Source organism: Roseofilum reptotaenium CS-1145 (assembly GCF_028330985.1).
Classification (GTDB): Bacteria; Cyanobacteriota; Cyanobacteriia; order Cyanobacteriales; family Desertifilaceae; genus Roseofilum; species Roseofilum reptotaenium.
In genome coordinates this window covers 1-57,351 of the sequence record NZ_JAQMUE010000068.1, presented here as the reverse complement: position 1 = coordinate 57,351, position 57,351 = coordinate 1, and the positions used below count along the sequence as shown (strand labels likewise).

57 protein-coding genes and 2 pseudogenes (1 of these 59 only partly in view) are annotated in these 57,351 nt (G+C 44.3%); 41 read left to right on the top strand and 18 right to left on the bottom strand.

Annotated elements, in window-relative coordinates; all coding sequences use genetic code 11:
* The 4 genes in view from PN466_RS11225 to PN466_RS11210 are tightly spaced (at most 44 nt apart) and all read left to right on the top strand, a layout consistent with a single transcriptional unit that may run on beyond the window.
* A protein-coding gene (locus PN466_RS11225; protein ID WP_271939721.1) for an enoyl-CoA hydratase/isomerase family protein crosses the window boundary here: on the top strand, window positions 1–90 show its 3' portion. The gene continues 642 nt to the left of window position 1, outside the view; only the last 90 of its 732 coding nucleotides appear in the window; its start codon lies off the left edge, out of view; the stop codon is at window positions 88–90.
* 29 nt (window positions 91–119) lie between these two features.
* Window positions 120–1,190 carry a 3,5-dihydroxyphenylacetyl-CoA synthase DpgA gene (gene dpgA / locus PN466_RS11220; protein WP_271939720.1) on the top strand — a complete coding sequence of 357 codons (1,071 nt, stop codon included), beginning with the start codon at window positions 120–122 and terminating at the stop codon, window positions 1,188–1,190.
* Between the two features lie 3 nt (window positions 1,191–1,193).
* Window positions 1,194–1,895 carry an enoyl-CoA hydratase/isomerase family protein gene (locus PN466_RS11215; protein WP_271939719.1) on the top strand — a complete coding sequence of 234 codons (702 nt, stop codon included), beginning with the start codon at window positions 1,194–1,196 and terminating at the stop codon, window positions 1,893–1,895.
* 44 nt (window positions 1,896–1,939) lie between these two features.
* Window positions 1,940–2,962 carry a methyltransferase gene (locus PN466_RS11210; protein WP_271939718.1) on the top strand — a complete coding sequence of 341 codons (1,023 nt, stop codon included), beginning with the start codon at window positions 1,940–1,942 and terminating at the stop codon, window positions 2,960–2,962.
* Here PN466_RS11210 and PN466_RS11205 read toward each other — a convergent pair.
* A complete protein-coding gene (locus PN466_RS11205) occupies window positions 2,959–3,459 on the bottom strand; it encodes a TerB family tellurite resistance protein (protein WP_271939717.1) in 501 nt (166 codons plus the stop codon). The two genes, PN466_RS11210 and PN466_RS11205, sit on opposite strands and share 4 nt — an antisense overlap.
* 120 nt (window positions 3,460–3,579) lie before the next feature.
* On the opposite strand from PN466_RS11205, the gene glyQ reads away from it, so the two are divergent.
* Complete coding sequence (glyQ, locus tag PN466_RS11200) at window positions 3,580–4,452, top strand: glycine--tRNA ligase subunit alpha (protein WP_271939716.1); 873 nt, start codon at window positions 3,580–3,582, stop codon at window positions 4,450–4,452.
* 294 nt (window positions 4,453–4,746) lie between these two features.
* Here glyQ and PN466_RS11195 read toward each other — a convergent pair whose 3' ends face one another.
* Complete coding sequence (locus PN466_RS11195; RefSeq protein ID WP_271939715.1) at window positions 4,747–5,661, bottom strand: alpha/beta fold hydrolase; 915 nt, start codon at window positions 5,659–5,661, stop codon at window positions 4,747–4,749.
* Between the two features lie 137 nt (window positions 5,662–5,798).
* On the opposite strand from PN466_RS11195, the gene PN466_RS11190 reads away from it, so the two are divergent.
* Window positions 5,799–6,152 (top strand): hypothetical protein, encoded by a 354-nt coding sequence (locus PN466_RS11190; RefSeq protein WP_271939714.1) that lies wholly within the window; start codon window positions 5,799–5,801, stop codon window positions 6,150–6,152.
* Window positions 6,153–6,211: 59 nt separating this feature from the next.
* Complete coding sequence (locus PN466_RS11185; RefSeq protein ID WP_271939713.1) at window positions 6,212–6,583, top strand: hypothetical protein; 372 nt, start codon at window positions 6,212–6,214, stop codon at window positions 6,581–6,583.
* A gap of 56 nt (window positions 6,584–6,639) precedes the next feature.
* On the opposite strand, the gene clpB is transcribed toward PN466_RS11185, so the two are convergent.
* Complete coding sequence (gene clpB, locus PN466_RS11180) at window positions 6,640–9,258, bottom strand: ATP-dependent chaperone ClpB (protein WP_271939712.1); 2,619 nt, start codon at window positions 9,256–9,258, stop codon at window positions 6,640–6,642.
* Window positions 9,259–9,450: 192 nt separating this feature from the next.
* On the bottom strand, window positions 9,451–10,026 hold the full coding sequence (locus tag PN466_RS11175) for a Uma2 family endonuclease (RefSeq protein ID WP_271939711.1): 576 nt from the start codon (window positions 10,024–10,026) through the stop codon (window positions 9,451–9,453).
* Window positions 10,027–10,325: 299 nt separating this feature from the next.
* On the opposite strand from PN466_RS11175, the gene PN466_RS11170 reads away from it, so the two are divergent.
* The 8 genes from PN466_RS11170 (at window position 10,326) to PN466_RS11135 (ending at window position 17,384) form a co-directional block, all read left to right on the top strand.
* The gene (locus tag PN466_RS11170; RefSeq protein WP_278003063.1) at window positions 10,326–10,496 is read left to right on the top strand and encodes an anacyclamide/piricyclamide family prenylated cyclic peptide; all 171 of its coding nucleotides are present in this window, start codon (window positions 10,326–10,328) and stop codon (window positions 10,494–10,496) included.
* Between the two features lie 170 nt (window positions 10,497–10,666).
* Window positions 10,667–11,473: a LynF/TruF/PatF family peptide O-prenyltransferase gene (locus tag PN466_RS11165; RefSeq protein WP_271939709.1), complete on the top strand. Its 807-nt coding sequence runs from the start codon at window positions 10,667–10,669 to the stop codon at window positions 11,471–11,473.
* Between the two features lie 287 nt (window positions 11,474–11,760).
* On the top strand, window positions 11,761–13,728 hold the full coding sequence (locus PN466_RS11160; RefSeq protein ID WP_271939708.1) for a S8 family peptidase: 1,968 nt from the start codon (window positions 11,761–11,763) through the stop codon (window positions 13,726–13,728).
* 62 nt (window positions 13,729–13,790) lie between these two features.
* On the top strand, window positions 13,791–14,261 hold the full coding sequence (locus tag PN466_RS11155) for a DUF29 domain-containing protein (protein WP_271939706.1): 471 nt from the start codon (window positions 13,791–13,793) through the stop codon (window positions 14,259–14,261).
* Between the two features lie 210 nt (window positions 14,262–14,471).
* Window positions 14,472–14,636, top strand: coding sequence for an anacyclamide/piricyclamide family prenylated cyclic peptide (locus tag PN466_RS11150; protein WP_271939704.1), 165 nt, complete (start codon window positions 14,472–14,474; stop codon window positions 14,634–14,636).
* 174 nt (window positions 14,637–14,810) lie between these two features.
* Window positions 14,811–14,999, top strand: coding sequence for a cyanobactin biosynthesis system PatB/AcyB/McaB family protein (locus tag PN466_RS11145; protein WP_271939702.1), 189 nt, complete (start codon window positions 14,811–14,813; stop codon window positions 14,997–14,999).
* A gap of 59 nt (window positions 15,000–15,058) precedes the next feature.
* Window positions 15,059–15,274, top strand: coding sequence for a cyanobactin biosynthesis PatC/TenC/TruC family protein (locus PN466_RS11140; RefSeq protein ID WP_271939700.1), 216 nt, complete (start codon window positions 15,059–15,061; stop codon window positions 15,272–15,274).
* A gap of 52 nt (window positions 15,275–15,326) precedes the next feature.
* Complete coding sequence (locus PN466_RS11135; protein ID WP_271939698.1) at window positions 15,327–17,384, top strand: S8 family peptidase; 2,058 nt, start codon at window positions 15,327–15,329, stop codon at window positions 17,382–17,384.
* Window positions 17,385–17,408: 24 nt separating this feature from the next.
* Here the strand turns inward: PN466_RS11135 and PN466_RS11130 are convergent, their stop codons facing one another.
* Window positions 17,409–18,350 carry an agmatine deiminase family protein gene (locus PN466_RS11130; RefSeq protein WP_271939696.1) on the bottom strand — a complete coding sequence of 314 codons (942 nt, stop codon included), beginning with the start codon at window positions 18,348–18,350 and terminating at the stop codon, window positions 17,409–17,411.
* Between the two features lie 189 nt (window positions 18,351–18,539).
* Here PN466_RS11130 and PN466_RS11125 point away from each other — a divergent pair, with 189 nt between their 5' ends.
* The gene (locus PN466_RS11125) at window positions 18,540–19,118 is read left to right on the top strand and encodes a Uma2 family endonuclease (RefSeq protein WP_271939693.1); all 579 of its coding nucleotides are present in this window, start codon (window positions 18,540–18,542) and stop codon (window positions 19,116–19,118) included.
* A 20-nt stretch (window positions 19,119–19,138) separates the two neighbouring features.
* Here the strand turns inward: PN466_RS11125 and moaA are convergent, their stop codons facing one another.
* Entirely contained in the window at window positions 19,139–20,125 is a 987-nt protein-coding gene (gene moaA / locus PN466_RS11120) for a GTP 3',8-cyclase MoaA (protein WP_271939691.1), read from the bottom strand.
* Window positions 20,126–20,236: 111 nt separating this feature from the next.
* Here moaA and PN466_RS11115 point away from each other — a divergent pair, with 111 nt between their 5' ends.
* The 3 genes from PN466_RS11115 to PN466_RS11105 are packed head-to-tail and all read left to right on the top strand — an operon-like array spanning window position 20,237 to window position 21,559.
* On the top strand, window positions 20,237–20,653 hold the full coding sequence (locus PN466_RS11115; RefSeq protein WP_271939689.1) for a XisH family protein: 417 nt from the start codon (window positions 20,237–20,239) through the stop codon (window positions 20,651–20,653).
* Window positions 20,641–20,988 (top strand): XisI protein, encoded by a 348-nt coding sequence (locus tag PN466_RS11110; protein WP_271939687.1) that lies wholly within the window; start codon window positions 20,641–20,643, stop codon window positions 20,986–20,988. The genes PN466_RS11115 and PN466_RS11110 overlap by 13 nt, the downstream gene beginning before the upstream one ends.
* Complete coding sequence (locus PN466_RS11105) at window positions 20,975–21,559, top strand: Uma2 family endonuclease (protein WP_271939686.1); 585 nt, start codon at window positions 20,975–20,977, stop codon at window positions 21,557–21,559. Before PN466_RS11110 ends, PN466_RS11105 begins: the two co-directional genes overlap by 14 nt.
* Here PN466_RS11105 and PN466_RS11100 read toward each other — a convergent pair.
* Window positions 21,531–21,905, bottom strand: a complete 375-nt coding sequence (locus PN466_RS11100; RefSeq protein ID WP_271939685.1) for a hypothetical protein — start codon at window positions 21,903–21,905, stop codon at window positions 21,531–21,533. The genes PN466_RS11105 and PN466_RS11100 overlap by 29 nt on opposite strands.
* A 128-nt stretch (window positions 21,906–22,033) precedes the next feature.
* On the bottom strand, window positions 22,034–23,443 hold the full coding sequence (locus tag PN466_RS11095) for an NAD-dependent malic enzyme (RefSeq protein ID WP_271939683.1): 1,410 nt from the start codon (window positions 23,441–23,443) through the stop codon (window positions 22,034–22,036).
* 372 nt (window positions 23,444–23,815) lie between these two features.
* Here PN466_RS11095 and PN466_RS11090 point away from each other — a divergent pair, with 372 nt between their 5' ends.
* The 3 genes from PN466_RS11090 to PN466_RS11080 all read left to right on the top strand — a co-directional run bounded on the left by PN466_RS11090 (window position 23,816) and on the right by PN466_RS11080 (window position 26,590).
* Entirely contained in the window at window positions 23,816–24,466 is a 651-nt protein-coding gene (locus tag PN466_RS11090) for a Uma2 family endonuclease (RefSeq protein WP_271939732.1), read from the top strand.
* Between the two features lie 73 nt (window positions 24,467–24,539).
* Window positions 24,540–25,202, top strand: coding sequence for a Uma2 family endonuclease (locus PN466_RS11085; RefSeq protein WP_271939681.1), 663 nt, complete (start codon window positions 24,540–24,542; stop codon window positions 25,200–25,202).
* 143 nt (window positions 25,203–25,345) lie between these two features.
* Window positions 25,346–26,590: a hypothetical protein gene (locus tag PN466_RS11080; protein WP_271939679.1), complete on the top strand. Its 1,245-nt coding sequence runs from the start codon at window positions 25,346–25,348 to the stop codon at window positions 26,588–26,590.
* A gap of 189 nt (window positions 26,591–26,779) precedes the next feature.
* On the opposite strand, the pseudogene PN466_RS11075 reads toward PN466_RS11080, so the two are convergent.
* Window positions 26,780–27,028, bottom strand: a pseudogene (locus PN466_RS11075) (DUF433 domain-containing protein).
* A 244-nt stretch (window positions 27,029–27,272) separates the two neighbouring features.
* Here PN466_RS11075 and PN466_RS11070 point away from each other — a divergent pair.
* The 5 genes from PN466_RS11070 (at window position 27,273) to PN466_RS11050 (ending at window position 35,912) form a co-directional block, all read left to right on the top strand.
* Complete coding sequence (locus PN466_RS11070; protein ID WP_271939677.1) at window positions 27,273–30,623, top strand: DUF3883 domain-containing protein; 3,351 nt, start codon at window positions 27,273–27,275, stop codon at window positions 30,621–30,623.
* 187 nt (window positions 30,624–30,810) lie between these two features.
* The gene (locus PN466_RS11065) at window positions 30,811–31,017 is read left to right on the top strand and encodes a hypothetical protein (RefSeq protein WP_271939675.1); all 207 of its coding nucleotides are present in this window, start codon (window positions 30,811–30,813) and stop codon (window positions 31,015–31,017) included.
* Window positions 31,001–31,456 (top strand): type II toxin-antitoxin system VapC family toxin, encoded by a 456-nt coding sequence (locus PN466_RS11060; RefSeq protein WP_271939673.1) that lies wholly within the window; start codon window positions 31,001–31,003, stop codon window positions 31,454–31,456. The genes PN466_RS11065 and PN466_RS11060 overlap by 17 nt, the downstream gene beginning before the upstream one ends.
* A gap of 72 nt (window positions 31,457–31,528) precedes the next feature.
* A complete protein-coding gene (mnmG, locus tag PN466_RS11055) occupies window positions 31,529–33,433 on the top strand; it encodes a tRNA uridine-5-carboxymethylaminomethyl(34) synthesis enzyme MnmG (protein WP_271939671.1) in 1,905 nt (634 codons plus the stop codon).
* 400 nt (window positions 33,434–33,833) lie between these two features.
* On the top strand, window positions 33,834–35,912 hold the full coding sequence (locus tag PN466_RS11050; RefSeq protein WP_271939669.1) for a PAS domain S-box protein: 2,079 nt from the start codon (window positions 33,834–33,836) through the stop codon (window positions 35,910–35,912).
* A 177-nt stretch (window positions 35,913–36,089) separates the two neighbouring features.
* Here PN466_RS11050 and PN466_RS11045 read toward each other — a convergent pair whose 3' ends face one another.
* Window positions 36,090–36,683 carry a hypothetical protein gene (locus PN466_RS11045; protein ID WP_271939668.1) on the bottom strand — a complete coding sequence of 198 codons (594 nt, stop codon included), beginning with the start codon at window positions 36,681–36,683 and terminating at the stop codon, window positions 36,090–36,092.
* Window positions 36,684–36,868: 185 nt separating this feature from the next.
* Between PN466_RS11045 and PN466_RS11040 the strand changes: the two genes are divergently transcribed.
* Window positions 36,869–38,101, top strand: coding sequence for a hypothetical protein (locus PN466_RS11040; RefSeq protein ID WP_271939666.1), 1,233 nt, complete (start codon window positions 36,869–36,871; stop codon window positions 38,099–38,101).
* Between the two features lie 48 nt (window positions 38,102–38,149).
* Here PN466_RS11040 and PN466_RS11035 read toward each other — a convergent pair whose 3' ends face one another.
* Window positions 38,150–39,073, bottom strand: a complete 924-nt coding sequence (locus PN466_RS11035; RefSeq protein WP_271939664.1) for a DUF1848 domain-containing protein — start codon at window positions 39,071–39,073, stop codon at window positions 38,150–38,152.
* Window positions 39,074–39,181: 108 nt separating this feature from the next.
* Here PN466_RS11035 and PN466_RS11030 point away from each other — a divergent pair, with 108 nt between their 5' ends.
* The gene (locus PN466_RS11030; protein ID WP_271939663.1) at window positions 39,182–40,093 is read left to right on the top strand and encodes a hypothetical protein; all 912 of its coding nucleotides are present in this window, start codon (window positions 39,182–39,184) and stop codon (window positions 40,091–40,093) included.
* A gap of 144 nt (window positions 40,094–40,237) precedes the next feature.
* Here the strand turns inward: PN466_RS11030 and rpmA are convergent, their stop codons facing one another.
* Entirely contained in the window at window positions 40,238–40,504 is a 267-nt protein-coding gene (gene rpmA / locus PN466_RS11025) for a 50S ribosomal protein L27 (RefSeq protein ID WP_271939661.1), read from the bottom strand.
* A 55-nt stretch (window positions 40,505–40,559) separates the two neighbouring features.
* A complete protein-coding gene (rplU, locus tag PN466_RS11020; protein ID WP_271939660.1) occupies window positions 40,560–40,928 on the bottom strand; it encodes a 50S ribosomal protein L21 in 369 nt (122 codons plus the stop codon).
* Between the two features lie 288 nt (window positions 40,929–41,216).
* Here rplU and gyrA point away from each other — a divergent pair, with 288 nt between their 5' ends.
* The 3 genes from gyrA to PN466_RS11005 all read left to right on the top strand — a co-directional run bounded on the left by gyrA (window position 41,217) and on the right by PN466_RS11005 (window position 44,551).
* Window positions 41,217–43,835: a DNA gyrase subunit A gene (gene gyrA / locus PN466_RS11015; RefSeq protein WP_271939658.1), complete on the top strand. Its 2,619-nt coding sequence runs from the start codon at window positions 41,217–41,219 to the stop codon at window positions 43,833–43,835.
* 142 nt (window positions 43,836–43,977) lie between these two features.
* Entirely contained in the window at window positions 43,978–44,184 is a 207-nt protein-coding gene (locus PN466_RS11010; RefSeq protein ID WP_271939656.1) for a hypothetical protein, read from the top strand.
* Entirely contained in the window at window positions 44,174–44,551 is a 378-nt protein-coding gene (locus tag PN466_RS11005; protein WP_271939655.1) for a PIN domain-containing protein, read from the top strand. The genes PN466_RS11010 and PN466_RS11005 overlap by 11 nt, the downstream gene beginning before the upstream one ends.
* 32 nt (window positions 44,552–44,583) lie before the next feature.
* Here PN466_RS11005 and PN466_RS11000 read toward each other — a convergent pair whose 3' ends face one another.
* Together PN466_RS11000 and PN466_RS10995 are read right to left on the bottom strand one after the other, a co-directional pair.
* Complete coding sequence (locus PN466_RS11000) at window positions 44,584–44,982, bottom strand: DUF6173 family protein (protein WP_271939654.1); 399 nt, start codon at window positions 44,980–44,982, stop codon at window positions 44,584–44,586.
* A gap of 264 nt (window positions 44,983–45,246) precedes the next feature.
* Window positions 45,247–45,861: a Uma2 family endonuclease gene (locus PN466_RS10995; RefSeq protein WP_271939653.1), complete on the bottom strand. Its 615-nt coding sequence runs from the start codon at window positions 45,859–45,861 to the stop codon at window positions 45,247–45,249.
* A gap of 112 nt (window positions 45,862–45,973) precedes the next feature.
* Between PN466_RS10995 and lnt the strand changes: the two genes are divergently transcribed.
* Window positions 45,974–47,524, top strand: coding sequence for an apolipoprotein N-acyltransferase (gene lnt / locus PN466_RS10990; RefSeq protein ID WP_271939639.1), 1,551 nt, complete (start codon window positions 45,974–45,976; stop codon window positions 47,522–47,524).
* Window positions 47,525–47,698: 174 nt separating this feature from the next.
* On the opposite strand, the gene PN466_RS10985 is transcribed toward lnt, so the two are convergent.
* Complete coding sequence (locus PN466_RS10985) at window positions 47,699–48,331, bottom strand: DUF938 domain-containing protein (protein WP_271939636.1); 633 nt, start codon at window positions 48,329–48,331, stop codon at window positions 47,699–47,701.
* Window positions 48,332–48,417: 86 nt separating this feature from the next.
* Here PN466_RS10985 and phnD point away from each other — a divergent pair, with 86 nt between their 5' ends.
* From phnD to PN466_RS25945, 5 genes are all read left to right on the top strand, one after another.
* The gene (gene phnD, locus PN466_RS10980) at window positions 48,418–49,503 is read left to right on the top strand and encodes a phosphate/phosphite/phosphonate ABC transporter substrate-binding protein (RefSeq protein WP_313898581.1); all 1,086 of its coding nucleotides are present in this window, start codon (window positions 48,418–48,420) and stop codon (window positions 49,501–49,503) included.
* Between the two features lie 3 nt (window positions 49,504–49,506).
* A complete protein-coding gene (locus PN466_RS10975) occupies window positions 49,507–51,216 on the top strand; it encodes a c-type heme family protein (RefSeq protein ID WP_271939634.1) in 1,710 nt (569 codons plus the stop codon).
* A 74-nt stretch (window positions 51,217–51,290) separates the two neighbouring features.
* Entirely contained in the window at window positions 51,291–51,647 is a 357-nt protein-coding gene (locus PN466_RS10970; RefSeq protein WP_271939632.1) for a slr1659 superfamily regulator, read from the top strand.
* Between the two features lies 1 nt (window position 51,648).
* Window positions 51,649–51,789: a nucleotidyltransferase family protein gene (locus PN466_RS25950; RefSeq protein ID WP_271939631.1), complete on the top strand. Its 141-nt coding sequence runs from the start codon at window positions 51,649–51,651 to the stop codon at window positions 51,787–51,789.
* 48 nt (window positions 51,790–51,837) lie between these two features.
* Window positions 51,838–51,960 (top strand): hypothetical protein, encoded by a 123-nt coding sequence (locus PN466_RS25945; protein ID WP_271939629.1) that lies wholly within the window; start codon window positions 51,838–51,840, stop codon window positions 51,958–51,960.
* A 57-nt stretch (window positions 51,961–52,017) separates the two neighbouring features.
* Here PN466_RS25945 and PN466_RS10955 read toward each other — a convergent pair whose 3' ends face one another.
* The gene (locus tag PN466_RS10955; protein WP_271939627.1) at window positions 52,018–52,473 is read right to left on the bottom strand and encodes a hypothetical protein; all 456 of its coding nucleotides are present in this window, start codon (window positions 52,471–52,473) and stop codon (window positions 52,018–52,020) included.
* On the bottom strand, window positions 52,466–53,935 hold the full coding sequence (locus PN466_RS10950; RefSeq protein ID WP_271939625.1) for a site-2 protease family protein: 1,470 nt from the start codon (window positions 53,933–53,935) through the stop codon (window positions 52,466–52,468). The genes PN466_RS10955 and PN466_RS10950 overlap by 8 nt, the downstream gene beginning before the upstream one ends.
* On the opposite strand from PN466_RS10950, the gene PN466_RS10945 reads away from it, so the two are divergent.
* From PN466_RS10945 to PN466_RS10935, 3 genes and pseudogenes are all read left to right on the top strand, one after another.
* Window positions 53,934–54,599 (top strand): MBL fold metallo-hydrolase, encoded by a 666-nt coding sequence (locus tag PN466_RS10945; RefSeq protein WP_271939623.1) that lies wholly within the window; start codon window positions 53,934–53,936, stop codon window positions 54,597–54,599. The genes PN466_RS10950 and PN466_RS10945 overlap by 2 nt on opposite strands.
* A 139-nt stretch (window positions 54,600–54,738) precedes the next feature.
* Complete coding sequence (gene ftsH / locus PN466_RS10940; RefSeq protein WP_271939622.1) at window positions 54,739–56,640, top strand: ATP-dependent zinc metalloprotease FtsH; 1,902 nt, start codon at window positions 54,739–54,741, stop codon at window positions 56,638–56,640.
* 352 nt (window positions 56,641–56,992) lie between these two features.
* A pseudogene (locus PN466_RS10935) lies at window positions 56,993–57,184 on the top strand (IS4 family transposase); the annotation flags it as partial.
* Between the last annotated feature and the right edge of the window lie 167 nt (window positions 57,185–57,351).

Below are 57,351 nucleotides of genomic sequence, written 5' to 3'. Positions count from 1 at the left end.
ATACAATCCGTTCATGGTAGTTTGGGAGATAAAACTGTCGAAGCCGTTGCTCAAGCACTGCTCTACCAGCGAAAAAGAGAGGCACAATAGAGATATCATCATAAAGTTCACAACCCCTCATGCAATCTGCCGTAATTCCTTCCAGATCCCCCAGACTTATTGCGATCGGGACTGCAACTCCTCCACAAAAATACACCCAGACTGAGATCTTAAAAATTTTCAACATCACTAATCCAAAAACTCGCAAAATTTTCAGTAATTCTCATATTAAATCCCGTCACCTTTGTTTACCCAAACCCAACCCAGAGGGTCAGAGGCTGCAAGAAAGCCAAGGTGATTTATTAGAGAAACACAAACAGATTGCGCTCGAGATCGGACAGTCAGCTATCAAAAAAGCCTTAGAAAAAGCGGGACTCAATCCTGAAGATATTGACTATATTAGTGTCGTATCAACTACAGGTTTGCTCTGTCCAAGCCTGAGCGCACTTTACATTAAAGAGATGGGGATGCGTCGGAATGTTCAACGGATTGATATTGTTGGCATGGGTTGCAACGCAGGATTAAATGGTCTTCAACCAGTCGTCAATTTTTGTGCCCTCAATCCAGAGGCAATCGGTCTCCTCCTTTGTGTTGAAGTGTGTTCTGCTATGTATGCAATCGATGATACATTAAATGCAGCAGTGGTCAATTCGTTATTTGGAGATGGTGCAGGTGCGGCGATCGTTTCTGGCCGAGCTTTTCTGGAGTTATCCACTGGGCCCAAAATTCTCGGCTTCAGTTCTCACCTGATTACTGAGGCGATCGATGCAATACGGCTTGATTGGCAAGCAACTCACTATGCCTTATATTTGGATCGACAAATTCCTTATCTTTTGGGACGCAATGTTAAAATCCCCGTAGATCGCTTGCTCGATCGCTTCGATCGCAAACGTCGAGATATTCAGCATTGGGTGATTCATTCCGGGGGTCGCAAGGTGATCGATTCGATCAAATATGCTTTAAATATTACCGAGCATGATGTGCGCCATACCACCCATATCCTGGAAAATTATGGTAATTTATCGTCAGCTTCTTTTCTCTTCTCTCACGAACGACTATTGCAGGAAGGAGTTGCTCGAAAGGGAGAGTCTGTCATCATGATGACGATGGGACCGGGTTCGACCATTGAATGCTGCTTGGGGGAATTCTAAGGAATGACACAATACACCACATTAAAACTCACTAAACTGGAAACGATCGCCCATATAAACTTGCAATGGTCAGATCCAAGTCAATTGAATGCAGTCTGCTTGTCAGAATTGATCGTATTAATGAACGATCTCGAAGATGACGAGACTTGTCAACTCATCATATTTTGGGGATTGAATACTCAGCAATCTCAGATCGCAATACCACCTGCATTTGACGATTGTAGCAAATGGGAAAAAGTTCTCCGGCGACTAGAAGGATTTGCGGGGGCATCCATCGCGGCGATCGATGGCTATTGTACCCGGTTTTACTTTCAACTTGCTCTTGCTTGCGATTATCGAGTCTCGACGGCGCGATCGCTCTTTCAAATGCCAGAAGTTAAAGAAGGGTATTTACCGGGAATGGGAGTGTTCCGATTGGCAAAATATACTGGAATTGGCGTTGCTCGTCGCTTGTTGTTTACTGGCGCTCAATTTTCTGTTGAAGAGGCGATCGCACTGGGAATTGTCGATCTCGCCTGTGAAACGACTGCATTGGAACAGACCATTGAAGAGGTTCAGCAGGCGTTGATGCCCATTCACCCTCAAGTATTACAAAATACCCGTAGACTCCTCAATGAATCTTTTGCCACGTCTTATGAAGATGCGATCGGACATTATTTAGCTGTACAGGATCTATGCCTGTCTCAATTGTCAGACAGAACATAACCTATTCCCCATTCCCTATTCCCTAGCGCGCAGCGCTATAATTTATGATTCCTTATCAACAAATGTTTTGCCTTTTAGACTATCGCATTGTCTCCCACTTTACGGAGGCCTGTATTAGCCTTGGGGTATTCGATCATCTTGCCACCCATTCTTTATCTGTATCAGAGTTAGCGGAGCGAAGCGGCACTCATCAGCGATCGCTCCATCGTTGTTTGCGGGGACTCGCTCATTTTGACTTATTCGCGCTCGAACCGGATGCTAATCCTTCTCGGTCTATGGTTTCTCTGACCGACGTTTCACAACATTTAGTCCTGAACTCAGAATTTTCCCTTAGACCCTGGCATCACTTCTGTCAGTTAGCCCAGTCCAGAAAACATGAACAACGACGTACTCTGTGGAAAGAACTATTACAAACGGGCAAAAGTATTTATCAGCTTGGGCGCGATCGCCTCTTCTACGATTACCTACGAGAACATCAGGATTTAGCCGCCGCTTTCGATCGCGCGATGGAATCGATGTCGCGGGTCGAAATTCGGGATATTTTGCAAGGGTTTGACTTTTCTCAATCCCAACAGATTGCTGAAATTGCCGGGGGAAATGGGGCGCTCATTACCGGAATTTTAGAAAAGTACGAAGGTATTCAGGGGCAACTGTTTGATGTTCCCGACACGATCGCTCGTGTCTCTGTTCGACCGCGCTTGCAGGCGATCGGAGTTGATATGCAGGTTACATTGCCCGATATTCCGGGGGATGGCATCCTAAAACGCATTTTGCATTCCTATTCTGATGAACAGGCACTCACGATTCTCACCCATGTCAGGCAAGCCATGCACGCTGGCAACAAGCTATACATTTTTGAACTAATTGAAGATGACCAAGTCCGCAACCCCTATATTGGCATCAAAAACTTGCAGATGTTGTTGGTACATGGCGCACCAGGAGCAAGTGGGGGCCCCGGAGAACGGACTCAATTCGAGTTTGCCTCTTTACTCGAGAGCGCAGGCTTTGAACTGGTTAACATTCAACCCTTGTCATCGATCGACGCAATTGTAGCGGTGTATCCCTAGTCTTCTCCCGGAATCCCTTCAGGATGCCAGATCCGAATCCGCTTCTCTTTTAACGCCTTCTCTTCTTCAAACAAACTCTCAAGTTCTGCTACTTTGGCTTCACCAATTCCGAGCTTGCCCGCCATTTTACGAATCGTCGCTTTTTCTCCGTCACTGTAGTCCCCATCTGCAGCCGAAGCCTGAATTGCCTCATAAACGAGAACATAACGTCCCTTTTTGGCTAAGGGATCGCTGAATACGAGTTTTTCGATATCATCCGTTGTGCCAGTTCCGTTGAAATTTCTCAGTTCATCAATTTGGCTCTCACTCATCTCAGGGTGGTAGGTTGTGGCATGACCAATGACCCAATCCCGTTCGGGTTGTGAGAGTTCTCCATCTCCATTGGCACACAGTAGCAGTGCTTTGTACCAAATTACAGAAGTCTCAGGGGGAAGAGTTTTGGTAATTCCGTAGCGATCGGTTTTAATCCAAGGGGCTGGTCCGTAGGTTTCATACATGGGTAGTATGCTCCATTGACAACTTCATCCGGAGTATATCATTGTTCATTACTCGTTACGCCCCCTCACACTTTTAAGGGAAAATAGAAATTGTTGTATTCGATTGAGGACAATTTCCGGGTGAATTTTCAGTCAGTCATCGCTACCTTAAATCAGTTTTGGGCCGATCGCGGGTGTTTGGTTGTCCAGCCCTATGATACGGAGAAAGGGGCAGGTACGATGAGTCCCCATACGTTTCTGAGGGCGATCGGGCCAGAACCTTGGTCTGTCGCTTATGTCGAACCCTGTCGTCGTCCCACCGACGGACGCTATGGAGAAAATCCTAACCGTTACCAGCACTATTATCAGTATCAAGTGCTGATGAAACCTTCTCCCGATAACATTCAGGATCTTTATCTGGACTCCTTACGGGTTCTCGGTATTCAGCCTGAAGATCACGATATTCGCTTTGTCGAAGATAATTGGGAATCTCCCACCCTAGGCGCTTGGGGAGTCGGTTGGGAAGTTTGGCTCGATGGCATGGAAGTCACCCAATTTACCTATTTTCAGCAATGTGGAGGCATTGATTGTCATCCCGTTGCCATTGAAATCACCTATGGTTTAGAGCGTTTGGCTATGTATCTGCAAAATGTGGAAGCGCTCACCGAAATTCAATGGAGCGATCGCCTCACCTATGGCGATGTTCACCTGCAAGGGGAGATCGAGCAATGCACCTACAATTTTGAAGCCTCTAATCCAGAATTACTCTTTAAGTTATTTGAACTCTATGAACAAGAAGCCACTCAACTGATTGACAAAGGCTTAGTTACTCCCGGTTTAGACTATGTACTTAAATGCTCCCATAGCTTTAATTTACTCGATGCCAGGGGCGTAATCGCTGTAACGGAACGAACGCGCTATATTGGCAGAATCCGTAGTTTAGCCCGCAAGATAGCCCATCTGTATCTGGAGCAACGGGAGAAGTTAGGCTTTCCCTTATCAATTAAAAATTAAAAATGGGGAAAATTCCCTCTCCCACGGGAAAGACATATAGGGAGAGGGCAAGCTTATGGTTTGAAATAACATCGTAATTCCAGGAGTTAGTTAAAGCGATGAAAACTCTATAGCGCTTCGCGCTAGGGAATAGGGAATAGGGAATAGCTTGAAGCCTTAGAACCTAAGCCATACAAGCTATTGCAAAGCAAGCCTATTGCTAGAGTGCCTCAAACCATAACCTCACTGTCCTAATCAACTCTTTCACTGCTATAGCATGTCCAGTTAAACAGTATTCCCCGATTCTCTGTTACCTTATAATTCCCATTGACTCAACTGTTGGGCAACCAAAGAAACAAAAATCTCTGTAGATTCGTAGGGTAAAACATTGCGTCCTGGGATTTTTTTCCCTTCTCCATTGGGCAGATGGGCGAGATATTTAGTCAGCCATTGATCGGCTTTTTCTTGCTTTCCTTCTTTGCTAATGCTGGAGGCTTTTTCACCCACGGCTACGAGAGTGGGTTGGGAAATTTTCCTAATGGCTTCTTGATAATCTCTGCGCCAAAATCCAGCCAGAAAGGAAAACACAGCATGGCGACTAGCGGGGTTTTGAGCGCCAACTTGGAGGGTATCTAACCATTCATCATCCACGTGCTTAGGTTCGCCAAAGAGTTGACGTATGGAAAAGGATTCTAAAAACTGACGACGACGAGCATAACGATAAAACGCTCTACCCAGGGGGGAATCAAAGCCATTCCAGAGGAGACGATTTTGCCAATCAGGACTCGTTTGTGTTATGACTGGCCAAGCCGGTGGAGTAGATAAGACAAGTGCTTTAAGCCAGGAGTGACTATTTTGCTGTTGTGTTAAAGCAATTGCCACAGGAAATAAGGCCCCCTGAACCACCAAAATTACCGGTTGTTGAATCACCGTTTCGATAAAATAGTTAAGTTGCTCCGCCCAATCTTCGGGAGTATAGGCAACTCGCGGCATATCACCTTCACCGCATCCGAGCAAATCTGGATTATAAATCGGTTGGCTATAGCCTTGATCTCGCCACTGAGTAATAAAGCGATCCCAAAACCTACGGGATAATCCCACGCCAATCGGATGGATAAGGAGCAGAGGAGTAGTTTGGGGATCGAATTGCGGTGAAGAACTGACTTCATAGGCACAGCGATAGGTTTTCCAGGTATAATATTGAGTCTCTGAAAGGCTTGCGTGTTTCATGATTGGTTCCGATGATGATTTAAAGTCATGTGTATTCGACACATTCAATCGTTACTCAGATTAAATAAATGTAACAGATTGCCGTAGGGTCAAGGTTTAGGCTGATAAGAGAGGGAAGGATTTCGGGAGTCAATGGGATGATAAGAGTAAACTATCGATCGCGATCCCCTCGTGTGCGAACCTGGGGTTTAATTTTGCGCTATGGTGTAGTGGCGATCGCCATTACCTGTACTGGAACCATTTCCGGATTAGTCAGTGTTTTGGGATCGGGAATTGCCCTCTTGTTAATCACCAGAGGAGAGGAAGGAACCTCAGCCTCAGTATTCACGGGCATTGCCGCTTGGATAGGATGCAGTAGTTTAATCAGCCTCCTAGAAGGCAATAGCCTAGAATTTTTTACCTCCGGTATTACCTCCTTAGTGCTGTTTAGCCTCGGCATTCTCAAATTCTGGAATCTAATCGAACAAATTGAACGCTCAACTTCTCTGTAGATTGATACAATACAGGTATTGCTCCGATCTAACCTTGTCCTGTCAATCTTTAAGGGATAATGACTCAATCCCCCCTTTGTCAATACCTATCTCAATGGGCGAAACTCGAACCCCAACGTTGTCGCCAGCGCAATAGCCGCAGTTTTGAAGTGATCTATCAAGGAGATTGGTACTCTGTTGCTGATTATCCCGGTAGTCATGGCATGATTATTGCGGCAGTTTTGGATAGTTGTCAACAACGACAAATTTCCTGTTCCTTTGAATATGTACCCCAATCTTTAGATACACCGGATAAGCTCCAAATTTCCTGTCAATCCGATCGGGTTATTCAACATCAAGATCCTGAAATTCTGACTAAAATTCCAGAATTTTTACTCGAGCAATATTTGATAGCTCTAAAAGAAAATCAAACCGTTGCCCAATGTTCTTAGATACGCCAGAAACCCGTTTTTTGGGAAAAGCGGGTTTCTAGATCTCCAGACTAGATTTAAGTTTTGACTAAACTTGCACTCAAGCTTTGCAACGTTAAGCGCTCATTTTCTTCATTCACAAAGATCGTATCACCTTCGGTAAATTCACCTCGTAAAATCCCCTTAGCTATCTTGGTTTCTAACTCCCGTTGAATCGCTCGTTTTAAGGGTCTGGCTCCATAAACCGGATCGTAACCAACGGCTGCCAGGAAATCCAGGGCAGTATCTGATAATTTTAGGGCGATTTTCCGCTCTGCTAACCGAGATTCTAAGTGTACTGTTTGCAGTTGCACAATTTCTCGTAGTTGCTCTTTTTTCAACGAGTGGAAAATAATCGTTTCGTCAATGCGATTGAGAAATTCTGGGCGGAATGTGGAACGCAAAGCTTCCATCACTGTAGTTTGCATTTCCTCATAATTATCGTCATTTCCCGCCAGATCTAAGATGTATTGGGAGCCGATATTAGAGGTCATGATAATAATCGTATTTTTGAAATCTACGGTATGCCCTTGCGAGTCTGTAACCCTTCCATCATCAAGGATTTGGAGCATGATGTTGAAGACATCGGCATGGGCTTTTTCAATTTCATCAAAGAGAATGACGGAGTAAGGACGGCGGCGAATGGCTTCCGTTAATTGTCCACCTTCATCATAGCCAACATAACCGGGAGGTGCGCCAATTAATCGGGAAACGGCATGTTTTTCCATATATTCGGACATATCAATCCGAACGAGGGCTTCTTCGGTGTCGAATAGATAGGCCGCGAGGGCTTTTGCCAGTTCAGTTTTTCCGACTCCTGTGGGGCCGAGAAAAATAAAACTGGCAACCGGTCGATTGGGGTCAGATAGACCTGCACGAGACCGTTGAATAGCATCAGAAACGGCAGTTACGGCTTCATGTTGTCCTACGACACGTTGGTGTAGTTCATCCTCTAAATTGAGGAGTTTTTGCATTTCCGATTCTACGAGTTTACTAATGGGTATGCCGGTCCATTTGGAGATGACTTCAGCAATATCTGAGTCAGTTACTTCTTCACGGAGTAGGGATTTGCCCGTAGTTTGCGATTCAGCAAGATGGGTTTCGGCTTCAGTGAGTTGTTTTTGCAGGGTCGTTAGTTTGCCATATTTTAATTCTGCGGCGCGGTTGAGGTCGTAATTACGTTCAGCTTGCTGAATTTCAACGTTGACGCGATCGATTTCTTCTTTTATGTTCTGAAGATTGTCAATCCTGTCTTTTTCTAATTGCCATTGGGAATTGAGGGCATGTTGCTGTTCTTTCAGGTTAGCGAGATCTTTTTCTAAGCGCTCTAATCGTTCTAAGGAAATGAGATCATTTTCTTTTTGTAAGGAAAGACGCTCCATTTCTAGCTGCAAAATTTTGCGGTCAATTTCATCAAGTTCTTCGGGTTTGGAGGTGATTTCCATTTTTAACCGGGCGGCAGCTTCATCGACTAAATCGATCGCCTTATCGGGAAGGAAGCGATCGCTAATATACCGAGTCGATAAGGTAGCGGCTGCCACTAGGGAACTATCGGAAATCTTCACCCCATGATGCACTTCATAGCGTTCCTTGAGTCCGCGTAAAATGGATACCGTATCTTCAACACTGGGTTGATCGACATACACCTGTTGAAAGCGGCGCTCTAAGGCGGCATCTTTTTCAACATACTTGCGGTATTCATCAAGCGTAGTTGCACCAATACAGCGCAATTCTCCCCGTGCTAACATGGGTTTGAGCAGGTTACCGGCATCCATGGCTCCCTGGGTTGCCCCTGCACCGACGACGGTATGAATTTCATCAATAAAGAGAATAACATTACCTTGATAATCCGTAACTTCTTTGAGTACGGCTTTGAGTCGTTCTTCAAATTCGCCCCGATATTTGGCTCCAGCAATGAGTGCGCCTAAGTCTAGAGCAATTAAGGCACGGTCTTTGAGGGACTGGGGCACATCTCCAGCAACGATGCGCTGTGCCAATCCTTCGGCGATCGCCGTTTTTCCGACTCCAGGTTCCCCAATTAACACGGGGTTGTTTTTGGTGCGTCGCGAGAGGATTTGAATGGTGCGGCGAATCTCGTCATCCCGGCCAATCACGGGGTCTAGCTTACCTTGCCGCGCGGCATCGGTCAAGTCTCGGCCATATTTTTCTAGGGCTTCATATTTGCCTTCAGGATTTTGATCGGTCACTTTGTGGGTTCCTCGAATGTCGCGAATGGTTTGCTGGAGTTTGGCTTCATCCAGTTTAAAATCTTTGCACAAGCTTTTACCAAAGCGGTCATCCTGGAGAAAGGCTAGTAAGAGGTGTTCAATGGAAATATAACTATCCTCATACTGATTCTGATAGGTTTGGGCGCGATCGAGCAAGGTATCTAAGGAACGACCAAGATAAACCGATCCTCCCCCTCCCTGGACTTTGGCTTGTCGTTGGAGAAAGGCTTCCGTTTGCTCGCGAAAGGCGGGTAGATTCACCTGGGTTTTGGATAAGATATTGGTGGCTAACCCATTCTGTTCGAGGAGCGCTTTCATTAAGTGTTCGCTTTCGAGTTGCTGATGTTGATAGCTTTTGGCAATATCGGGAGTTTGGGCGATCGCCTGCCACGCTTTTTCTGTAAATTGATTGGGATTATTGGGTTGCATAGTCTCTTCAGATACTTCATTTTAATGCTTTGAGACCATTGTAGAAAAGACTGGATATGCCAGATATTCGGAATTTACGGTGTTTCAGATAGGTATTTCCCACCCCTATTCCATGAATCTAAAAGGTGTTATCAAGGATTGTTAATTGATAAATATAAACGCTGATAGGGTTTTCTTTGCTAGAGAGTTCCATTACCAAATCAATTGAAGATTTAAAACAAATCCGGGTAAAATATCTTCTCCGGATAAGGTGAGAGGATCGTCTAAAATTTGTTTTTCTTGTCCTTGACGATAAATTTCAACTTGACGGTTTTTAGGGTTAATGAGCCAACCTAACCGACAACCATTATCCATATATTCTTGCATTTTTCCTTGTAGAAGTTTTAAGGAATCGCTAGGCGATCGCAGTTCGATCGCAAAATCGGGAGATAAGGGTAAAAATTTAGTCTTTTGTTCTGCGGTTAACGCTTCCCATTTCGCTAAGGGTATCCAAGAAGCATCTGGGGAGTAATCTCCCCCATTAGGAAGGGTAAACCCACCCGATGAATCAAAGACGATTCCTAATTGAGTTTGTCGATTCCATAGGGCTAACTCTAGGTTAAGGTCAGAATTACGCTTACTGGTTTCCCCTCCTGTGGGTGGCATAATGATTAAGTCTCCTTTAGCGGTTCGTTCTAATCTTAAATTACGGTTAGCAGCGCAAAGCTGATAAAATTGTTCATCAGCAATCGGACAGGTTTCTGCGTTATTTAAGACTAATGCTGTCATGGTTTTATCTCCCTAAACCTATCAAAATTTTAACAGATAATTTTGAGCGATCGCCCCGTTGAGGCAAGGGTGCAAGGAGGGAGGGAGCAGAGGGGAAGGATCGCCAGGTGCGATCGCACCCCTCCCTCATTTCCCCAGTGAGATCGCCCCCAACTCTTTCGATGCCAAGACTTAATCAAACGTTACCTAAAGCTATTGACATGGGCAGAGGAGAAGATTACCATTCACAAATCAAGAAACCGGAGAACTAAGTCAAAGTCTCCGAAAAACTGTCAATCAATTTAATGAGGTCATGCATCATGAAGACGAAAAAACTGACTCCAGTAACTGTGGCTCCTGTGAAGCGTGAAAATGTGGCTACTGTTTCTCGTGATGGGAACGCGATCGCACCCCTGGGACCTATGGGAATCGGAAGTACAAGTAGATTTGGATACGATGATTGGAATCGGCCATACGGGAGATTTGCATAACCCAGCGTTTGCAGGTTTACACAACCCTAAATCCTAACCTGGGTGGGAACCCTCACCCCCCCCAAGGAGAAAGGACAAAAACGGGGGAGGTGGGGGAAAAAGGGAGCCTCCTGAGTTAACCGTTCATAACTGCCGTAGTTACTGAAATCGTAAAAGAAAAGTGAAAGTTAATGACTCCAGTTGATGACAGACTTTACTACATTGGCACACACAAAAATGCATTTGATATAGATAACCTTTATCCCCTAGAGCTTTTCGAGCAGTTCGTTACAACAACTGGGAACTGTCTCATCGAATGTTCGGGAAAAATGAAACAAGACCAACTCTATCCGGCTCGTTTCGACCTACAATTCTCAGACCACAAACCTATCGAGAATCTCAACGCTGCCCTCAATTTCTTCAAAACAGTGGAAGCTAGAGTTAATGTCAACCTCAACTACGAACTGCTGCACCAATTTTTGGGCAACGACTTTGATGTTAGCAAAGTCCAAACGATTTTAGCCGGAGTCGATTTGCGCCACGAACTCCCCGAGTCCCGTTTAAAAGTCTTTATTCGCATTGGCGACTATCCCGAAAAAAATTCCCTCGCCCAACAACTGTGTGGAGAGAGTCCGGAACTGCAAAAACTGCTCCGTTCCGATACTTTGCACATCGGATTCGATTTTAATGTAGATGGTCGCAGTGCCATTGAACTTTATCCTGAAGTGACAAAAGAGGAATTTAATCAGCCTAAAACTCGTCAAACCCTAGAAGAAATCCTTTACCCAACCGCTCTCAAACCCTTAGCTATCCCTAACCTGATGGGAATCGGTTTCAGTCGGGCTAACGAAGCCAACGTTCTGTACTACCACATAGAAGATATTCGAGATTTTCTCAGTTACTTCCCCGTCAACGATACAGCCCATCGAGTCCATGATTTTTGTCTGCAACAAGAGGGATCGAAAAAATGTGGGTCGCATTATCCGAATCTGAACTAATAGCTGGACGAATTCAAAACATCAACCTCTATTACAGCCAAGCTTTCATCAGTGAGACAACATACAGTTAGACCATAAGATTACAACCGTTGTGAGTTCTCGGTTTCCCCTTACCTGGCACGGGGGAAAGGGAAGAAAACCGATCGCCTTCTTCGTTTTGTCATCGAGATAACACTCCAAACTTCTGCCCCCCATGCTTAATGAAATCTCACAGAAAGTGCCTACGTAATCATTAACTCGTCCCATAAAAAATGTAAGCGAATAAGCATAACTTACCCTTATTGATAATGTCTCAACTGACAATTCCCGGACTCTCAGACTTACAAAAACGCACCCAGGGCGACTCAGACATTACCGTCGCTATCCTCGATGGAGTCATCGATACAAACCATCCCTGCTTTAACGGCGCAACCCTCAGCCGCCTCCCCACACTCGTCCAGCACCAAGCCACTGCCGGACAAATGTCCACTCACGGCACGCACATCGCCAGCCTGATTTTCGGCCAACCTAACACCGACATCCCCGGCATTGCTCCCAACTGTCGCGGACTCCTCGCTCCCGTCTTTGCCGACGACAACCGCAAACTCTCCCAACTTGACCTTTCCCGCGCCATCGAACAAGCAGCCGAAAACGGTGCACAAGTGATTAATATTAGTGGTGGCTCCCTCACTGACATCGGAGAAGCCGAAGACTGGCTAGAGAGAGCCGTCAGTATGTGCCGCGACAGGAACATTCTCATCGTTGCTGCTGCTGGAAACGACGGCTGCGACTGCCTCCACGTCCCTGCCGCTCTCCCCGCCGTCCTCGCCGTCGGAGCCACCGATGCTAGAGGCCATCCCCTCGACTTCAGCAACTGGGGAGAAACCTACCAAACCCAAGGCATCCTCGCTCCTGGTGAAAGCATTCAAGGAGCCAAACCAGGCGGTGGTACACTCTCCCTCAGCGGTACCAGTTTTGCCGCTCCCATTATTACCGGAATCGCCGCCTTGCTCCTCAGCCTGCAAGTGCAACGGGGAGAAGACCCTAACCCCCAAGCTGTGCGAGAAGCACTGCTCGCCAGCGCTCTTCCCTGCGAGTTGGCGGGAGATGAAAATGGCCGGAAATGTTTAGCAGGCCTGTTAAACATTCCCGGTGCAATCAAACACCTAACAGGAGAAACGATGTCCGAACCATCTGAAACTCTAGAAGCCCAAGCCATAGAACCTCAAGAACTGGTGGAAGCCTCCGGTTGTAGCTGTGGCGGTACGCCAGAACCAGAGGAAGCTCCTATTCAAGCTCAAAAACAAACTGAATTTCCCGAAGTGCTTGCGGCGGAAGTCGCTCCTTCCAACCCTATTTCATCAACAACCATTACAGGAGAATCTATGCCAGAACCAAGCAACCCCATCACCCCTAGCCAGTCGGCCACCCCGGCAAACACTATCGTTTACGCCATCGGCATCCTCGGCTATGACTTCGGCAGCGAAGCCCGTCGGGATACATTCAAGCAACTGATGCCCGCTGTCACCATTGAAAATACTCAGATTCCGGCCAATCCTTACGATGCTCGGCAAATGGTGGATTACCTGGGCGATAACCTCTCGGAAACAAAATCCTTAATCTGGACGCTCAACCTAGAATTAACCCCAGTTTACGCCATCGAACCCGTCGGTTCTTTTTCTCGCGAGGTTTACAGCGTCCTGCAAGAATTTCTCTCCGGACAAGTGCAAGCGGAAGATAGCGCCGAGTACATCGAGCGCGTTAGTATCCCCGGACGCATTACCGGCCGTACCGTGCGCCTGTTCTCCGGTCAAGTGGTTCCGGTTATCGAACCCCAAAGTCCTCGCGGAATGTACGGTTGGCACGTCAACAGCTTAGTGGGTGCTGCCTTAGAAGCAGTTGGAGTCGAACAAAGTGGAGCCGATGAAGGACAAATGCGCCGCACCCTGAGCAGCTTCCTCAACCGCATTTACTACGATTTGCGCAACCTGGGGCAAACCTCCCAAGACCGCGCCCTCAACTTTGCCGCGACTAATGCGTTTCAAGCGGCGCAAACCTTCTCGGAAGCCGTGGGTGTGGGCATGGAACTCGATAGCATTAATGTCAGCAAGAGTCCCTTCTGTCGCATGGATAGCGACTGTTGGGATGTGCAGCTTAAGTTCTTCGACCCAGAAAATAGCCGCCGCGCGAAAAAAGTGTTCCGGTTTACGATTGATGTGAGCGATTTAATTCCGGTGACCTTGGGCGAAGTTCGTTCTTGGTCTTCTCCGTATTAGAGATATCCATCTATCCCGTGTTAGCCTCAAGGCTAACACAACCTCAGCAAGGAGGAGTCAGAATGAGCGCGAAACTCTCTCAGCTTTATGAAACCGATTTTAATTTGTGGATCGAGCAAACTGTAACGTATTTAAGAAAAGGAGATTTAGACGGCCTGGACATAGAAAACCTAATCGAAGAAGTTACCGATATGGGACGGAACAATAAACGGGAGATGTTCAGTCGCTTAAAAGTTCTATTGATGCATTTGCTGAAGTGGAAATATCAATCGGAAAAACGGACAAATAGCTGGCTAAATACAATTGACGAGCAACGAGAGCAATTAGAGCTTCTGTTAAAGGATAGTCCGAGCTTAAACCCTTATTTTACCGAGATTTTCTCAGAATGCTATCCAAAAGCAGTGCGCGCTGCGGTTAATGAAACTAATTTGCCGAAACAAACATTTCCGACTGATTGTCCTTTTACGCAAGAGCAAGTTTTAGATATGGATTATTTTCCGGAAGATAACGCTCTACAGGAAGATCTCGATTAACCTTGTATATTGATAGAAAGAATGGAAAATGCGATCGCACTATTCCCAATTTTTCTAGAGTGCGATCGCTCCCTTCACAATTTCAGTCCAAAGACTTAATTAAATGTAACGCGATATTGTTGACATGATGCAGAGAAGATTATATCTTGATAGTCATAACTCTGAGTTTTAAGTCTCAGGAAAAATTGCTGATATCAAGGGCAAAGAATTATGAAAACTAAAAAGATGACTCCGGTAACTGTGGCTCCGGTGAAGCGCGAAAATGCTGCTACGGTTTCTCGTGATGGAAATGCGATCGTAGCACCCCTCGTTTTTGGTCCTCAGGAGAGAGAGGATGGTTTTTACCTGACTTTTGCAGGTGATGATGCTGAGTAGTTCTCTTAAGCCTATCACTCACCTCAAAAAAGGTTAAAACTCTTTTTTCCACCAGCCATGAGAGAAGAGGCAGGGAACAGGGGAAAGCACCAACGATTTCCCCTATCTAGAACCTGAAGTTGCTAGAACCATCTAAGGAACATTACCACAAATTACTAGTATCCTAACGGCACTATGAAACTTCCCAAACAATCTCCCCCTATCAAACGTCCCCACTTTGTCAAAATCTATGAATGCGTCGATGTCATTCACGGACGGGGTGATGACTTACTCCACATCCGCATGGACTTAATGCACGGCGCAAATTACAACGATCCGGCACAATTTCAATATCCTCCCTACAGCACTCTGAAAATGTCTTGATGGGGACGTTAGACGATCGCCAATCTCGCATTCTCTCATAATTAAGGAGCAGTTGAATCATGGCAGAAGCCAAAGGAAATCGCAAAAAAGCAAACGCGAAAGCGGCTAAAACCACAAAGGAAGAAACCGCAAGCCAAAGCCCATCGAGCGAACCCGAACAATCTTATATTCTGGCCACTGGATTAGAAGACTACGGTCGCTGGAAAAGTATGTTTAAAGACCATAAGCGGGACAAAAACGAAAAGCCATTTCGTCGCGGTCGCATTTGGTGTTAAACAGAACCATGCAGATGTTGCAGAACCCAGATAAGGATTGAGACATTAAACTATGCCCGATTTAACCGATATCGCCGGACTCTCTGCCCTCCGCTCCCAAACCCAAGGCGATCGTCGCATTAAAATTGCCGTTCTCGATGGTAAAGTAGACCTAGAACGCGCCTGTTTCCAAGGGGCAAATCTCACCCGGTTTGAACCCTATTGGACAGAAGAATTTGCGATCGAAGCGCAGCATTTTCAATCCTTTCTCGAAATCGAAAGTAGCGGCAAAAGCGAGGACGAAAAAGGGGAAATGATGGTAGCCGCTATCCCCGATAAAAATATCCGCGCCAGCCTGCATTTACAGTTTCACGCCAACCATATTATTAGTACCATTTGCGGACAACCGGATTCTCCCGTGGAAGGGATTGCCCCAAATGCAACCGTAATTAATATTCCCATCGCTTATAGCAACGACGATTTTATTAATCCTCTCAACCTGTCCCGCGCCATTAGCACTGCCATCGAGCAGGGAGCCAACATCATCCACTGCGCCGTTTGTCACCCCACCCAAAGCGGACTCGCTCACGAATTTATCGACAAAGCCATTCGTCAAGCCCAGGATAATAATATTCTCGTCATCGCTCCAGGAGGGAACGATAAAGGCGAATGTTGGTGCGTGCCAGCAGTCTTAGACAATGTCCTCACTGTAGGAGCAATGAAAGACACGGGAGAACCGTTTAAATTCAGTAACTTTGGCGGGAAATATGCCAGTCAAGGCATCCTCGCCCCAGGAGAAAATATCTTAGGAGCGCAACCGCGAACGGACGAACCTATTCGTAAAAAGGGAACCAGTTGTGCCGCTCCTATTGTCACGGGAACCGCAGCCCTATTAATGAGTTTGCAACTGGAAAAAGGAGCTGCACCAGATGCCGAAGCAGTACGAGCTGCTTTAACCAATAGTGCCATTCCCTGCGATCCTGAAGAAGTGGAAGAACCAGAACGCTGTTTGTTGGGAAAAATTAATATTGCTGGGGCTTACGAACTGTTGACTGGAGAGCCATTAGCGGAAAAAGCAATAGTGGCAAATTCCGAAAGTGAAACTATCTCTACTACGGAAAATGCGATCGCACCGAGCAACGAAACCCCCAGCGAAAGTTTACCCCAAACCCCTCTTTCCACTCCAGAAACCAACGACGAAACACCAAACTTACCAGAGAATACTGTTGTTTTAACCGGAAATGGATTAACCCACCCAGTTTCTCCCAGCAGCGTCACCCCCAGTCAACGTTCCAACCTAGTGTATGCTTTGGGAACCTTGGGCTATGATTTCGGTACAGAAGCACGCCGGGATACGTTCAAACAATTTATGCCTGCGGCAGTCGTTGGAAATACGCAAGTTCCGGCAAATCCCTACGATGCCCGGCAAATGGTCGATTATCTGGAAACCAATCTTTCGGAAAGTAAATCTCTTATTTGGACGTTAAATATAGAACTCACGCCAATTTATGCGATTAAACCCGTAGGCGCATTTGGTGCCGACATCTATGAAACGATGCAATATATGCTAGCGGGTCAAGTTTTAGCCGAAGATGATGAAGATTATATCGAACGGGTGAGTATTCCCGGTACATTAACCGATGAAACCGTCAGACTCTTTTCCGGGCAAGTTATCCCAGTGCTGAAGGTGAATAGTCCCAGGGGAATGTATGGCTGGAAAGTGAATACATTAGTCGAATCTGCCTTGCAAGCCGTGAGTGCAGAACAAGAAGCAGCCGATGAAGCAGCTATGCGTCGCACTTTATCTAGCTTCCTCAATCGAGTGTACTACGACTTGCGCAACTTGGGACAAATGGCAAAAGATAGGGCGTTGAATTTCGCTGCTACCAATGCTTTCCAAGCGGTGCAAACCTTCTCGGAAGCCGTTGCCATCGGCATGGAGCTGCACAGCATTGATGTGGAAAAAAGCCCCTTCTGTCGCTACGGGAGCGAATGTTGGGATGTAAAATTAAAGTTCTTCGATCCGGAAAACGCTCGCCGCGCCAAACGGGTGTTTCGGTTTACCATTGATGTGAGCGATCGCACTCCGGTAACTTTAGGAGAAGTGCGATCGTGGGCTGTTTCCAAATAATATGGAATCGCTTGAATCTAAAGATTATGCAGGCTGATCGTTGGTGACACAATGGATACCGCCTCCTGAATCGAAGATCGCTTCTGCATGAATCAAGTGAATTTGGCGATCGGGAAAGAGAAATTCCAGTTCAGATTTTAATGCAGCGTCAATCCTCTCCTCTCCTTCCCCCATTGCTAAGACAAATCCGTTACCGACCAACCAGTTCGGATTACCGGGATAGCGAACCACCTCTAATCCTGCTTCTTTAGCTGCTCTTGCTAAATTCCGTTCCGTCTTTGAGCGATCGTAATCTGCAACCATCAAGGTATTGCGGTCAACAAACCGTGCAATCCCATCAATGTGACCTGTGGTTCCATCATCTCGGTGATGTCCATAAGCCCAGATAATGGTGTGAACCCCAAAAGCTTGCTTGAGAATAGTTTCATGTTCCCTTTGAGTCATTCCAGGATTGCGATCGTCCTGACAATCCCAATTTAGCACTAATGTCCCTGCGCCATTGAATTCTAAATTGCCTTTTTCTAACACATAATCTTGATAATCTTCAATGGGCAAACCCAAGTATTCTCCAATATAAATGGGAACTTGATTATCATTTTTGTACTCAATATCTGGGCCAAAGTTCCCTCCCCAGGCATCAAATCTCCAATTTTGAATCCACAGATCGATTCCATCCGTCACATAAATGGGCCCATTATCCCGCAACCAAGCATTATCTACGGGCACAATATGCCAAGTGATTTGGGTATTGGGAACTCCTTTTTTTAACAAAAATTGTTTGGCTCTCCTTTTTTCAGCCTCACTACTGGTCAACAGGTGAACCGGTTCGTAATCTTGAATAATATCAATAATCTGGGCAAATTCTGGGCGCATCTCTGACTCATAAGCACTTGGCCATTGCATCCATGTACCTGCATGGGTTTCCCACTCCGCAGGGACTCGAATTGTTGGGTTAAACTCGTGCATTTCTTTTCCTCCACTGGACAGACAACCCAGTAGCGTAAACAAGAAGACACCGATCAATAGTAGCCTATATTTTTTGAGTTTCATGAATGATTAAAGATATAGATAATTTATAATTTAAGATATCTTTCATATTATCATAGTGGTCAATGTTATGATGGGTAAAGACTCTATTTTCCATTCCTGATAACTATGATTGCAGCTAAAGATAATTATCCCCATCTCACTCCTGAAGAGTATTTCACTTGGGAAGAAGCACAACTAGAAAAGTATGAATATATAGAAGGTCAAGTTTATGCCATGGGAGGCGGCAGCGTCAATCATGGGCGCATTGGTATCCGATTTACGGCCATGTTTGAGGCTCATTTAGAAGGAAGTGGTTGTATTACAGGCAATTCCGATATCAAGATTAATATGCTTGAAACCCAGAACTACACTTATCCCGATGCTAGTGTTACCTGCGACGATCGCGACAAAAACACCCCTAACTCTTTCACTTATCCCTGCTTAATTGTGGAAGTTTTATCTCAAAGTACGGAAGCCTACGATCGCGGTGGGAAGTTTAGGATGTATCGCCAGAATCCCGCCTTAATCGACTATTTACTGGTTAGTTCGACTCACATAGCCATGGATTTGTATCATAAAAATGATGCCGGAGAATGGATCATTATCAACTATCAAGAAGGGGACACCATAGAACTCACAAGTATTAACCTCCGTTTTCCCATTGAACAAGTGTATCGCGGCCTGAATTTAACGCCAGAAGCTTGAGTGATTTCCCCCTAGCGCTCTCATCCTCCAATCTGGGACATGGTGCGGGTGTAAACGCCTTCTGTACCCGATTCCCGTTGTTTGAAATTAATCTCTGGTTTAATCTGTAAGAGATCGGCGACTTGTTGGCGTAATTCGGTTAAAGGAACCTGCGATCGCAACTCGCTTTTGAGATCGATCTGTCCAGTTTCATTGAGCAGACAGGGACGCAACCAACCATCAGCCGATAACCGCATTCGATTACAGCGATCGCAAAAACACTCGGACATCTGACTAATAAACCCCAATGTCCCCTGAGCGCCAGGAATTTGGAACACATCTGCCGGCCCATTTCCACGCACCTCACCCTCTGTAAGTCCCCAACACTCCCGAATTCTTTGGCGTAATTCCTCCGAAGGTATCCAGGCTCGCTTGGTAAATAAATGACCATTGCCAATAGGCATAAACTCGATAAATCTGACATGCCATTGGCGATCTAGAGTTAATGCCGCTAAATTTAATACCTCATGGTCATTCACCCCAGGAATCACTACCACATTCAATTTTAAGGGGTTGAACCCTACTTCATATGCCTTCTGAATCCCTGCCCATGTTCGTTCCCAGCGACTTTTACCCCGATTTCCGATAATTTTGTCAAATGTCTCTGGTTCTAGGGAATCAAGACTAATATTAATCCGCCTCAAACCGGCATCATACAGGTCTTGCGCCAAGGTATCGAGTAAAAATCCATTCGTAGTCATGGCTAAATCTTGGGTTTGGGGCAGTTGGGCAATTTGTCGCACCAAATCCACCACTCCCGGACGCAGTAAGGGTTCACCTCCGGTTAAGCGAAAGCGGGTAAAACCAAGGGGAATAAAAATCTCTTTTAAGAGGGTAAGAATCTCGTCAGATGTGAGGAGATTTTGACTTAAGATATAGTTGAGTTCTTCACCCGCAGGCATACAATACTCGCACCGAAAATTACATCGGTCAATTAGGCTGATGCGGAGGTAATCTACAGTATTCATAGATAAGGTTGTCTATCTAGGGACGCGAATGGGTTGGAATTAAAATAGCACAAACTCAGATTATGGATTCCATGATACAATATTATTAGTTTAGTGATTCACCCAAAAGTTGTGGCCAAGGATCGGTTTCATCAAGGGGTTAAGACAGCGCTTGTTAAAGATGGGTGGAATGTGACCCACGATCCACTTCAGATGAAAGTGGGCGGTGTAGAGATGGAAATTGACTTGGGAGCAGAACGATTAATCGCAGCAGAGCGAGGAAATGAGAAAATTGCAGTTGAAGTCAAAAGTTTTTTGGTTACTACATCTACAATTTCAGAGTTTCATACAGCCCTGGGTCAGTTTATTAACTATCGGGCGGCATTACATATTCAAGAACCCGATCGTATTTTGTATCTAGCTGTACCCGATCGCATCTATAACCGATTCTTTCAACTTGATTTCCCCGCTTCAAGGCTACAAGAAAATTCTGTCAAACTTATTGTTTATAATGTTGAATTAGAGGCGATTTTACTATGGAAGAACTGAGCGATAAATTAACCCACTATCAACAAATTGTGCAGCAACTGCTCATCGATTACGCAAAAGTTAAGCCAGCTTATGGTGAGATTGAAGTTTTAACTATTTTTGACACCGAGCGAAATCACTATCAAATTGTCCATCTCGGTTGGCTTAATGAGCGCTGGGTACATCATTGTGTCATGCATATGGATATCCGCAATGAAAAAATCTGGATTTTTGCTAACTCAACCGAGCATGATATGGCAGCAGATTTAGTTGACTTGGGTATACCTAAACAGGATATCGTTTTCGGTTTTTTCCCTCCTATTATGCGAGAAATGACCGATTATGCAGTTAACTGAAAATCTTTTGACATTAAATTTAGATACTGTTAATCTCAGTGATGAGCAATTTTATCACTTATGCCAAGATAACCGCGAATTGAGCTTTGAACGAACGGCACAAGGAGAATTATTGATTATGCCACTCGTAGGAGGCGATAGTGGAAAACGAGAAGCAGATTTAATCACTGATTTGGGAATTTGGAATGGACAAACTGACCTGGGTTATACCTTCAGTTCCTCGACTATATTTAAGCTACCCAATGGTGCGGATCGTTCTCCAGATGCTGCTTGGATTCGCCGGGAACGCTATTTAGCTTTAACTCCCGAACAACGACGCAAATTTCCACCCATTGCGCCCGATTTTGCGATCGAATTAAGGTCGGCAACGGATAGTTTAGACCAGTTGCGTGCCAAAATGAGGGAATATATGGATGCGGGGGTACAATTGGCATGGTTGATTAATCCCCAACAGCAACAAGTGGAAATTTATCGGCCACAAAAAGAGGTAGAAGTGCGAAGTTTGCCTACAGAGTTATCTGGCGAATCCATATTACCTGGATTTAGTTTACATCTGGATTTTTATGATTGATGTCGCTCATGGCTTCTTTCAAGGTTTGGGTTAAATTAATGGCTGTCATGGGTTCATTGCCATCGCTACTGACCATAATGATACTGCGGGTTTTAGTGTCGATCGCCTCGCAGTCGATCGCCACCGAGACAGTAGGACTGACGGCTAACACGCGAGTGTCATTGACATTTAACACCGGAACCTCGGTAGAGGCGATCGCCTCTTCTGCTCTCTGCAAACAAGCCGAAACTGACAGATCTAACCATAATTTTTCGTAGTATAGCGTTGGCCCTGCCCAAGCGACGAAGGGAGATCCAAGAATAAGAGTGCTAACACTAGCACCGATCCAATAGGAAACAGTTTTCATAGTTATTGGGGGTTACATCAAGTTCGGGTAATTCATTCAAGGGATAGGTAGGGTTAGCAGGAGAAGGGGAGATCGTTGTATATTCCCCCATCCCCCTATCCCCCTATCCCCCTATCCCCCATCCTGTTTTAACACTGGGCAATACCTTCGGCCCGGGCTGCTTGTTGCACCGCAGCAGATACGGCAGTAGCAACGCGAGAATCGAATACAGAAGGAATGATATGATGGGGACTCAGCTCAATGGGACTGACTAAAGAGGCGATCGCCCCTGCTGCTTCAATGCACATTTTGCGAGTAATACTGCGGGCGCGGCAATCTAAAGCACCTCGGAAGACCCCAGGGAAGGCTAAGACATTATTGATTTGATTCGGATAGTCACTGCGTCCGGTAGCCATAACTGCTACGCGATCTGTGACTAACTCTGGTTGAATTTCCGGAATGGGGTTAGCCATGGCAAACACGATCGCATCTTTAGCCATCGTACTTACCATTCCTGGGGTCAGCACCCCTGGTACACTCACCCCAATAAACACATCGGTATTTTTCATGGCATCGGCTAAAGATCCCGACTCCGCCACGGCAAACTCCTGTTTAGCCGCGTTCAAATCTGACCGTTCGGTAGACACAATGCCCTTCGAGTCACACATGATGATGGTTTTGGCTCCTGCTTCTTGCAATAGATGGGCGATCGCCACCCCAGCCGCTCCGGCCCCATTGATCGCAATTCGCACCTCTCCCAGGCTCTTTTTCACCCATTTCAGGGCATTATAGAGCGCCGCTTGAGTGACGATTGCCGTTCCATGTTGGTCATCGTGGAAAATGGGAATATCCAACTCTTCTTTCAAACGACGCTCAATTTCAAAGCATCGGGGAGCGCTAATATCTTCCAAATTCACTCCACCAAATACAGGAGCCATCCGTTTTACCGTTTCAATAATCTCTTGGGTATCTTGGGTATCCAGACAAACCGGAAAGGCATCGAGTCCACCAAAATCCTTAAACAGCATGGCTTTTCCTTCCATCACCGGCAGCGCACCTAAGGGGCCCAGATTTCCCAATCCTAGGACAGCACTACCATCAGTGACAATGGCAACCGTATTACTTTTAATGGTTAAATCAAAGGCTTTTTCTGGATTTTCGGCGATCGCCTTACAGATCCGACCGACTCCAGGAGTATAAGCCATAGCCAAGTCAGACTGACCTTTAATGGCTATTTTGCTATCAATGGTAATCTTCCCACCTTTATGCAGATCGAACGTTTTATCCGACACATCCAGGACTTCAACATTCGGTATGGCTTTAATCCCTTGGACAATCTCCTCTGCTTGTTCCGTAGAGCCAGCATCAACCGTAATTTCCCGCAGCGTAAAATCAAGGGTGCGTTCCAAAAGATTAATTTCCCCTAAACTCCCTCCAATAGATGCGATCGCCCCAGTTACCTTAGCTAAAGCTCCGGCACGATTTCGGAGTTTAACCCGAATTTTGACGCTAAAACTAGAGCTAGGATTCAATTTAGTGGTGTGAGATGGCTCAGTCATGAATTTCCTCTCATTCAGTGATTAGTGTTGCCGCGATCGGTTATGGCGATCGTCACTTAGAATACCCCATAATCAATTAAAAATTAAAAATTTTCATGTCGGCGACAGCCGAAAAAATTAAAAATTAAATGGGATAGGGGGTTGGGGGTGAGGGCTATACCTCATGCAATAGAGAAAGGTTATACAGGAGCTACAGAGCTACCTTCACCCCTTTCCCGTCGGTTGGGTTGAAGGCAACAATTGCTAATCGATTATGCAAAAGTTAAGCCCAGTAAAAGTCCCCCTTGAAAAGGGAGATTTAAGGGGATCGGTCTCCACTTTATTCACTGAAGAAATGTTATAATATTTATTCCTATACTGAGGCAGTATAAGATAGTGACTACAAAATCTGCTCCCACACAACAGCCAGTCATCCCAGGAGGAAGAATCATTTTAACTGGAGTAAGCTGGTTAACATTTACCACCTTGCTGGCGGAAGTCGGAGAAAATCGTGCTTGTCGATTTGCTTATGATCAAGGAGTGTTAGAAATCAGGATGCCTTTAGAAGAAAATGAAGAACCCAAAAGACTGATTGAGAGCTTTGTAGAAGCGTTAGTCGATGAGTTAGGAATTGAATTGAGAAGCTTGGGATCTTTAAGTTTGAAGCGAGAAGATTTAAGTCGTTTTATTGAACCCGATACTTGTTTCTATATTCAGAATGAAGCTCTAGTCAGAGGCAGAAGTATTAATCTAACTGAAGTTCCACCCCCAGATTTAGCAGTCGAGTCTGACTATACCCATTCCTCGATCGATAAAGCATCCATTTATGCAGCGCTGGGAGTGCCGGAACTATGGAGATATACGAAGGAAACTCTGGAAGTTTATCAACGGGTTGATGGAGAATATCAAAAGTCGGATAAAAGTCTAGCTTTCCCGTTTTTACCGGTGGATGAAATACCCGGTTTTATCAAGCAGAGTAAAGCGGTTGGACAACGATCTGCGGTGCGGTTGTTTCGGGAAAGAATTAGAGAAATTCTCGATTAAGCAATCGCAAGACCTCTATTGCTCTTATGCTTCAAAAAAGTTACACTGAATCAAATGCCCAAGGATACTGCGGATGCAAATCCCAACATTAGCTCCTAAACCACAGCAAGTTCCCCCAGAAAATTGCATCATTTTGCGCAATGTAAGCTGGTCAACATATCAGGCAATCATAGCAGATGTTGGCGAGGATCGGGCGTGGAGAATTGCTTATGATAAAGGAGTGTTAGAACTGAGGATGCCATTACAACAGCATGAAGTCCCTAATCGACTAATCGCACGTTTTATTGATACTATCGCCGATGAATTAGAAATTGAGGTGATGGATGTCGGTGCATTGCTCTTAGAACGAGAAGATTTAAGCCGTGCTATTGAGCCAGATACTTGCTTTTATATTCAGAATGAAGCTGTAGTTAGAGATAAAATCATTAAACTGCCTAACGATCCGCCTCCAGATTTAGCAATTGAGTCAGATTACACTCGCTCATCCCTGAAGAAATTTACGATTTATGCAGCATTGGGGGTTCCGGAACTGTGGAGATACACGAAGGAAACTGTGCAAGTTTATCAACTGGTTGAGGGAGAATATCAACGGTCGGATAAAAGTCTGGCTTTCCCATTTTTACCTTTGGATGAAATCCCCGGTTTTATCGAGCAGAGTAAAGTGGTTGGACAACGGTCTGCGGTGCGGTTGTTTCGGGAGAGAATTAGAGTAATTTTGGAGAGCCAGTCTACATAACGTTTAGATTTAGTCCGTTTTAAGACTGGTCATGGCGATCGCTGCTTGCAGCTCTGTCTGCTCAATGATATAATTGACACACTCTACCATGAGCTAGAGTAAGCTTGTAATAATTAAGCTTGTAATGATAATTTAAACCTAAGATGAAAATACCCTCCTTATTAACCTGTGGAATTTCTGCTGTAATGAGTTCTTTATTCGTGTTAACTCCAGAGAAAGTACATGCTGTGATTGAGAGGGCGGAATTTCGTCATGTGCAAGCCGAAGTTTCCTATGACCAAAAGGAAGATGATTTTCGAGTTTTAAATTTACGCTTAAAACTTATTCGAGACGGTAAAATCATCTTAAATCAGCCTATCCCTACCCGAAGTAAAGAATTCGATCGCCCCTACTTTAGAGAAAACGATCCTTCCTCTTGGGTTCAAGATTTGGATGGAGATTCAGAACCTGAAATAGTCCTGACTTTCTTTACCGGTGGCGCTCACTGTTGTTTCTATTCCTTCATCTACCGCTACGATCGAGCATCTCAAAACTATACTTACATGACCCATGACTGGGGAGATGGAGTCGCTATACCTAGCCTTAAAGATTTAGATGATGATGGCATCATAGAATTTTACAGCCGTGATTCTCGTTTTGCTTATGCATTTACCTCTTATGCTGATTCTGCTTTTCCTCCACGGATTTGGCAATATCATCAAGACAGTTTGAGAGAGGTAACAACTCGTTTTCCTGAAGAGATTGATAGCTCTGTCACTCAACTCTGGGAATCTTATCAAACCCGAAAGGAAACATATGGAGATGAGCCATCTAATGTTCGGGGAATTTTGGCTGCCTATTTAGCAACAAAACATTTACTCGAAGAAGCAGAAGATGGCTGGCAACGGATACAGCAAGTTTATCTCCATGACGATCGCAGTTCATTTTTTGTGGATTTACGTATATTTCTACGAGAAACTGGATATATCAGTGATGCTCGAAACCCGATCTCGCCAGAAGCGATCGATTTGTGGACAGATCGTTTTTTCTATAGTGTCAATCCCCAACTGTCAGAGCGCAAAATTCGGCCGGATGAAACAGAGTATGTCAGAGAATGGAATGCCATTCAAAGTGTGATGCAAGCGCTTCTAATCCCTCACAATCATAACTGTGAGAGTGGACTGGCTAATTCAGCACTGGCTAATTCAGCAGGCCTTGCCAATTATGATAGTGTATCTCGTAATGGAGTTAACTTATCAAGCAAGGATTTAGATCGGGTTGCTGATGCGATATTTTATCTTCGGAATCCAGAATTTGGCGATCGCCAAATTCAACCAGGGGAAACCAGATTAGCAAATGAATGGCTACGCATTAGGAGAGGAGTGAGTCGATTGCATCCTTGTGATTAAGATCTTAGACAGGAGTAGAGGAATTTTATGCTCATAACCAGCAAGGTTTTTCGGGTGTAGTAGTGCGATCGCGAACATCTGCAAAAATTTCATCAATTTTTGTCGATCGGTCATTTTAAGCAATATTCATAATTTCCACAATTATTTCTCCTTGGCACAATTGCTCTAACGCATCAGGTAAAGTCGCCGTCAACAATTCTCGCAAGTTGCGGTTAGTCTCGGAAAATCAGTACGTCGTGCAGCAAAGATCAAACAAGCTTGAATATCGGCTCGTTCTAGATCGGGAAAGTCCTCTAAAATTTCAGTAACGCTAACATTTTCTGCTAACATTCCTAAAATATCGGTGACGCGAATTCACATCCCTCGAATACAGGGACGACCGCCACATTGACCGGTATTTTGCGTAATTCGGTTCAGTAATTCAGGCGTTGAACTCATAGTTTTTTTAGGCTGAATGAGTGATTGTTTTGTGTAATTAATTATAGCCTAGAAGCAGTTTAACTCACTATAACCTCATCTGGAACTGGGCCGAAACGTTCCTCAACCCAACCTACACTATGACTGACTTAATCTAGTTATATCCTAAACTCAAGGTGAAATAGTATGGGTGAGGGATGGTGGGGGCGATCGCCGTCAAGCTAGAGTATGATACAATAAAAACAACTCACATATCAGGGAAAACATGGGCATTCGACAGCAGGCAGAAGAGGCTAGAAAAAAAGCCTATCAGAAAGTTATCGCCACCAAACTTCTGGATGGAATCGATCAGCTTTTTAATCGAGCATCTTCTAAACGGCGATGGATTTGGGAATTACTGCAAAATGCTAAAGATGTAGCGCATGAGGAAGTTAAGATTGAAATTATCTTGACTCAAGACTATGTGGAGTTTAAGCACAATGGCAATCCCTTCTCGATTGAAAATATTACCTACTTAATTGAACAAGTTTCCAGTAAAGAGCGCAAACGGGAAGACAACCAAACGCCTAAAACTACAGGAAAATTTGGCACAGGCTTCATGACGACTCATTTGCTTTCCCGGAAGGTTAAAATCAGTGGAGTTCTGAAAAATCAGGAGGATCAAATCTGTGTTTACAAGCCATTTAATATTCTTCTCGATAGAAGTCCAACTGACTTAGACGAAATGATTGAAAATGTTGATGCTGCGTTTTCGATCTTTGAAGCTATTGATAGCGATCGCTCTTATCCCCCCATAGACAACTATCAACCCAACCAAACCTGTGATACTTGCTTTCGTTATGTATTAGATGAAGCTGGTTTTAAAGTCGCTCAAGCAGGTATTCAGGACTTGCATCACGCGATCGCCTATGCACTCGCTTTTATCCCTACCATTACCTCTGTCACGGTATCCGATCGAACTCAAGATGTAACCTATCACTATCAAACTCTTGAGCGTCATCAAATTGATACCCTGTTGCTTGTGACAATTGTACAACAAAAGACTAATTCCGCACAACAGCAACAAACCATCGCTTGCTTATCCAATTCCCAGCAAACCCTTACCCTTGCGGTTGAAGTCAAACCACGAGACAATCAGGTTTATTCGATTCAAGAAATTCCCGATGAAATCCCAACCCTTTTCTGTGAATTTCCTCTAATTGGTTCCGAAACTTTTCCCTATCCCGTCGTCATCAATAGTCCCTTATTCAATCCCACCGAACCCAGAGACGGTATCTTACTCAATCCCGATAATCCCATCAAAACCCCTCAAAATAAAGAGCTTTTAGAACAAGCCAACTTACTTTATGCTGAGTTACTCCATTTAGTCAGTTCCAATTGGCATCAGGTTCACTTATTGGCAAAATTGAAAAATACGGCTAAAATTCCCGACAATATTGACGAACCTTGGTATAACTCTAAAATTTTAGATGATTTGGTCACTCTACTCAGTAATACCACCTTAGTAGATACGGTTTCAGGAATCAGAATCATCCTCAAAGAGGCTCTAATACCTAGCTACAAAAGTAGAGCAAAAGTTCAACACTTTGCCCAGTTAGCCTCTGATTTTTATCCCGAATACTTACCTCAACCCGAATATATTCTAGATTGGCACGACATCCTAAAATCAGCTTTAGGTCAGAAATTGTCAGAGGATATTAAATACACTTTTGAAGATTTTCTAGAAGATATTCATAGACTCAAAACGGTTGAGGCACTGGCAGAACATCTCGATTGGAATATCGATCGAACTCTGGAATGGCTTAACTCTGTACTTCAATTTGTTAGAGACCATCATGAAAAGTTGCTGAGAAAATATTGCCTTCTCCCCAATCAAAAGGGTAGATTAATCAATAAGGAAGGATGCTACATTGACAATCGCATTCCAGAAGAACTGAAAGATGTGATGGAAATGCTGAGTTTACCCTGTCGAGAAATTCTCTTAGATCGCAGAATCACAGGGTTTGAAAATCAGATCGATCGCAAGGATGTCAAAAATATTTCTGATGAAATTAATGCATGTATTAAAGCGGCAAGTAATAAAGAAGACACTTCAGATTATTGGAACTTAAGTCGCCCAATATATCATCTAATCAGCTATTTTCTTACCTCAGAAAATGAAACCTCTACAAAACATCAGATTTGGGAATTTTCCCGTGATTTTTATCCTGGAGAAATTCCCGATAAAACCTATTTACAAAATTTGGTAGGTTTTTCATGGACTCTAGTTCATGAATGGATTTTTAGCTCTATTGCTGTTGATATTGAAAACCAGGAAAATTTGGACAGCTTAGTGAAATATTTTGACTGGGAGCAAGATAGAGTAATTTCATGGCTAGATCGGTTTGTTTGTTTTCTTCATCAACAAGATAAAAAAATCTTTCAAGACTATTCTCTTCTTCCCAATCAATGTGGGAAATTTATGCTTAAGGAAGAGCTGAAGAAAGATGAGGATATTCCGGAAGAGTTAAAAGAAGCACTGGAAATGCTGACTTCTGACTATTGGAATGATTTTCTATTAGATAAGCGATTTCCTAATGCTGAAACTCTATTTCATAAGGAAGAAGAGATCAAAACGATTAAAGATATTGCCATAGATATTGATGGAGCGCTAAAAACTTGGGAGAGAGAAGATAAAACTGGAGATTCTCAATTTACCAGGGTAATCACTACATTAATTGAATGGTCTAATTATCAATCCGATGATTTGCTCGATCGGATATTCCCTTACTTTTATAGTAATAGAGCTAGTCTATTTCTGAAGACATTGAGTGATACGGAAGTCAGTACCGACATCTTCAAAATTCTCAATCACCAGGACAAACTATCGGCATTAAGTCGTTTGGCAGAAAACCCAGATGTGTCTGAGCAAGATCTAGAAGATTTTGCCCAAAATTCACAGCAATTCAAAGCATTTCAAGTTGTGAGACAGGAAATGACCGATCGGGAGTTTGAGAGTTTTAATCTTTTAGTGAAAGAAATATCTTTAGATGAAGTCACGTTAGATGAAGTAACTGAGTTAATCGAAAATAAAGAAAAAATATCGGCAGTCAATCTTTTACAAGATGCGGTGGAACTTGGAGAGTATTCCAGCTTGATATTTGCCTTGCATGAATTGGGAGTTTATGAAGCAGTCATGCATCTGTTTATTAAACCCAAATCAGTTCGATCTTCAAAAAAATTAAGTGTTCTTACTATTCCATATTTACCAGTTAGTAATGTTAATTCTTATAAACAAGATATTGCTGCTATTGGCCGAGAGGGAGAAGATTTTTTGTATCATCAGTTGGTTGAAAATTTTGGTGAGAGTCGCGTCATTTGGCTTAACCAAGAGACTGAACAGCGCCAGCCCTATGATTTTGTGATTCTTGATGAACAGGGTGCAGAATATTTGTATATTGATGCGAAAACCACTGTGACAGATGAATCTCAGTGCGATCGCGTCCCGTTTTACGTCAGTCAAGCAGAATGGACGTTTTCCGAGCAGTGCGATTACTATTATTTGGCTCGTATCTTTGGTATTCGCGCATCCAATCCGAAAATCAAGTTTCTTCAGGTTGTACGATTGCTACAATAAAAGTCTATGTTTTCCGTTCAACCGCAACGCCATGACTTCCGTAGACTTCCAAGATGAATTTGATGATGAATCAGAAACATAACCTCTCTAGCATTAGAGGAGATTTAAGCACCCAAAAAACCCACTTTCTGACCCTTAGCCCCAAAATTAGCTAAAATGTCAACAACCCCTAGACCCCAACTCAAAAATGACTCAAACTATTGATATCACTGGACTCACTCCAGGACAAATTGAGCAAATTTCTCTGATGATAGAAACCTTTAAAACGCGAAATCAACAGCAGAAGCAATTAACCCCAGAAAATCCCTCAGAATCTGACCTAAATTCCTTGTTTTTTGCCAGCGAAATTCTCCAGCCCTTTAATCGGACGATGCTTTATGGCAACAGAAGCTAAACGAATTTATCTGGACACGAATATCCTCGCTTATGTTGCTAATATCAAAGCTCCTCAACATCAAGCTGCCTTAGAAATATTTAGACCTACCGACAGGGAAATTTTGTGTGTTTCATCTCAGGTTTTAGCAGAATTTTACTCTTATATTACTAATCCGGCTATTTTAGCCACACCTTTACAGCCAACAGAAGCAATTATCCGCATTAAACGGATTTGTCAGATGCCCCATATCTGCTTGCTGTCAACTCCGGTGGATCTCTTTGAGAGTTGGATCGCTTTATTGGAAGAGCGTCCTGTCACCAATGGAGGAGTCTTTGATTTACTTCATATTGCCATTATGTTAGCCCATCAAATTAGCACAATCTATACTTTTAATACCAAGGATTTTGCTTGGTGTTCTCAAATTGAGGCTATCGATCCGAGCAAGTTGAGATCATAACGAAAATCAAGTTTCTTCAGGTTGTCAGATTGCTACAATAAGAATCTATGTTTTCCGTTCAACCGCAACGCCATGACTCTCGTAGACTTCCAAGATGAATTTGATATTGTTGTTGTCGGTGCAGGCCATTCCGGGTGCGAAGCAGCCCTTGCCTCTGCCCGCCTTGGATGTCGCACCCTTCTGCTGACGCTGAATTTGGATAAAATTGCCTGGCAACCCTGTAACCCTGCTGTGGGCGGGCCTGCGAAGTCCCAATTAACCCATGAGGTGGATGCTTTGGGGGGGGAAATTGGGAAAATGAGCGATCGCACCTATCTCCAGAAGCGCGTCCTCAATGCCTCACGAGGCCCCGCAGTTTGGGCCCTACGCGCTCAAACCGATAAGCGCGAATACGCTGCGGTAATGAAAAGCATCGTCGAAACCCAAGAAAACCTCGTCTTGCGCGAAGGTATGGTTACCGACTTGGTATTGGGCAACAATGATGAAATTATCGGCGTAGAAACCTACTTTGGAGTCGCCTTCGGATGTCGCGCCGTCATTCTCACCACCGGAACCTTCCTGGGCGGAAAAATCTGGGTGGGCAAAAAATCCATGGATGCGGGACGTGCGGGTGAATTTGCCGCCGTGGGACTCACGGAAACCCTAAACCGCTTGGGGTTTGAAACCGGACGACTGAAAACTGGAACCCCTGCACGAGTGGATAAGCGCTCTGCGGACTATAGCAAAATGGAGCGGCAACCGGGAGAAGATGAAGCCGGTTGGTTTAGTTTTGACCCAGAGGTTTGGGTTCGACGGGAACAGATGGACTGTTACATTACCCGTACAACTGCTGAAACCCATCAACTCATTCGGGATAATTTGCATCTTTCTCCCGTGTATGGCGGGTGGGTGGATGCCAAAGGGCCGCGCTATTGTCCCAGTATTGAGGATAAAATTGTTCGCTTTGCCGACAAAGAGTCCCATCAAATCTTTATTGAACCGGAAGGACGCACTATTCCGGAATTGTATATCCAAGGGTTTTCTACGGGTTTACCAGAAACATTGCAATTGAAGATGTTGCGCTCTTTACCCGGATTGGAAAAGTGTGTAATGTTGCGCCCGGCTTATGCAGTTGAGTATGACTATCTACCAGCAACCCAGTGTTATCCCACACTGATGACTAAGAAGGTAGAAGGGTTGTTTTGTGCCGGACAAATTAATGGTACAACCGGTTATGAAGAAGCGGCTGCTCAAGGCTTAGTCGCTGGCGTGAATGCGGTCCGTTTGGTACGCGGACAAGAGCCAATTATTTTTGCCCGCGAACAGAGTTATGTCGGTACACTGATTGACGATCTGTGTACGAAAGAACTGCGCGAACCCTATCGGATGTTAACCTCCCGTTCAGAATATCGTCTGGTGCTACGCTCTGATAATGCCGATCGCCGGTTAACGCCTTTGGGTCGAGAAATTGGCTTGATTGATGACCGACGCTGGACTCTTTTTACCGAGAAGCAAGAGAAGATTGCTGGGGAAAAAGAACGACTGTATGAAACCCGTGTAAAAGAACACGAGCCTGTGGGTCAGAAGATTGTAGCCGATACTGAACAAAAGATTAAGGGATCGATTACTCTGGCCGATCTGTTGCGCCGTCCCCGATTCCATTATGGGGATTTAGATCGCTATGGCTTGGGAAATACTGAGTTAGCATCTGAAGAAAAACAAGGGGCAGAGATTGAAATTAAATATTCTGGCTATATCCAACGGCAACAAAATCAAATTGACCAAATTAACCGTTATGCCAATCATAAGCTACCGGAAAGTTTGGATTATTTCCAAATTGAAACTTTGTCCATGGAAGCACGGGAAAAATTAGATCGCGTGCGTCCGTTGACCGTGGGTCAAGCCTCTAGAATTGGTGGAGTAAATCCAGCCGATATGAATGCTTTGTTAATTTATTTGGAGGTACAAAACCGGAAACAATTAACCATTAACCATTAATCATTAACAATTGTTGATTTTTATTGCGCTTTAGCTGCCAGAGCTTCCATAACACTAAAGCGCAACAACAAACCTAGCTGTCTCATTCCTCAAATTAGCTGTTCCACGCCACGACTATTGGATAGCACAGGAATCAAACAGGCTTCAATCTATCAATCCTGACCCCATGTTTTTTTGAAAGACCTTTGTATTAATGGATACAAAGAAAGCATGCTGAACTCCAACACATTAAGCTGACGTTATTTTGATAACGTTTTGTAAACAATATTAAGATCATCTTCAGACCTCTACCTTATACTCAAAGTATTCACAAACCCCAAAATCATAAATCAAACCTAATATGTACCTTTTGAAATCTGACAACTCTTATAAAACGCCCTTAAAAACTCAAGTGACTCCCATGGATACTAATCGAGAAAATACCCTCTTCAATCAAGCCCCCACGGGTATGATTGAATGGTCTCTAGAGGGAAAAATTCTCAGAATTAATCCTCGGTTTGGTCATTTGATCGGCTATCCCCCTCAAGAGTTGCAAGGTCATTCGTTGATGGAAATTATTCATCCCGATGATATTGAGGGCGATCGCCCCTTGATCGATCAACTTCTAGAGGGCGAGTTGCAAACCTTCATGCAAGAAAAACGCTATCTGCATCAAGATGGCTCCATGACTTGGGTGAACTTAGCAGTTTCCTTGCTGTATACTAGCCCCTCTACTCCTCCGACCTTTCTGGGAGTGGTGACTGATACCAGTGAACACCAAGCCGTCTTACGCGATCGCCGCAAGGCACAACAAGCACTCAAGGAAAGTGAACGTCGCTTTCGAGCAATATTCAACTCTGCGTTTGGATTTATGACGCTATTATCTCCAGAAGGAGAAATTTTAGAAGCGAATCACACCCTCCTAGAGTTTGCAGGGGTTCAACTTTCTGATGTTATCGATCAAGATATATGGAATGCGCCATGGTGGCCCCAAGATTACGCCAATCAGGAACAACTCAAAGCTAAAATTAAGCAAGCAGCTAAGGGTAAAACCCTGCGCTGTACAGTTGATTTTTTGGGCATAAATCAGCAAAGTATCACGGTAGACTTTTCCCTCAAACCGGTGATGGACTCCTGTGGGAAAGTGGTAATGCTGATTGCAGAAGGACGAGATATTAGCGATCGCCAAGCCTTGCAAAAGGAACTCGTCTGGCGAGATCAACTCTGGAATGCCTTCTTCAAAGCTGCTCCCATTGGTATGGCAATTCTGGACAAAAAAATGAGATTCGTGCAAGTTAACGAAACCCTTGCCAGTACCAATGATAGTACGATCGGCGATCATCTGACAAAAACCATTAGTGAAATTAATCCCTATCGAGCTAAAACCCTCGAACCCCATCTGAGGGAAGTCTTAACCAGTGGTAAACCCCTACTCAATATTGAAGTTTCCCATGAAACACCACGGTTATCCGGTGTTGTGCGTCATTGGTTAGAAAACTACTTTCCCCTCACCACCGAGCAAGGTCAATCTAAAGGTGTGGGCATGATCTGCATTGATATGACTGCTCGCAAACAGGCTGAACATGCCTTGCGCCATTCTGAATCTTTGTTAAAAGAAAAAAATCAACAACTTCAGGAAACGTTATGTGACTTAAAACGAACCCAATCCCATTTAATTCAAGCGGAAAAAATGTCATCCCTAGGACAAATGGTGGCGGGAGTAGCCCATGAAATTAATAATCCAGTGAACTTTATCTATGGGAACTTGTTACATGCCGAAAATTACATGCAGGATTTGGTAGATATTCTACAATTGTATCAAGACCATTATCCCCAACCCCATCCGGAGATCGCCGAAGCCACAGAAGTCAAAGACCTGGATTTTCTCCTCGAAGATTTGCCGGAACTGCTCCATTCCATGACTGTCGGTACGGAGCGGATCAGAGAAATTGTCAAATCCATGCGTACTTTTTCCCGCTTAGATGAATCAGCAGTGAAGTCGGTTGATATTCATGAGGGGATTGATAGCACCTTACTGATTCTGCACAATCGGATGAAAGTGAAACCCGATTATCCCGGAATTGAGGTCATTAAAGAGTACGGAGAATTACCTAAAATAGAGTGTTATGCCGGACAACTGAATCAGGTAGTGATGAATATCCTCAGTAATGCCATAGATGCGATCGATGAATCCCTTTGCTCGAAACAAGGACATTTACAAGAGCCTCGTGAGGGACAAATTCGGATTGCTACCCAATTGCTGGATTCAAACTGGGTAGCAATTCGCATTCAAGATAATGGCATGGGAATCCCGGAACGGGTCAAACAACGCTTATTTGATCCATTTTTTACAACGAAGCCGGTAGGGAAAGGCACAGGTTTAGGTTTGTCAATTAGTTACCAAATTGTGGTCAAAAATCATGGGGGTAAAATGGATTGCCATTCAATTCCAGGGGAAGGAACCGAATTTATCATTCACATCCCTTGTCAACAAGGATAGCGCTAGTCATGGATAATGGGGAATTAGTAATACCATTTCTCTTTAACATTCCCATTAATCGATCCTTGGGAGACAAGGGGCTTAAGACCCTTGCCTCTCAGCCATCAATTGATGCAAACATTTTAAGGATTTGATATAAGCTATTGCCTATTGCCTAGCGCGAAGCCCTATATAGCTTTATCCCTGACAAGCAAGATGAATGAGAATGCCCAGTAATCGCTCGATGGGATCGATCGCGTAGGCTTCTAAATCAATGGTTAAATGAGCTTCTTCTAATTTCAAAAACTTCCACAGTTCTCCATTGGTAACGCAACCATAAATGGTCTGATCTGTCCGTTGATTAAACAGTTGAGCCGCCACCATTTCTGCCCCGCATTGCCCTAATCCAGCATTGAGGTTTTCTGGCTTGGCTTCTACTAACATGACGACTGGATTTTCTAGGACTAAGAGACGGGGCGATCGGGCAATCAAAAAATCCACATAGCCGACTAATTGCCGTGTTTCATCAATATTAAATTCTCGGCCAGAAAAGACGCTAATTTCATGCGAAGATAAGCGACGAACAGCCGTTAAAATGGGATTGATAATCCATTCACTGCGAGCTTTTTCATTTCCCTGTGCTAGAGCCAGAGGAAGACTATCAGCTAAGGTTTCTTTCAGAAGTGTATCGGCTTCAATTGAGGGGACAGGAGGTAAGAAATGAAGGGTTTCGTGAAGGGTTAAACCCAACTCATTTTGAACTCGCAGCAGATCGAATTTGCTATAGGCCATGGCAGATTCTCCAAAGTACCAAAGATGCGGTAGGGGCGTTCATGTCGGCAACAGCCGAAAACGGCTGTTCGCCCCTACAATATACCTTATCGGGTAGGGTGGGTAGAGTATGCTTTTAGAATTTGAATGATGCCGCTTCTCCTCCTACCTACCCTACAATGATTTCCTAAAATAGGACAAGTCAGATGATCGAATACTTTTTTTTAGCTAATTTAGCAGGAACTCTCAATTTAGCCTTCAGTGCTTTTATCGGTGGAATTATAGGAGCAACAGCCACCCTTATTGTTTTTTTGCTTTTAAGTAAAAAATACGATCAAGAATTCAAAAATATACACAGCAATACTGCCAAATTAAAAAAACTTGAAAATAAGGTTTTCAGCCTCAGAAATAAAAACTTAGATCTGGTTAAACAAATCGCGAGACTTCAAGAGGAAGAAAAAAAATTACAAGCCCAGGTGGAAGGGCTACAAAATGCGCTGTTGATTCCTGAAAGCGAAGAGAAAAAAATCACTACCGAAATCCACAAAAAAGTTCAAGGAAAACCGATCAAAAAAATAGGACTATACAAATACATTTTAGAGGGGTTGGAAAAAAACATCAATTTTTATAATCCCCAAAATCATGAAACATTTGAAAAATATTTGCAATCTCTACAAAAACCAGCAGAGCAGTTGTGGGAATCTTATAGATCGGATCGGGTTAAAGTGAATTACTCCGATCCATCAACTCAAGCAGCTTACTTAATACGTTATTATCCCCATTATGTACAAATGACTTATGAAATTTTACAACAGTGTTCAAAAACTTTCGCTTTTGGGAAAAAAATAAATGCTTGCTTTTTTGGAGCAGGGCCTTGTCCCGAAGTGGCTGGTTTAGCTCAGTTTTTAACCAAGTATTATCCCCAAACAAAAGAGATTTTTGTCCATGTTTATGATATTGCTTCTGACCAATGGGCACTGAGTCGAGCCATCACCAAAGATTTCGTACTTCCCAATTTATGGAAAGGTCAATTTTCTGGGAATGCTCACCATTTAGATTTATGCTCGGCTAATAGCTTTGAGTCAGTTTCAGAAGCGATCGAGAATAGTCATCTTTTTGTCTTTCAAAATTGTCTGAATGAAATATGGAATATATCAACGACTAAAGAGAATATTAAATTTTTGCTGGAATGTGCCCCTTTAAACAGTTTTATTGTGATTGGAGATCTTCGCTATGCCCAAAACCGTTATATATTAGAAGATATTGCTGAATTTGTGCAAAGAACGAATGATTATCAAATCATAATGCTAGATGAATTAGACATACCGTCTTCACTAAGAATCCCTCAAATGGTGACAGAAAACTTACTAACGAGCGTAGGTGGTTTAGTTCCTCGCTCCCACATTAAATTTATGTTTTTAGTTATTGGCAAATTCTAATAAATAGAGAATTGATCATTCTTCATTCTATCGGGTGAAAATTTCTAACTATTTCACCTTTGATTTAGGTTCGAGATCGTGCCATCCGACTAAAGAAGGGGAATTAGGATTATGTTCTCGGTAATTTTCTCTGGCTTTATCAATGCTGGTAGTTGCATAACAGTATTGACACCCAAATAAGCAGCTATTATACATGCCAATATCGCGGCTTTTCACACAACCGCAAGCTTCTCGCTGACCAGTATCTTTCTTATGACTGACTTCTATGTCAAAGATTTCCTGGAGATAATCATCATCTATGCATTTACCATGGTGAATGCTATATGACTCTAAGTCATAGGGTTCGGCACAACTAAAAAGCTGGATCTTATGTTTTTGAGCAATTTTTTCTATTGAGGGTAAAAATTTTTCAAAAACTTGTGGAGTTTTTTCAAAGGGATAAAAAGTAATAGCTTTTTCTGTTTCAATCTTTTGGAGACGATGATTATTTTTGCTATACCGATCCATAAAACTAATGACACATCGGTTGGTATAGCCAGAGAGTTGACTGGCAATGTAAGTATATTGCTGAAGATGAAAATCTACATCAGTATCTTGACTGAAAACAATGGGATCGTATCGCCAGATTACTCTTTGACTGCCGATTAAATTGGCTAACTTTTGAAATATTTTAATAGCAAAAGATAAAGGAGTTTGATGCTGGTCTATAAAACTGGGATTGTTCATTACTGTGAACTGAAAATAGTATTTATATCCCAGTTCGTTTAATAGATCTAAAGATGACAATAAAGGTTGCGGGTTGCGAGTCCAGAAAACAATCGCGTCAACATTTTGTGGAGTCAAATCAATGCGGGAAAGTTGCTGGGAGTTAAAAGGATTGGGTACAACACAGTAACCGGCTTGAATACGATTGATAAACCATTTATGATAAAAGGCAGGAATATCAGTTCGTCTACTGGCGCTAATAATCATTCTGATAAGGGAGGTGAAATTTAATTTGTTTCGTATTATAGCGTTTTTTTATTTTTTAATTGTTCGCACAATGCTAAATTAAGGCATTGGTCTTCATGCAGGGGAATTATGGCACGGCAACCTTCTAAGCGTCCACCAGCAGAGAGTCCCTCTTGGGTGAAACGGCAAACGCTGAAGATATTACGATCGCTGATTATCCGTTTACAGGCGATCGCCGATCGCCTAGAAACCTCTCCCCTTTCCGCTCGCCAGCGCCCTATTTTTCGCGTGTGGAATCAGTTTTTAACCTGGGTGCGCGGATGGCTACCTACTCCCTGGAATCGGAATATCAATGATTTTGACCTCAGTTTAGCTTTGGGTGCAATTCTTGCCCTCTCTCTGGCGATCTCCGTTTCCCTTATTCCCAGTCGTCCCCCAGAAGTCGCGCAACTCCCCGAAACCCCTAAACCGACAGAAACTGTTGAAGTCCCAGAGATCGAATCAGAACCCGAAGCACCTCCAGAGGAGATCTTACCTGAACCTATCCCTGAAGAGATCCCAGAAGAAGAGATTCCAGAACCGATAGAAGAAGTCACTCAAGAACCGGAACTCCCTGAAATTACAGAAATAGAAGAACCCGTTGAGCAAGAAGAAGAGGAAGAGGAAGACATGAGCGAACCCGTTCCCGTCGAAATTACGCCACCCCCACCTCCCGTTCTCACACCCGAACAACGGTTAATTGTCACCATTCAAGAGCAAGTCAATCGCTTAACCGAAAAATATGAAGAGGGCTTAATTGATTCTCTGCAAGCCGATTTCTTGAATAGTCTCTTAGTGCTAAAAGTCGATCGGCGCTGGTACGATCTACCCTTAGAGCAACAAAAACGGCTGGCTAACGATATGTTGCGGCGATCGCGAAAACTCGATTTTAGCCGTTTAGAAATCCTCGATCTCGACGGTCATTTATTAGCCCGCAATTCTGTCGTGGGAACTAACATGGTAATTCTTAAAGTAATATCTTATACATTGTTTAACCTGTAGGTGGGCAGGGTTTCGCACTAGAAGTTCCATCGTATCGCCCCTTTCTCCTGCTCACCCGACCAGCTACTGTAACAAGGGGCTTAAGCCCCTTGTCTGGTCTAAACTGCTGTTGCCATTACCCATTACCAGGGTGTAGCGCTATATTTACGAAGTCGCTTCAGCGGGATAAACACTCACTTTTTTACGATATCTACCATTACGCTCAAACGTAACGATACCATCAATCAGAGAAAACAAAGTGTAATCGCGACCTACACCAACATTTTTACCCGCATGGAAAGTAGTTCCTCTTTGACGGACGAGAATATTACCTGCGAGGACATTTTCTCCACCATAACGTTTTACACCCAAGCGCTGGGCGTTCGAGTCGCGGCCGTTGCGCGTACTTCCGGTTCCTTTCTTATGTGCCATAGGAGTTTTGAGATCGATTATCTACTGTATATCTAGTTTACAAACTTTACTGCAATTAAGCTTCGTCAGAGGCTTCAGCAGGGGCTGGAGTTGAGGCTAACACTTCTCCATTAACGTTAATGGAATTGATCATCAACCGAGTGCGTTCTTGGCGATGTCCGCGTTTTTTGCGCGTTTTCTTTTTCGGTTTCATTTTATAGACTAAAACCTTGCGATCGCGAAAATGCCGCATTACCGTTCCTTCCACCGTCGCGCCACTCACCAGAGGCTGACCAACATGCATATCGTCGCCATGCTGGATATAAAACACTTTGTCAATGGAAACCGTTTGTTCCGGTTCTACCGCCAGCAGTTCAATGTCATAAAAGCGACCGGGTTCAACTCTCAGTTGTTTACCACCCGTTTCAATAATTGCATAACTCATAGGATATTGGTTCCTTGGGGTTGCCGTACAGGTAGCTGGCGATCGCCAGCATTTAGATATGGTCTTACCTGATCCGAGCAGGGATTAAGCAGACAATCCACTATTGTTGCACTTCAATTTCTGTTTTGTCAATTTTAGTGGTCTTCCTAGAGTAGGGCTTGAATCTGAAAATATGTTAAAATTTGATAAGTAAACACTCACAACTTGGTAGGCTCAAACCCAATACTTGGGGGGGGATACCAAGTGTCGTGGTTTCTGAATTGTTTTCTGCATGGAGCTTTGCCCCGTATGAGTATCCCCCTAGATCGGATCGTGCCCACGGACTTGAGAAATGAGATGTCCCGGTCATACCTAGAATACGCCATGAGCGTGATTGTAGGTCGAGCGCTTCCCGATGCCAGAGATGGACTCAAACCCGTTCACCGCCGCATTTTATACGCCATGCACGAACTGGGTTTAACCCCCGATCGCCCCTTCCGGAAATGCGCCCGTGTCGTCGGCGAAGTCCTCGGTAAATATCATCCCCATGGCGATACGGCGGTTTATGATGCTCTGGTGCGGATGGCGCAAGACTTTTCCATGCGATCGCCCCTCATTAACGGTCATGGTAACTTCGGCTCCGTAGACAACGATCCCCCAGCAGCCATGCGGTATACGGAATGTCGCTTGCAGGCGATTTCTACAGAAGCCATGCTGCAAGACATTGAATCAGAAACCGTTGACTTTATCGATAACTTCGATGGCTCGCAACAAGAACCCATCGTCCTCCCCGCACGGGTTCCCCAACTGCTCCTCAATGGTTCAGCCGGTATTGCAGTCGGCATGGCGACGAATATTCCTCCCCATAACCTGGGAGAACTGATTGATGGCTTAGTTGCCCTGATCGACGATCCGGATTTAACCGATACTGCGCTCATGCGGTATATTCCCGGCCCCGACTTCCCCACGGGGGGCAAAATTCTGGGAACCTCTGGTATTCAGGAAGCCTATACCCTCGGTCGCGGATCGATTACCATGCGGGGCATCGCTGACATTGAAACCATTGAACATCGGGGTCGCCCTTCACGGGATGCGATTATTGTTACCCAATTGCCCTACCAGGTGAATAAGGCTGCCCTCATTGAGCGGATCGCCGAACTGGTGAATGATAAACGGATTGAAGGCATTGCTGATATTCGCGATGAGAGCGATCGCGATGGAATGCGGATCGTCGTCGAACTGCGTCGCGATGCCTATCCTAGAGTTGTTCTCAACAACCTCTACAAACAAACTCCCCTGCAAACCAACTTTGGGGCCAATATGTTGGCACTCGTCAACAATGACCCCCAACTGCTCTCGATTAAACACTTCCTCAGCGTCTTCCTAGAATTTAGAGTCGAAACCATCACCCGGCGCACCCAATACGAACTCCGCAAAGCCGAAGAGCGAGACCACCTGTTGCAGGGCCTGCTGATTGCCATGCAATACCTGGATGAAATTATCGAACTCATTCGCCATGCTGCCGATACTCCAACCGCTAAAGCAGAATTAATAGAGCGCTATTCCCTCTCCGAACTGCAAGCCGATGCCATTCTGCAAATGCAACTGCGCCGCCTAACTGCCCTAGAAGCCGAAAAAATCCGTCAAGAACATGAAGAACTGCAACGGCGCATTGCCGACTTAAAAGACATTCTCGCCAACCGCAATCGCATCCTAGAGATGATTAAGGCAGAATGTGCTGAACTCAAGCAAAAATTTGCCACCCCGCGCCGCACCGAGATCGAAAAAGCCGAAGGGGATCTCGTCGATATGGACTTGATCGCCAATGAAAAAGCAGTGATCTTAATTACGGAACAGGGCTATATTAAGCGGATGCCTGTCGATACCTTTGATGCCCAAAGTCGGGCAACACGCGGTAAGTCGGGCGCGAAAATGAAAGAAGATGATGGCATTGACCATTTCTTGACCTGCTGCGATCATGATAGTCTGCTGTTTTTCAGCGATCGCGGTGTTGTCTATCGTCTCCTCGCCTATCAAATTCCCAGCAGCTCCCGCAACGCCAAAGGCACACCCATGGTGCAAATGTTGCCCATTCCCATGGATGAGAAAATCACCTCCATTATCCCCGTGTCGGAATTTAGCGACCATGAATACTTGGTCATGCTCACCCAGAAAGGCTACATTAAACGCACAGCCCTTGATGCCTTCAGTAATATTCGCACCAATGGGTTAATTGCCATTTCCCTAGCAGAAGGCGATCAGTTGCGTTGGGTGAGACGAGCGACGGAAGAAGACAGTATTATTATTGCCTCATCCCAGGGGAAAGCCATTCATTTTAGAACCAACACCGATCAAGTTCGTCCCCTCGGTCGAAGCGCACGCGGGGTAAGAGCAATGAAACTCGTTGACGGCGATAGTTTGATTAGCATGGATATCCTTCCGGGTAACGTACTTAGCGAGCTAATGGTCGATCAGGCGGAAGAAGAAGAGGTTAATGATACGCCAGAAACTGAAGACATCGAGACCACATCCACCCTCGGCCCTTGGGTATTAGTCGTCACCACTAGAGGTTATGGCAAGCGAGTTCCCGTCAACCAATTCCGACTGCAAAACCGCTCTGGAAAAGGAATCATTGCCACTAAGTTTAAATCCCATAAAGCTAACGATGAGTTAGCCGCTCTGCGCATCGTTCACCCTGACGACGAGTTAATGATGGTCACCTCCCGTGGCATTATTATTCGCCAATCTACTAACGCCATTTCCGTACAATCCCGTGGTGCAACTGGCGTATTAGTGCAACGGTTAGATAAGGACGATACCATTGCCGCAGTTGCCCTAGTTCCTACCCAAGGGGAAGAAACGACGGACGGGGAGCCAGAGGTAGAGTTAACCACTGAAACAGAGACCCCCGAACCCTTAGCCGAATAATGGGATGCAAAGAAACCGGGTTTCCTACCAAAGTTGAGGAGAAACAAGAAACCCGGTTTCTGGGTTAAGTTCATTCATACCATTACTGAAAATTCGCTTTGAGGTAAAATATCAGCAAACTCTCTAGTCCGTATCCTAAATTATGACTCAAACCCTCGATCTGACTGGACTCACCCCCCAACAAATCCAACAAATTTCCCTAATGATAGACACCTTTAAAACTCTCAATCAACAGCAAAACTTGCCCCCATTAACTGGCCAAACTTATGATTTTTCCGATCTAGCAGGACAGTTGACTTGGCAAGGAGATGCAGTAGCCATACAACGGATGTTACGAGATGAATGGTAATCGCTATCTGTTGGATACGAATGCCATTATTACTCTGTTACAGGGAAATCCTCAACTGATTCAATTACTCCAAAATGCAAGCTGGATTGGGATCTCGATCGTTAGCCAGATTAAATTCCTGGTTTTTTCTGGGTTAACGGAACGCGATCGCCAGCTTTTTCATCAGTTTCTACAGCGAGTCAATATTGTGGGTTTGAGTAGCAAGGATACTGGATTAATCGCAGAAATTGTCAAAATTCGCCAACTCTACCGACTGAAATTACCGGATGCGGCGATCGCAGCTATGGCAATACATCATTCAGCAAGCTTAGTGACTGCGGATCGAGAGTTTACTAAAGTGAACCCTTTGAATGTAATCGGTTGGTAGGTACAGATGTAATTTTAGAATGCGTTATTCTTCTACATATCTGCACCTGCCATAAATCCAATTCGTCTTGGTTTTCTGTTGTCCTCTGATGACACTTTTATTGGCATAAACAATATACTAATCTGCGTTACGTGCTGTACTAGCCGTACCTTTTGACCTTCTTCAGTAGTTCCTGATAAAACTATGTAATAGGGGTCTCGATAATTGATCGATTCAATACGAATAGGCATACCACCAGCAAACGAAGCTAAATAAACAGCTATCTCTTCATCAGCTTGCAAATCAGACTCAAATTCCTGAATTTCTTCAAGAAGATATTTGAACATTACATTAGCATAGCCAGCTCGCTCTTCACCAGATTTTCTCATCTCTTCTAACATAGAATTATAGTTTACATTAGGCTGATCTTTGAAGGAAGGAAAGTCATGCATGATTCAAATTCAATTAACGAACGGATACTACATATTGCAGCTTTTTTTTCTGACTTTGACAACCCAAGTACAACTTTTAGAATAGTCAAAATTTTTGAGAGATTTTTATAACCCACTCTAACTGGCAAGTTTGAGAACTTGTCGAGGGGGTAGAGGTTTATCCTCCTGATGGTAACTATTAATTAAGTCTTCTAACATTTCCTTCGCCTTTTGCAGGGCTTCTTCATAAGTTTTGCCATGGGTTAGAGCATATTTGCGATCGCCCTAACCCCAAACCCGACGCAACTCTAAAACGAAACCCGGTAAAACTGTCTCACCCGATAATTCAGTTGGGTTTGACAATATTTCTACATCTAAACCCACTCGATACACTTCCACTTTTCTGGTTTTTGGATTGATTAGCCAACCTAATCTGGCTCCATTGTCCATATACTCTTGCATTTTCTCTCGCAGAGACTTCATTGTATCCGAGTGCGATCTTAATTCCACCACAAAATCAGGACAAATATTAGCAAACATTCTCTTTTGTTCCTCATTCAGTGCATCCCAACGCTCTTGACTTACCCAAGATGCATCAGGAGAGAGATTTGCACTATTGGGTAAAATAAATCCAGTAGAGGAGTCAAAGACTTTCCCGGGTTCGCCTGCATTACGCCACCATACATACAACTCGCCAGAAATACTGCTATTTTGTTCTCCAGTTTCCCAACCGGTTGGTGGATTCACGATTAACTCTCCTGTTGCTGTTCTTTCTAGGTGTAATTCTCGGTTACTGGCTGCTAGGATTTCAAACTGTTCTTGGGTAACATAAAGCTTAAGAGTTTTGGGTAACTCCAGTAATAGGGTTTCCGTTTCCGGTACGGCTGGTGTCTGTACCATATTGACCTCTTGATATCATGGAAATTGGCTAGAGACTCATCTATTTTAGGCGATCGCCAATCTGTTCTCTAACTTACTTGCTATAGAATGAGGATAACGCTTTGCCCACCCAATGCTTCAATCTAAACAACATTTTGGTATCCGTGAGAACTTAGGCAGTTTGGCACTCTCCCTACTGGGAGGGTTGCTCATGGGAATAACGACTGCTCCAATTAACGCTTGGCCTTTAGCTTGGATTGCCCTGATCCCGCTCTGGGTATCAGTTCGGCGCTCTGATTCCTGGAAACGTACCCTGAGCTATGCTCTGGTTTGGGGAATTGGATTTCATGGGGTAGCCCTATTTTGGATTACGGGAATTCACCCCATGACGTGGTTAGGGGTTCCCTGGTTAGCGAGTTTGGCGATCGCCCTCAGTGTCTGGATCTTCATTACCCTCTGGGGAAGCACTCTAGTGACCCTGTGGGCAATACTTTTCGCTCATTTTACCCACGAAAAAAGCAGCGCGTATACGGTTTTATTGGGAACGACTTTGTGGTGTCTTCTAGAAGGCATTTGGAGCTATTCTGACCTGTGGTGGAGTTCCCTCTCCTATACTCAAAGTCCATTTAATGTAGCTATTTTGCACCTAGGGCAACTGTCCGGGCCAAATACCATTACAGCCGCTTTAGTCGCTGTCAATGGCTTAGTGGCAGAATTTATTTTTAGTATAATCTATCATAAAAATCAGAAAAAGTCAACCCTAATTTTGGCATTAATCCTGCTGTTTTCCACCCATGCAACCGGCTATTTTCTCTCTCAGAAATCCTTAGCTATACAACCCGGAGAAACCTTCAAAGTTGGCATCATTCAAGGCAATATTCCCAATGACATCAAACTCTATTCCCAGGGATGGCAAAACGCCTTAGCGGGCTATACCCAAGGATACCAAAAATTAGCCGCCCAAGGGGTTGATATTGTTCTCACTCCTGAAACCGCCTTACCCTTTCTGTGGACAAATCAGAACCGGGGTTATCCTCCTCTAATCAAAGCCATCCAGGACTGGAGAACCCCGGTGTGGGTGGGTGCATTTGGCAAAAACGGCGATCGCCTCACCAACAGCCTCTTTACCCTGGATGGAACCGGTGAAATCATCAGTCAATACGATAAAATTAAACTCGTTCCTTTAGGTGAATATATCCCCTTTGAATCCCTTCTTGGCAAACTGATTAATCGCCTCTCACCCCTAGAAGCCACCTTAGTCAGAGGTTCCCGCGATCAAGTCGTGCAAACCCCCGTAGGACAAGCCATTGTTGGCATTTGTTATGATTCAGCATTTTCCCAGGTTTTCCGCCAACAAGCAGCACAAGGAGGAGAATTTATCATCACTGCGTCTAACGATGCCCATTATACTGCTGCGATGCAATGGCAACATCATGCCCAAGACGTTCTGCGAGCCATAGAGAGCGATCGCATCACCATTCGTGCCACCAATACCGGCTATTCTGCCATTGTTGAAAATGACGGTAAAACTCGCTGGGTTTCTAATCGCAACACCTATCAAATTCACACCGATATCATTGAGCGCAGAAACACAACAACCCTATACATCCAATGGGGCGATTGGATTGCACCCCTGCTCTGTTTTCTCACCCTAGGATTCACTCCGATCGCTCTCTTCTTGTAGGTTGGGTTGACGAAGGAAACCCAACCAAACCGCAGTAGTCCCATTGTTGTTGCGCTTTAGCGCTCTGAATATTTTAGCGCTAAAGCGCAACAACGAACCCGTAGGGTGGGCAGGAGAATAAGCTTAAGCTATTGATTTAACTTCGACAACTCTATCCCCTGCCCACCCTATTCCCTATTCCCTATTCCCTATTCCCTTTTCAAAAACAACCGAGAGATTATTCGCTGGCATTTCTATCGTTTCTAAATGGTGCAAATCGTGAGCTTGGGCAACCTCAATCACATCCTCTAAATTTCGCACCCCCCAAAGAGGATTAGAGAAGCGCAAAGATTGATCGAAACTGGCGTTACTGGGAGCCGTATGTTCTCCCTTTTGTTTGTAAGGGCCATATAAATATAAAATACCTTGGGAAGGCAAAACCTGTTCAGCGCCAGCCATCAATCCTAAGCACACTTCCCAAGGAGAAATATGAATCATATTAATACAAACTATGGCCGTAATTTCTGCTTCATGGCTATCTAAATTCCAAGGTATATTTTGGGAATCTAAACGAATCGGAGAATACAAAAAATCACAAGGATAAACCTTCTGCCAAGCCTTGATACTCTCTAGTAACTGCGGATTAAATTCTGAAGGCAACCAAGATCTCGGTTGTAAATGAGGGGCAAAAAACACCGCATGTTCGCCGGTTCCACTCGCCACTTCTAAAACTGTTCCTGTCGGGGGTAAGACTCGTTGTAAAACCTCTAAGATTGGTTCTCGGTTCCGTTGAGTTGCGGGAGCATATTGTCGTAAATCAGCAGTCATAGATTGAATATAGAATTAAGTTTTGGTAATCTTCATTTTAAGAGTACTGGAGTTATCTTGACAATCTATTTTGCCCGTGCCACACTATACAAGATATTCGCAAAAAAAATACTGATTATGATTTCCCTAAAAAAAAATCCGTTTTTTCATGGATTTTAGTATCCCTGATTTCCACTCCTCTTTTAATCAGTTGTACTTCAGCTTCTAACTCAGAAAGAATTGTCACAGAAAGAAAAAACGCGAGCAGTGAACGAGCAGAGAACTGTACCCCAGAGGTAACTGAATTAACATTTGGGATTTTAGCGACTGAATCAGAAGAGACTTTAGAGGAAGTTTGGACTCCCTTATTAGAGAAAATGGGAGAGGCGATCGCTAGGCCAGTTCTGCCTTTCTACGGAGACTATGGTAGGCTTATTACTAGCATGGGAGAAAAAAACATTCAAATCGCTTGGTATGGAGGGAAATCTTATATCGAAGCCGCAGAAAAATCCCAAGCCGAAGCTTTTGCTCAAACCGTAAGCACTCAAGGCTATTTAGGGTATTATGGCCATTTGATGATGCATAAAGATCATCCCTTGCTGGCGCAAATTGATCTAGAACAGGGGAATGGGGATAAGGTGGTTTTCCAACATGCCCAGGATCTGACCTTTGCCTTTAATGACAGCCAATCTACATCGGGTTTCCTCGTTCCGACTTACTATCTATTTATTCAAAATAATCTCGAACCTCAAGCGATATTCAAATCGGTATCATTTTTAGGCTCCCATGAAAATACCGCTTTAGCGGTTGCCAATCAAGAAATAGATGTGGCGACGAATAATAGTGAAGCGCTACAGCGCTTAAAACAATCTAATCCAGAAGCCTATGAAAACATTCGCGTGATTTGGACTTCTCCCATTATTCCCGGAGATCCCTTAGCCTATCGTCAAGATTTACCCGATTGTCTGAAAACAGCAATTCAAAACTTTTTCTATCGATTTACTGACCGAGAGATCTTAGAACCTTTAGTTTGGTCTGGATTTGATCCAGCGAGCGATCGCACCTGGAATGTCATTCGAGAACTCGAAGTTGCTAAACAAATCCAACGTCTTAAACAAGATGATACCCTGAGCGAAGCTGAAAAAGCGACTAAACTAGAAGCATTGCAGCAACAGCTTAAAGAATTTCAGTAAGCAATGTCTATCCGTTTTAAATTCATTCTGGTTACCCTAGTGTGTTTGATAGTCGTCATGGCTACTGGCGCTTGGTATATTAACCAACTTCAAGCTCAGGTTTTGGAAAAAGAAGCTCAAAATCGCACTGAATTAGTGCTACATTTCACCCAAGCAACCCAAGACTATATGACTTACTCCTTGCGACCTGCTGTAGAGCAAATCACAGACCATGTGCCCATTGAAGTCTTATCTGCCAATTTTGCTACCCGTGAAGTCGTCGAAGAGTTTAACTTAGCTCTGCCGGAATATATTTACAAAGCCGCAACCATTAATCCCACCAATCCTATTGATACAGCGAATGAATTTGAAGTGAGTATTATTGAAAAATTTCGTCAAAATTCTACACTCGACAAATTGACCGGTTACACAACGTTAGATCACGAAGAACGCTTCTATTCAGCCAGTCCAGTCCAGGTTTTCGCCAGTTGTCTGCGATGCCATGGAGACCCGAAAGTTGCACCTAAAAGCATGATTCAACGGTATGGTTCTATTAATGGGTTTGGATGGCAAGTGGGCGATATTGTGGGGGCATTGATGATTTATGTTCCTATTGCTGATTTACGGGCTAATTTTGCATCTACATTACACGATCTATGGATTGCTTTAGGAGTCTTAACTTTCGTGGCTACCCTAGTGATTTATTTTGGTTTTGGTCAATTGGTTGCCTATCGTTTAATCCGCATTTGTGGAGTCATGAGTGAAACGGCTGCTAACCCCACTTCTAAGTTAACCCTTCATGACCGCAGTACAGATGAAATTGGTCTCATGGCGCGGTCATTTAACCGAATGGCTGAATCTCTCTATCTTCTCTATACTCAACTTGAAGATCAGGTACGAGAACGAACCGCCCAGTTAACGCAAGCCAATGCCAAAATTAAAACCCTTAATAAGAAGTTACGGGTTGAAAACACTCGCATGAGTTCAGAGTTAGAAATCCTCCAACAGATGCAAGCCATGATTTTACCTAAACCAGTCGAGCTAGAGCAAATCCAAGATTTAGATATCTCTGGATTTATGCAGCCTGCTGAAGAAATTGGAGGAGATTATTATGATGTTTTAGAAACGGATGGAGTCGTGACTATTGGTATTGGAGATGTCACGGGCCATGGTTTGGAAAGTGGGATTTTAATGGTGATGACGCAGACGGCTATTCGGACTCTGAAAGAAAGTCAGCAAGAGGATACTGTAAAGTTTTTTGATATCCTGAATCGCACCCTCTACCGCAATGTACAGAGAATGGAAGCAGATCGGGATTTAACCTTATCGATTTTGAATTACAATCAAGGAAATCTGCAAATTATAGGGCAACATGAGGATGTGATTGTTGTTCGAGAAAATGGAGAGATTGAGCAGGTGAGTACTATGGATTTAGGGATTCCCATTGCTTTTGATGAGGAAATCATTCCGTTTTTAGATCAGGTATCTGTAGAGTTAAATCCTGGAGATGGCATTGTTCTTTATACTGATGGGATTACGGAAACCGAAAATGATCGGCAACAGCCCTATGGAATGGATAAGTTATGCGATGTGATTCGTCAGCACTGGGATCTAAGGGTTGAAGAAATTAAACAAGCAATATTGAATGATTTTTATGGATTTATTGGGGAACAAAGTCTGGTGGATGATATTACGGTTTTAGTCATTAAGAGAAAAGCAACTTCTAATGAATAGAAGTTGCTCATTATTTTTTTTGTGCTATAATTAAGGGTTAGAGAGAATTCCGATATCACACTGAAAGAGGAACAATGATGATTACAGAACTACGAGAGGATGATTACTGTATTCAATATGATTCCTCATTGACTACGGTGTTCTTTGAGGGAAAATTAAGCCTGAGAGATCCTTCGGAGTACAGTCATATCAGTGATTTCCTAGAAGATATTGTTCATTCTAAAGCAGGAGATTTAACGTTAGATTTTCAGAGCCTGGAATTTCTGAACAGTTCAGGGATTCGAGTTCTGTCTAAATTTGTTTCTAATCTCCGAAAAAATGAGATAGAGATTCAGCTCACGGTGTTAGGGTCAAAAGAGTTTACCTGGCAAAGCAAATCTCTACGGAACTTGCAGAAGTTTATGCCCAGTTTAATTTTGAATATCCAATAATATGGTAACCCAAAAATTCCCCATTGAGATTTCTGAGGAGCAGATGGCCCAGTTTTGTCAATGCCATCATATTCAGAAACTATCTTTGTTTGGTTTGGTATTGAGAGATGATTTTACCCCAGAGAGTGATGTAGATTTTTAAGTTGCTTTTGAACCGGATCGTATTCCCGGTTTGATTCGTTTGGCGGGAATGGAAATTGAGTTATCTAACGTAATTGGACGGAAAGCCGATTTACGCACAGCAGGCGATTTAAGTCGTTATTTTTGGGAAGAAGTGATAGCTGAAGCGGTCCTACAATATGTCAAACCATGATGATGAAACTCGGCTACGCCATATGTTAGATATTGATTAACTTGTGACTATTACCCATCACCGATTTTTCAATTGATTTAATCGCTCGATCGCATCTCCCAAGGCAGAAGTTAAATTCTGGCGAGTTTGGATATGTTGCTCCTTTTCCGTTTGCAGAGCTTGGGATAGGCTGTTGACTGTTTGCAAGAGTCGATCGCGCTCTTGTATGATCTCCACTAACTTAGCCTTCATCTCCTCCACAGACTCAAGCTTCTCTACCTCCTCTTCCACGGGGGTAACTTCCCCCGATAACTGGGGTCGGGGTTGCTGCAAACTCTGCAACTGACCTTTAAGCCGTTTGATTTTTTGTGCGGCTAGTTTGGTATCATTTCGGCGTTGTTGAGCCTCCGTTTCATACAAGCGCTGCCAATTGGCAGCACTCGCATAGGCCCGATCGCACTCTTGTTGCACATCCCTCATTTGCTCTTGCAATTGACGAATTTGCTCTAACCACTGTCGGATATCATCAGCCATAGAACCATTCAATTAACGTGGGGGGAGCCGGTAACACAATCATCACTAAAATCACCAAAGCCAATAATCCCAAGAAATCCCGCACATTATCCAATTCTGTCACATCATTTAACGCCGGTTCATCGGCGATCGGCATTAACAATAAAAAGATCGCCCACCAGAGGAACTCCTGATGCAAAAATGCTAAAATCAGCACCAATAACCGAGAGATCTGACCAATAGCGACGGCTGTTCGTTGACCAAACATGGCATGAACCACATGGCCGCCATCCAACTGACCCACGGGAACTAAATTCAAGGCTGTAATCACCAAACCCAAAAAGCCAGCCACGGCTACTGGATGCAAATTCACAGCCATATCGGTCGTTAACTGATTTCCCAGGGCAATTTTACTGAGGATAGCTAACAGGACTGTCGCTTTAGGATTGAGAGAATCAAAATTAAACATGCTGGTATTTTCCGAAGCGGTAATCACATCGGAGAGGGACAACCCCCACATAAAAATGGGAATCGTAACCATCAAACCTGCCAAGGGGCCAGCAATTCCCACATCGAACAGAGCTTTACGATGGGGTATGGGGGAGCGAATTTGGATAAAGGCTCCAAAGGTTCCTAGGAAAAAAGGAATGGGGATAAAATAGGGCAGAGTCGCCTTAATTTTGTATCGACGAGCCATGAGATAATGGCCCAACTCATGGATACCCAAAATGGTCATGAGGGCGATCGCATAAGGCAAGCCGGGAGCCAAAAGACTGGGATTTTCTAGCAACAAATTGGGATTATCTTCGACTTCTGGGGATACCAGATCGGAAAAAGCCAGAGTTCCCATAAGTGTAGTGGTTAAGACCGTTAGAGCCAACAATCCTAAAGCCATCATCGGTCGAGTCAGACGAGGTTGGGCAGATTTTGCCTGAAACTGGGGATTGGGAATCAAGACAAAAAATGGCTTATCTTCAAACCCTTCTTGAAACACAATCAAAAAGCGATCGCCAAAGTGAGCCTCGATTTTCTCCCGCACTGTCTGATAGGCTACGTCTGAAGAGGTACGCAACTGACCGCGACAAACCACCACCTGGCCCTTACATTCCGTCTCATGGAGAGCATAGGCAGACCACGGAAAACACTGTTGCAATTGGCGCTGTTCTTCCACGGTCAAGGCAGGGGGAGGGGCAACCTTGGACTCCTGCTCTGACTCAGCAGTATCCCGATTCGGTGGCGAAGACCGGCCGACCTGAATCAGATACAAATACAACAGAGAAGAGAAAACAAACAAGGCAATCATCACCCCCAAAGGCGGCGGTTGATCTTCCCCTTGAACCCATATCCACACTGTCCAGGCCAAGGCCGGAGTCATCATCACCAACCACAAGATCCACACCGGAGTGCTTGTGCTGCTGGCCACACCACGCTGCACAATAAAATAAGTGATCAGTCCAAGCAACAATAGAAATAACAAAGTCATGGCATCTTTAAATCATGCAAATCCCAAGGAGCAGAGCCAGCCTCCAAAACAACCTAAAGTTATTTTAGAAAACCGATTTGCCTTTCCCCCTAATCGAGAGACCTTGGGCGCAACCTCCTATTTTATTGTAGGTAACTCAGCGAATATCCTCATTGACTGTCCCGCTTGGAATCAGACAAACCAAGACTTCTTACAAAACCAAGGAGGAGTAAAGTTCCTGTTTTTGACCCATCGGGGAGCGATCGCCAAAGTTCGTGAAATTCAACAAATGTTTAACTGTGAAGTTATCATCCAAGAACAGGAGGCTTATCTTTTACCCAATTTGAGTGTAACCCCATTCCAGCACGAATTAACGTTTTCTGACGAACAAATCCAAGCCTTATGGACTCCGGGCCATTCTCCCGGATCATCGTGTCTCTACGATCGGGCCCTAGGGGGAATCTTATTTACCGGTCGCCATCTACTCCCCAATGCCCAAGGCCATCCCACCCCTCTACGCACGAGCAAAACTTTCCACTGGAAGCGACAATTAACTAGCGTCGAACGGTTGTTAGATATATTCAAAGATAAACCCCTAGAATATATCTGCCCCGGAGCGAATACCGGCTTACTGCGCGGTCAAGGAGTCATCCGAGGATGGGGAGATAGGAGGATAGGGGGATAGGGGGAACACGGGGACACGGGGACACGGAGATCGCTTGTTGCCTATTGCCTATTACCTTTCCCCCATTCCCCATTCCCCAGTTACACTAAAATTATCCACTAATCTATTTTTGGGCGATCGCACCACCTGATCTGACGCTATGAACAGTTCTCAATTCAAAACTATGGCTCAAACCTTCAAACGCAAAGGAATGTCCCTGGGCGCGACTTTGGCCCTGAGCAGTTCCTTACTGTTCACCTGGAGTTTCTTAAATCGTCCAGTCCAGGCTCAGTCCCAGCAGCTTAGTTATACCCAATTGTTGGAAAAAATTGAAGCGGGAGAGGTAGAGTTTGTAGAAATTGACCCCACGAAGAACCGCGCTCAAGTGACCTTAGACGGATCGCAAACCAAACAAGAGGTCATCATTTTTGAGCGTAATCCTGAATTGATTGAAGAACTCAAGGCCAATAAGGTGAAGTTTGGGGAACAAGCCAGCGCGGATAATCGCATGGTGGTCAGTAGTGTAGCCAATTTGTTGTTAATCCTGTTGGTGGTCATTGGATTAATGATGATCATTAAGCGCTCTTCTCAGTCGGCGGGCAATGCATTAAGCTTCGGCAAATCTAAGGCCAAATTCCAGATGGAAGCCAAAACTGGAGTGGTGTTTAATGATGTCGCTGGAGTGGAAGAAGCCAAGGAAGAGTTACAAGAAGTCGTCACCTTCTTAAAACAACCGGAGCGGTTTACAGCCATTGGCGCGAAAATCCCTAGAGGAGTGTTATTAGTCGGGCCTCCCGGAACCGGGAAAACCCTGATGGCTAAGGCGATCGCCGGTGAAGCAGGAGTTCCCTTTTTCAGCATTTCCGGTTCCGAGTTCGTAGAGATGTTTGTCGGTGTGGGCGCTTCGCGGGTACGAGATTTGTTTAAGAAAGCCAAGGAAAATGCTCCCTGTTTAGTCTTTATCGATGAAATTGATGCCGTTGGTCGTCAACGGGGTACAGGTATTGGCGGAGGTAATGATGAACGGGAACAAACCCTCAACCAATTGTTGACAGAAATGGATGGGTTTGAAGGCAACAGTGGCATTATCATCATTGCCGCTACGAACCGCCCGGATGTGCTGGATCAGGCTCTCTTGCGTCCTGGCAGGTTTGACCGTCAAGTAATGGTCGATTTGCCGACGTATAAAGGCCGGTTAGGGATTTTAGAGGTTCATGCTCGCGATAAGAAAGTTTCGGCTGATGTCTCTTTAGAGCTTATCGCCCGACGTACCCCTGGATTTTCCGGTGCTGATCTAGCCAACGTTCTTAATGAAGCTGCTATCCTCACCGCCAGACGACGCAAGGAAGCCATAACTCCTCTGGAAGTGGAGGATGCGATCGATCGCATCAGTATTGGTATGAGCCTTAAACCCCTACTTGATAGCAAGAAAAAGCGCATCATTGCCTATCATGAAATTGGCCATGCTTTATTAATGACCCTGCTCAAAAATGCTGATCCTCTGAACAAAGTCACGATTATTCCTAGATCTGGAGGAATTGGCGGATTTGCTCAAGGGGTCTTGAATGAAGAAGACTTAGATAGTGGCTTGCGCTCTCGTGCGTGGATGCTTGATATGATTACTGTTCTTCTTGGGGGAAGGGCTGCTGAAGAAGAAGTTTTTGGTTATGCAGAAGTGACCAAAGGAGCTACTGGAGATATTAAACAAGTTGCTCGACTCGCCAGAGAAATGGTCACCCGGTTAGGAATGTCAGATTTGGGGCCTCTAGCCCTAGAAAGTGAAGGCAATGAAGTATTCTTAGGCCGAGATTTAATGACTCGTTCTGAATATTCTGAGGCAGTGGCCACCCAAATTGACCATCAAATTCGGGAAATTGCCGTGCGCTGCCATCAACAGGCTCGCAAACTCCTACGGGAACATCGCCCCCTAATGGATCAATTGGTTGATATTTTATTAGAGCAGGAAACCATTGAGGGCGATCGCTTCCGACAAATTGTCACCGACTACCAGAAAAATCAACCCAGCTCGCCGGTTGATTTGGTGAAAGCTGGCAGCGCTTAATGAGATATAGTCAATTAGTTTGCTTTAACTTAATTCTCTATTGGTTAGAGGTCTTTTCTATTCCTCACTGATCTTTGGGGTTCCCACGATTAATTTCCTTGATTAATCGTGTTTGTCTTGACCTCTTTCCTCTCTCTTGACCCTAATTTCTTATTTTCCTCTGCCTAGAGTGACAAAAGAGGGATAGGGAATAAGGTTGTGGTACATGCATTTGAAGATTAAAAACTGTACTCCATAACATCGCAAAGCGCTGTAAGAGGCCTCGAGCCAGGATTATCTGCAACTGCAAATAAAACGGCTTCAATTGTAATACCAAATCCGGTATGTATAGACTCAGTACAGGAAAAAAAAGGCACTCAAGACCCAGGGATTTTGTCTGGAATCGACTCATTTTACTGATGGCTCTCGTCTGTCTAAGCTACTGGCTCTGTTAGCTCTGTCCTTTGTCTGGGCGATGAAGGCTGGTATGGCCGCTCAAAAGCCGATTCGTATCATTGAAGCTCATGGTCGCCGTGCCTATAGCTTATTTCGCTATGGTTTTGACCTATGATGCCGCTTTTTCTTTGAGCCCTCAAGGGGTGACAAGGCAGCTCAAAGGTCGCTATAGCGACCTTTTTCGGTGGTATTTTGCTGAAAACATCAACTCAATGGTCGCGATCGCATAACCATAGCATCAGATTAGAGGGTTACTTGCCCAAAAAATCCCTGAGA

Bases quoted from the DNA above. Each gene is read 5' to 3' on its own strand.
- PN466_RS11165 (WP_271939709.1), top strand. From the start codon at position 10,667: ATGACTCCAGTTGATGACAGACTTTACTACATTGGCACACACAAAAAT.
- PN466_RS11170 (WP_278003063.1), top strand. From the start codon at position 10,326: ATGAAGACGAAAAAACTGACTCCAGTAACTGTGGCTCCTGTGAAGCGT.
- PN466_RS11135 (WP_271939698.1), top strand. From the start codon at position 15,327: ATGCCCGATTTAACCGATATCGCCGGACTCTCTGCCCTCCGCTCCCAA.
- PN466_RS11035 (WP_271939664.1), bottom strand. From the start codon at position 39,073: ATGATTATTAGCGCCAGTAGACGAACTGATATTCCTGCCTTTTATCAT.
- PN466_RS11080 (WP_271939679.1), top strand. From the start codon at position 25,346: ATGAAAATACCCTCCTTATTAACCTGTGGAATTTCTGCTGTAATGAGT.
- PN466_RS11010 (WP_271939656.1), top strand. From the start codon at position 43,978: ATGACTCAAACCCTCGATCTGACTGGACTCACCCCCCAACAAATCCAA.
- PN466_RS10985 (WP_271939636.1), bottom strand. From the start codon at position 48,331: ATGACTGCTGATTTACGACAATATGCTCCCGCAACTCAACGGAACCGA.
- PN466_RS11070 (WP_271939677.1), top strand. From the start codon at position 27,273: ATGGGCATTCGACAGCAGGCAGAAGAGGCTAGAAAAAAAGCCTATCAG.
- lnt (WP_271939639.1), top strand. From the start codon at position 45,974: ATGCTTCAATCTAAACAACATTTTGGTATCCGTGAGAACTTAGGCAGT.
- PN466_RS11215 (WP_271939719.1), top strand. From the start codon at position 1,194: ATGACACAATACACCACATTAAAACTCACTAAACTGGAAACGATCGCC.
- PN466_RS11000 (WP_271939654.1), bottom strand. From the start codon at position 44,982: ATGCATGACTTTCCTTCCTTCAAAGATCAGCCTAATGTAAACTATAAT.
- PN466_RS11190 (WP_271939714.1), top strand. From the start codon at position 5,799: ATGATAAGAGTAAACTATCGATCGCGATCCCCTCGTGTGCGAACCTGG.
- rplU (WP_271939660.1), bottom strand. From the start codon at position 40,928: ATGAGTTATGCAATTATTGAAACGGGTGGTAAACAACTGAGAGTTGAA.
- PN466_RS25950 (WP_271939631.1), top strand. From the start codon at position 51,649: ATGGTAACCCAAAAATTCCCCATTGAGATTTCTGAGGAGCAGATGGCC.
- mnmG (WP_271939671.1), top strand. From the start codon at position 31,529: ATGACTCTCGTAGACTTCCAAGATGAATTTGATATTGTTGTTGTCGGT.
- PN466_RS10950 (WP_271939625.1), bottom strand. From the start codon at position 53,935: ATGACTTTGTTATTTCTATTGTTGCTTGGACTGATCACTTATTTTATT.
- PN466_RS11060 (WP_271939673.1), top strand. From the start codon at position 31,001: ATGGCAACAGAAGCTAAACGAATTTATCTGGACACGAATATCCTCGCT.
- PN466_RS11105 (WP_271939686.1), top strand. From the start codon at position 20,975: ATGCAGTTAACTGAAAATCTTTTGACATTAAATTTAGATACTGTTAAT.
- PN466_RS10995 (WP_271939653.1), bottom strand. From the start codon at position 45,861: ATGGTACAGACACCAGCCGTACCGGAAACGGAAACCCTATTACTGGAG.
- PN466_RS11175 (WP_271939711.1), bottom strand. From the start codon at position 10,026: ATGACAGCATTAGTCTTAAATAACGCAGAAACCTGTCCGATTGCTGAT.
- dpgA (WP_271939720.1), top strand. From the start codon at position 120: ATGCAATCTGCCGTAATTCCTTCCAGATCCCCCAGACTTATTGCGATC.
- PN466_RS25945 (WP_271939629.1), top strand. From the start codon at position 51,838: ATGGAAATTGAGTTATCTAACGTAATTGGACGGAAAGCCGATTTACGC.
- PN466_RS10955 (WP_271939627.1), bottom strand. From the start codon at position 52,473: ATGGCTGATGATATCCGACAGTGGTTAGAGCAAATTCGTCAATTGCAA.
- PN466_RS11150 (WP_271939704.1), top strand. From the start codon at position 14,472: ATGAAAACTAAAAAGATGACTCCGGTAACTGTGGCTCCGGTGAAGCGC.
- PN466_RS11085 (WP_271939681.1), top strand. From the start codon at position 24,540: ATGCAAATCCCAACATTAGCTCCTAAACCACAGCAAGTTCCCCCAGAA.
- PN466_RS11110 (WP_271939687.1), top strand. From the start codon at position 20,641: ATGGAAGAACTGAGCGATAAATTAACCCACTATCAACAAATTGTGCAG.
- PN466_RS11040 (WP_271939666.1), top strand. From the start codon at position 36,869: ATGATCGAATACTTTTTTTTAGCTAATTTAGCAGGAACTCTCAATTTA.
- PN466_RS11145 (WP_271939702.1), top strand. From the start codon at position 14,811: ATGAAACTTCCCAAACAATCTCCCCCTATCAAACGTCCCCACTTTGTC.
- gyrA (WP_271939658.1), top strand. From the start codon at position 41,217: ATGAGTATCCCCCTAGATCGGATCGTGCCCACGGACTTGAGAAATGAG.
- rpmA (WP_271939661.1), bottom strand. From the start codon at position 40,504: ATGGCACATAAGAAAGGAACCGGAAGTACGCGCAACGGCCGCGACTCG.
- PN466_RS11130 (WP_271939696.1), bottom strand. From the start codon at position 18,350: ATGCACGAGTTTAACCCAACAATTCGAGTCCCTGCGGAGTGGGAAACC.
- PN466_RS11160 (WP_271939708.1), top strand. From the start codon at position 11,761: ATGTCTCAACTGACAATTCCCGGACTCTCAGACTTACAAAAACGCACC.
- PN466_RS11065 (WP_271939675.1), top strand. From the start codon at position 30,811: ATGACTCAAACTATTGATATCACTGGACTCACTCCAGGACAAATTGAG.
- PN466_RS11155 (WP_271939706.1), top strand. From the start codon at position 13,791: ATGAGCGCGAAACTCTCTCAGCTTTATGAAACCGATTTTAATTTGTGG.
- PN466_RS11005 (WP_271939655.1), top strand. From the start codon at position 44,174: ATGAATGGTAATCGCTATCTGTTGGATACGAATGCCATTATTACTCTG.
- PN466_RS10975 (WP_271939634.1), top strand. From the start codon at position 49,507: ATGTCTATCCGTTTTAAATTCATTCTGGTTACCCTAGTGTGTTTGATA.
- clpB (WP_271939712.1), bottom strand. From the start codon at position 9,258: ATGCAACCCAATAATCCCAATCAATTTACAGAAAAAGCGTGGCAGGCG.
- PN466_RS11045 (WP_271939668.1), bottom strand. From the start codon at position 36,683: ATGGCCTATAGCAAATTCGATCTGCTGCGAGTTCAAAATGAGTTGGGT.
- PN466_RS10970 (WP_271939632.1), top strand. From the start codon at position 51,291: ATGATGATTACAGAACTACGAGAGGATGATTACTGTATTCAATATGAT.
- PN466_RS11195 (WP_271939715.1), bottom strand. From the start codon at position 5,661: ATGAAACACGCAAGCCTTTCAGAGACTCAATATTATACCTGGAAAACC.
- PN466_RS10945 (WP_271939623.1), top strand. From the start codon at position 53,934: ATGGCATCTTTAAATCATGCAAATCCCAAGGAGCAGAGCCAGCCTCCA.
- PN466_RS11140 (WP_271939700.1), top strand. From the start codon at position 15,059: ATGGCAGAAGCCAAAGGAAATCGCAAAAAAGCAAACGCGAAAGCGGCT.
- PN466_RS11185 (WP_271939713.1), top strand. From the start codon at position 6,212: ATGACTCAATCCCCCCTTTGTCAATACCTATCTCAATGGGCGAAACTC.
- moaA (WP_271939691.1), bottom strand. From the start codon at position 20,125: ATGAATACTGTAGATTACCTCCGCATCAGCCTAATTGACCGATGTAAT.
- PN466_RS11125 (WP_271939693.1), top strand. From the start codon at position 18,540: ATGATTGCAGCTAAAGATAATTATCCCCATCTCACTCCTGAAGAGTAT.
- PN466_RS11210 (WP_271939718.1), top strand. From the start codon at position 1,940: ATGATTCCTTATCAACAAATGTTTTGCCTTTTAGACTATCGCATTGTC.
- PN466_RS11095 (WP_271939683.1), bottom strand. From the start codon at position 23,443: ATGACTGAGCCATCTCACACCACTAAATTGAATCCTAGCTCTAGTTTT.
- PN466_RS11050 (WP_271939669.1), top strand. From the start codon at position 33,834: ATGGATACTAATCGAGAAAATACCCTCTTCAATCAAGCCCCCACGGGT.
- PN466_RS11100 (WP_271939685.1), bottom strand. From the start codon at position 21,905: ATGAAAACTGTTTCCTATTGGATCGGTGCTAGTGTTAGCACTCTTATT.
- PN466_RS11205 (WP_271939717.1), bottom strand. From the start codon at position 3,459: ATGTATGAAACCTACGGACCAGCCCCTTGGATTAAAACCGATCGCTAC.
- ftsH (WP_271939622.1), top strand. From the start codon at position 54,739: ATGAACAGTTCTCAATTCAAAACTATGGCTCAAACCTTCAAACGCAAA.
- PN466_RS11030 (WP_271939663.1), top strand. From the start codon at position 39,182: ATGGCACGGCAACCTTCTAAGCGTCCACCAGCAGAGAGTCCCTCTTGG.